This window comes from Citrobacter sp. T1.2D-1 (genome assembly GCF_950098555.1).
In the GTDB taxonomy this organism is placed as follows: domain Bacteria; phylum Pseudomonadota; class Gammaproteobacteria; order Enterobacterales; family Enterobacteriaceae; genus Citrobacter_A; species Citrobacter_A telavivensis.
In genome coordinates this window covers 1-56,960 of sequence record NZ_CATNHH010000067.1, presented here as the reverse complement: position 1 = coordinate 56,960, position 56,960 = coordinate 1, and the positions used below count along the sequence as shown (strand labels likewise).

53 protein-coding genes and 1 pseudogene (1 of these 54 running past the window's edge) are annotated in these 56,960 nt (G+C 54.0%); 36 read left to right on the top strand and 18 right to left on the bottom strand.

Going from position 1 to position 56,960, the window contains the following annotated elements:
• The 5 genes from fruK to QQZ17_RS22785 all read left to right on the top strand — a co-directional run.
• A protein-coding gene (gene fruK, locus QQZ17_RS22805) for a 1-phosphofructokinase (RefSeq protein WP_042317960.1) crosses the window boundary here: on the top strand, positions 1 to 804 show its 3' portion. It extends 135 nt beyond the left edge of the window; the window shows 804 of its 939 coding nt (coding positions 136-939); the start codon falls outside the window, past its left edge; the stop codon is at positions 802 to 804.
• Between the two features lie 16 nt (positions 805 to 820).
• A complete protein-coding gene (gene fruA, locus QQZ17_RS22800) occupies positions 821 to 2,512 on the top strand; it encodes a PTS fructose transporter subunit IIBC (RefSeq protein WP_152403542.1) in 1,692 nt (563 codons plus the stop codon).
• A gap of 284 nt (positions 2,513 to 2,796) precedes the next feature.
• Positions 2,797 to 3,738 carry a pseudouridine kinase gene (locus QQZ17_RS22795; RefSeq protein ID WP_152403544.1) on the top strand — a complete coding sequence of 314 codons (942 nt, stop codon included), beginning with the start codon at positions 2,797 to 2,799 and terminating at the stop codon, positions 3,736 to 3,738.
• The gene (locus tag QQZ17_RS22790) at positions 3,726 to 4,661 is read left to right on the top strand and encodes a pseudouridine-5'-phosphate glycosidase (protein ID WP_046481641.1); all 936 of its coding nucleotides are present in this window, start codon (positions 3,726 to 3,728) and stop codon (positions 4,659 to 4,661) included. The genes QQZ17_RS22795 and QQZ17_RS22790 overlap by 13 nt, the downstream gene beginning before the upstream one ends.
• A gap of 85 nt (positions 4,662 to 4,746) precedes the next feature.
• Entirely contained in the window at positions 4,747 to 5,997 is a 1,251-nt protein-coding gene (locus QQZ17_RS22785; RefSeq protein ID WP_042317964.1) for a NupC/NupG family nucleoside CNT transporter, read from the top strand.
• Positions 5,998 to 6,076: 79 nt separating this feature from the next.
• Here QQZ17_RS22785 and QQZ17_RS22780 read toward each other — a convergent pair whose 3' ends face one another.
• The 3 genes from QQZ17_RS22780 to QQZ17_RS22770 form a co-directional block, all read right to left on the bottom strand.
• Entirely contained in the window at positions 6,077 to 7,168 is a 1,092-nt protein-coding gene (locus QQZ17_RS22780; RefSeq protein ID WP_152403546.1) for a sugar kinase, read from the bottom strand.
• Between the two features lie 2 nt (positions 7,169 to 7,170).
• Positions 7,171 to 8,028 carry a deoxyribonuclease IV gene (gene nfo, locus QQZ17_RS22775; protein WP_152403548.1) on the bottom strand — a complete coding sequence of 286 codons (858 nt, stop codon included), beginning with the start codon at positions 8,026 to 8,028 and terminating at the stop codon, positions 7,171 to 7,173.
• 207 nt (positions 8,029 to 8,235) lie between these two features.
• Positions 8,236 to 9,285, bottom strand: coding sequence for a YeiH family protein (locus tag QQZ17_RS22770; RefSeq protein WP_152403550.1), 1,050 nt, complete (start codon positions 9,283 to 9,285; stop codon positions 8,236 to 8,238).
• Between the two features lie 99 nt (positions 9,286 to 9,384).
• Here QQZ17_RS22770 and yieE point away from each other — a divergent pair, with 99 nt between their 5' ends.
• Both yieE and lysP read left to right on the top strand, forming a co-directional pair.
• The gene (gene yieE / locus QQZ17_RS22765; RefSeq protein ID WP_152403553.1) at positions 9,385 to 10,248 is read left to right on the top strand and encodes a DNA-binding transcriptional regulator YeiE; all 864 of its coding nucleotides are present in this window, start codon (positions 9,385 to 9,387) and stop codon (positions 10,246 to 10,248) included.
• A 182-nt stretch (positions 10,249 to 10,430) separates the two neighbouring features.
• A complete protein-coding gene (lysP, locus tag QQZ17_RS22760; RefSeq protein ID WP_152403555.1) occupies positions 10,431 to 11,900 on the top strand; it encodes a lysine-specific permease in 1,470 nt (489 codons plus the stop codon).
• Positions 11,901 to 11,965: 65 nt separating this feature from the next.
• Here lysP and QQZ17_RS22755 read toward each other — a convergent pair whose 3' ends face one another.
• Positions 11,966 to 13,951 carry a ligand-gated channel protein gene (locus QQZ17_RS22755; protein ID WP_152403557.1) on the bottom strand — a complete coding sequence of 662 codons (1,986 nt, stop codon included), beginning with the start codon at positions 13,949 to 13,951 and terminating at the stop codon, positions 11,966 to 11,968.
• 285 nt (positions 13,952 to 14,236) lie between these two features.
• Complete coding sequence (gene fghA, locus QQZ17_RS22750) at positions 14,237 to 15,073, bottom strand: S-formylglutathione hydrolase (RefSeq protein WP_152403559.1); 837 nt, start codon at positions 15,071 to 15,073, stop codon at positions 14,237 to 14,239.
• 308 nt (positions 15,074 to 15,381) lie between these two features.
• Between fghA and folE the strand changes: the two genes are divergently transcribed.
• The 6 genes from folE to mglC all read left to right on the top strand — a co-directional run bounded on the left by folE (position 15,382) and on the right by mglC (position 22,297).
• Positions 15,382 to 16,050, top strand: coding sequence for a GTP cyclohydrolase I FolE (gene folE, locus QQZ17_RS22745; protein ID WP_012131616.1), 669 nt, complete (start codon positions 15,382 to 15,384; stop codon positions 16,048 to 16,050).
• A gap of 14 nt (positions 16,051 to 16,064) precedes the next feature.
• The gene (yeiB, locus tag QQZ17_RS22740) at positions 16,065 to 17,222 is read left to right on the top strand and encodes a DUF418 domain-containing protein YeiB (RefSeq protein WP_152403561.1); all 1,158 of its coding nucleotides are present in this window, start codon (positions 16,065 to 16,067) and stop codon (positions 17,220 to 17,222) included.
• A 142-nt stretch (positions 17,223 to 17,364) separates the two neighbouring features.
• The gene (galS, locus tag QQZ17_RS22735; protein ID WP_152403564.1) at positions 17,365 to 18,390 is read left to right on the top strand and encodes an HTH-type transcriptional regulator GalS; all 1,026 of its coding nucleotides are present in this window, start codon (positions 17,365 to 17,367) and stop codon (positions 18,388 to 18,390) included.
• A 294-nt stretch (positions 18,391 to 18,684) separates the two neighbouring features.
• Positions 18,685 to 19,683: a galactose/glucose ABC transporter substrate-binding protein MglB gene (mglB, locus tag QQZ17_RS22730; RefSeq protein WP_152403566.1), complete on the top strand. Its 999-nt coding sequence runs from the start codon at positions 18,685 to 18,687 to the stop codon at positions 19,681 to 19,683.
• A 67-nt stretch (positions 19,684 to 19,750) separates the two neighbouring features.
• A complete protein-coding gene (mglA, locus tag QQZ17_RS22725; protein WP_152403568.1) occupies positions 19,751 to 21,271 on the top strand; it encodes a galactose/methyl galactoside ABC transporter ATP-binding protein MglA in 1,521 nt (506 codons plus the stop codon).
• A 15-nt stretch (positions 21,272 to 21,286) separates the two neighbouring features.
• Positions 21,287 to 22,297, top strand: a complete 1,011-nt coding sequence (gene mglC / locus QQZ17_RS22720; RefSeq protein WP_046481620.1) for a galactose/methyl galactoside ABC transporter permease MglC — start codon at positions 21,287 to 21,289, stop codon at positions 22,295 to 22,297.
• 49 nt (positions 22,298 to 22,346) lie between these two features.
• Here the strand turns inward: mglC and QQZ17_RS22715 are convergent, their stop codons facing one another.
• The 6 genes from QQZ17_RS22715 to QQZ17_RS22690 all read right to left on the bottom strand — a co-directional run bounded on the left by QQZ17_RS22715 (position 22,347) and on the right by QQZ17_RS22690 (position 26,668).
• On the bottom strand, positions 22,347 to 22,586 hold the full coding sequence (locus QQZ17_RS22715) for a DUF2542 family protein (protein ID WP_046481618.1): 240 nt from the start codon (positions 22,584 to 22,586) through the stop codon (positions 22,347 to 22,349).
• A 2-nt stretch (positions 22,587 to 22,588) separates the two neighbouring features.
• Positions 22,589 to 23,308 (bottom strand): outer membrane permeability protein SanA, encoded by a 720-nt coding sequence (gene sanA / locus QQZ17_RS22710; RefSeq protein WP_152403570.1) that lies wholly within the window; start codon positions 23,306 to 23,308, stop codon positions 22,589 to 22,591.
• A 215-nt stretch (positions 23,309 to 23,523) separates the two neighbouring features.
• Positions 23,524 to 24,408 carry a cytidine deaminase gene (gene cdd / locus QQZ17_RS22705; RefSeq protein ID WP_152403572.1) on the bottom strand — a complete coding sequence of 295 codons (885 nt, stop codon included), beginning with the start codon at positions 24,406 to 24,408 and terminating at the stop codon, positions 23,524 to 23,526.
• Between the two features lie 129 nt (positions 24,409 to 24,537).
• Positions 24,538 to 25,233 carry a CidB/LrgB family autolysis modulator gene (locus QQZ17_RS22700; RefSeq protein WP_152403574.1) on the bottom strand — a complete coding sequence of 232 codons (696 nt, stop codon included), beginning with the start codon at positions 25,231 to 25,233 and terminating at the stop codon, positions 24,538 to 24,540.
• A complete protein-coding gene (locus QQZ17_RS22695; RefSeq protein WP_046481609.1) occupies positions 25,230 to 25,628 on the bottom strand; it encodes a CidA/LrgA family protein in 399 nt (132 codons plus the stop codon). The genes QQZ17_RS22700 and QQZ17_RS22695 overlap by 4 nt, the downstream gene beginning before the upstream one ends.
• Positions 25,629 to 25,759: 131 nt before the next feature.
• Positions 25,760 to 26,668, bottom strand: a complete 909-nt coding sequence (locus QQZ17_RS22690; RefSeq protein WP_042317990.1) for a LysR family transcriptional regulator — start codon at positions 26,666 to 26,668, stop codon at positions 25,760 to 25,762.
• Positions 26,669 to 26,794: 126 nt separating this feature from the next.
• Here QQZ17_RS22690 and mhbT point away from each other — a divergent pair, with 126 nt between their 5' ends.
• From mhbT to mdtQ, 7 genes are all read left to right on the top strand, one after another.
• Complete coding sequence (gene mhbT, locus QQZ17_RS22685; protein ID WP_152403576.1) at positions 26,795 to 28,153, top strand: 3-hydroxybenzoate transporter MhbT; 1,359 nt, start codon at positions 26,795 to 26,797, stop codon at positions 28,151 to 28,153.
• An 11-nt stretch (positions 28,154 to 28,164) separates the two neighbouring features.
• A complete protein-coding gene (gene gtdA / locus QQZ17_RS22680) occupies positions 28,165 to 29,202 on the top strand; it encodes a gentisate 1,2-dioxygenase (protein WP_152403580.1) in 1,038 nt (345 codons plus the stop codon).
• Between the two features lie 14 nt (positions 29,203 to 29,216).
• Entirely contained in the window at positions 29,217 to 29,918 is a 702-nt protein-coding gene (locus tag QQZ17_RS22675) for a fumarylacetoacetate hydrolase family protein (protein ID WP_152403595.1), read from the top strand.
• A gap of 8 nt (positions 29,919 to 29,926) precedes the next feature.
• Positions 29,927 to 30,571, top strand: a complete 645-nt coding sequence (gene maiA / locus QQZ17_RS22670; RefSeq protein WP_152403597.1) for a maleylacetoacetate isomerase — start codon at positions 29,927 to 29,929, stop codon at positions 30,569 to 30,571.
• A 14-nt stretch (positions 30,572 to 30,585) separates the two neighbouring features.
• Complete coding sequence (locus tag QQZ17_RS22665; protein ID WP_152403600.1) at positions 30,586 to 31,779, top strand: 3-hydroxybenzoate 6-monooxygenase; 1,194 nt, start codon at positions 30,586 to 30,588, stop codon at positions 31,777 to 31,779.
• 158 nt (positions 31,780 to 31,937) lie between these two features.
• Positions 31,938 to 32,876 carry a tRNA dihydrouridine(16) synthase DusC gene (gene dusC / locus QQZ17_RS22660; protein WP_284554198.1) on the top strand — a complete coding sequence of 313 codons (939 nt, stop codon included), beginning with the start codon at positions 31,938 to 31,940 and terminating at the stop codon, positions 32,874 to 32,876.
• A 144-nt stretch (positions 32,877 to 33,020) separates the two neighbouring features.
• On the top strand, positions 33,021 to 34,460 hold the full coding sequence (gene mdtQ, locus QQZ17_RS22655) for a multidrug resistance outer membrane protein MdtQ (RefSeq protein ID WP_152403602.1): 1,440 nt from the start codon (positions 33,021 to 33,023) through the stop codon (positions 34,458 to 34,460).
• Here mdtQ and QQZ17_RS22650 read toward each other — a convergent pair.
• On the bottom strand, positions 34,451 to 35,026 hold the full coding sequence (locus QQZ17_RS22650) for a DedA family protein (protein WP_152403604.1): 576 nt from the start codon (positions 35,024 to 35,026) through the stop codon (positions 34,451 to 34,453). The two genes, mdtQ and QQZ17_RS22650, sit on opposite strands and share 10 nt — an antisense overlap.
• Positions 35,027 to 35,189: 163 nt before the next feature.
• Here QQZ17_RS22650 and QQZ17_RS22645 point away from each other — a divergent pair, with 163 nt between their 5' ends.
• Positions 35,190 to 35,777 (top strand): Yip1 family protein, encoded by a 588-nt coding sequence (locus tag QQZ17_RS22645; RefSeq protein ID WP_152403606.1) that lies wholly within the window; start codon positions 35,190 to 35,192, stop codon positions 35,775 to 35,777.
• Positions 35,778 to 35,942: 165 nt separating this feature from the next.
• The gene (pbpG, locus tag QQZ17_RS22640) at positions 35,943 to 36,890 is read left to right on the top strand and encodes a D-alanyl-D-alanine endopeptidase (protein ID WP_152403608.1); all 948 of its coding nucleotides are present in this window, start codon (positions 35,943 to 35,945) and stop codon (positions 36,888 to 36,890) included.
• A 295-nt stretch (positions 36,891 to 37,185) separates the two neighbouring features.
• Here pbpG and QQZ17_RS22635 read toward each other — a convergent pair whose 3' ends face one another.
• Together QQZ17_RS22635 and dld are read right to left on the bottom strand one after the other, a co-directional pair.
• The gene (locus tag QQZ17_RS22635) at positions 37,186 to 37,740 is read right to left on the bottom strand and encodes a GNAT family N-acetyltransferase (protein WP_152403610.1); all 555 of its coding nucleotides are present in this window, start codon (positions 37,738 to 37,740) and stop codon (positions 37,186 to 37,188) included.
• 113 nt (positions 37,741 to 37,853) lie between these two features.
• Complete coding sequence (dld, locus tag QQZ17_RS22630; protein WP_152403612.1) at positions 37,854 to 39,575, bottom strand: D-lactate dehydrogenase; 1,722 nt, start codon at positions 39,573 to 39,575, stop codon at positions 37,854 to 37,856.
• A 216-nt stretch (positions 39,576 to 39,791) separates the two neighbouring features.
• Here dld and bglX point away from each other — a divergent pair, with 216 nt between their 5' ends.
• The 5 genes from bglX (at position 39,792) to QQZ17_RS22605 (ending at position 45,986) form a co-directional block, all read left to right on the top strand.
• Positions 39,792 to 42,089: a beta-glucosidase BglX gene (gene bglX, locus QQZ17_RS22625; RefSeq protein ID WP_152403614.1), complete on the top strand. Its 2,298-nt coding sequence runs from the start codon at positions 39,792 to 39,794 to the stop codon at positions 42,087 to 42,089.
• Between the two features lie 142 nt (positions 42,090 to 42,231).
• Positions 42,232 to 43,149 (top strand): glycine betaine ABC transporter substrate-binding protein OsmF, encoded by a 918-nt coding sequence (gene osmF / locus QQZ17_RS22620; RefSeq protein ID WP_152403616.1) that lies wholly within the window; start codon positions 42,232 to 42,234, stop codon positions 43,147 to 43,149.
• Positions 43,150 to 43,164: 15 nt separating this feature from the next.
• Positions 43,165 to 44,331 carry an ABC transporter permease gene (locus QQZ17_RS22615; protein ID WP_152403619.1) on the top strand — a complete coding sequence of 389 codons (1,167 nt, stop codon included), beginning with the start codon at positions 43,165 to 43,167 and terminating at the stop codon, positions 44,329 to 44,331.
• Complete coding sequence (locus QQZ17_RS22610) at positions 44,324 to 45,271, top strand: ABC transporter ATP-binding protein (RefSeq protein WP_152403621.1); 948 nt, start codon at positions 44,324 to 44,326, stop codon at positions 45,269 to 45,271. Before QQZ17_RS22615 ends, QQZ17_RS22610 begins: the two co-directional genes overlap by 8 nt.
• On the top strand, positions 45,255 to 45,986 hold the full coding sequence (locus tag QQZ17_RS22605) for an ABC transporter permease (protein WP_152403624.1): 732 nt from the start codon (positions 45,255 to 45,257) through the stop codon (positions 45,984 to 45,986). Before QQZ17_RS22610 ends, QQZ17_RS22605 begins: the two co-directional genes overlap by 17 nt.
• On the opposite strand, the gene QQZ17_RS22600 is transcribed toward QQZ17_RS22605, so the two are convergent.
• Positions 45,967 to 46,074, bottom strand: a complete 108-nt coding sequence (locus QQZ17_RS22600; protein ID WP_042318015.1) for a protein YohO — start codon at positions 46,072 to 46,074, stop codon at positions 45,967 to 45,969. The genes QQZ17_RS22605 and QQZ17_RS22600 overlap by 20 nt on opposite strands.
• Before the next feature lie 59 nt (positions 46,075 to 46,133).
• On the bottom strand, positions 46,134 to 46,865 hold the full coding sequence (gene mlrA, locus QQZ17_RS22595; protein WP_152406291.1) for an HTH-type transcriptional regulator MlrA: 732 nt from the start codon (positions 46,863 to 46,865) through the stop codon (positions 46,134 to 46,136).
• 222 nt (positions 46,866 to 47,087) lie between these two features.
• Between mlrA and QQZ17_RS22590 the strand changes: the two genes are divergently transcribed.
• The 3 genes from QQZ17_RS22590 to QQZ17_RS22580 are packed head-to-tail and all read left to right on the top strand — an operon-like array spanning position 47,088 to position 50,005.
• On the top strand, positions 47,088 to 48,776 hold the full coding sequence (locus tag QQZ17_RS22590; protein WP_152403626.1) for a sensor histidine kinase: 1,689 nt from the start codon (positions 47,088 to 47,090) through the stop codon (positions 48,774 to 48,776).
• Complete coding sequence (btsR, locus tag QQZ17_RS22585) at positions 48,769 to 49,488, top strand: two-component system response regulator BtsR (protein ID WP_152403628.1); 720 nt, start codon at positions 48,769 to 48,771, stop codon at positions 49,486 to 49,488. Before QQZ17_RS22590 ends, btsR begins: the two co-directional genes overlap by 8 nt.
• Positions 49,489 to 49,534: 46 nt before the next feature.
• Positions 49,535 to 50,005, top strand: coding sequence for a DUF1456 family protein (locus QQZ17_RS22580; protein WP_152403630.1), 471 nt, complete (start codon positions 49,535 to 49,537; stop codon positions 50,003 to 50,005).
• Between the two features lie 45 nt (positions 50,006 to 50,050).
• On the opposite strand, the gene QQZ17_RS22575 is transcribed toward QQZ17_RS22580, so the two are convergent.
• The gene (locus QQZ17_RS22575) at positions 50,051 to 50,509 is read right to left on the bottom strand and encodes a YehR family lipoprotein (protein ID WP_152403632.1); all 459 of its coding nucleotides are present in this window, start codon (positions 50,507 to 50,509) and stop codon (positions 50,051 to 50,053) included.
• A gap of 193 nt (positions 50,510 to 50,702) precedes the next feature.
• On the bottom strand, positions 50,703 to 52,736 hold the full coding sequence (metG, locus tag QQZ17_RS22570) for a methionine--tRNA ligase (protein WP_152403634.1): 2,034 nt from the start codon (positions 52,734 to 52,736) through the stop codon (positions 50,703 to 50,705).
• 165 nt (positions 52,737 to 52,901) lie between these two features.
• Here metG and apbC point away from each other — a divergent pair, with 165 nt between their 5' ends.
• The 6 genes and pseudogenes from apbC to QQZ17_RS22540 all read left to right on the top strand — a co-directional run.
• On the top strand, positions 52,902 to 54,011 hold the full coding sequence (gene apbC, locus QQZ17_RS22565; RefSeq protein ID WP_284554184.1) for an iron-sulfur cluster carrier protein ApbC: 1,110 nt from the start codon (positions 52,902 to 52,904) through the stop codon (positions 54,009 to 54,011).
• Between the two features lie 273 nt (positions 54,012 to 54,284).
• On the top strand, positions 54,285 to 54,569 hold the full coding sequence (locus QQZ17_RS22560; protein WP_284554183.1) for a DUF2574 family protein: 285 nt from the start codon (positions 54,285 to 54,287) through the stop codon (positions 54,567 to 54,569).
• 296 nt (positions 54,570 to 54,865) lie between these two features.
• Positions 54,866 to 55,414, top strand: a complete 549-nt coding sequence (gene yehD / locus QQZ17_RS22555; RefSeq protein ID WP_284554182.1) for a fimbrial protein YehD — start codon at positions 54,866 to 54,868, stop codon at positions 55,412 to 55,414.
• A gap of 59 nt (positions 55,415 to 55,473) precedes the next feature.
• Positions 55,474 to 56,157, top strand: a complete 684-nt coding sequence (locus QQZ17_RS22550; protein ID WP_284554181.1) for a fimbria/pilus periplasmic chaperone — start codon at positions 55,474 to 55,476, stop codon at positions 56,155 to 56,157.
• A gap of 13 nt (positions 56,158 to 56,170) precedes the next feature.
• A pseudogene (locus QQZ17_RS22545) lies at positions 56,171 to 56,854 on the top strand (FimD/PapC N-terminal domain-containing protein); the annotation flags it as partial.
• 34 nt (positions 56,855 to 56,888) lie between these two features.
• A partial coding sequence (locus QQZ17_RS22540) for an IS1 family transposase (RefSeq protein ID WP_001568368.1) occupies positions 56,889 to 56,960 on the top strand: 72 nt, incomplete at its 3' end.

Below are 56,960 nucleotides of genomic sequence, written 5' to 3'. Positions count from 1 at the left end.
GCAAAAGTGCTGAAGGACCTCGGGATCGACGTAACGGTCGGTGGTTTCCTCGGCAAAGATAACCAGGACGGTTTTCAGCAGTTGTTCAGCGAGCTGGGTATTGCTAACCGTTTTCAGGTGGTGCAGGGGCGTACCCGCATCAACGTCAAGCTGACGGAAAAAGATGGTGAAGTCACCGACTTCAACTTCTCCGGTTTTGAGGTTACGCCTGCCGACTGGGAGCGTTTTGTTAATGATTCCCTGAGCTGGCTGGGTCAGTTTGACATGGTGTGCGTCAGCGGCAGTTTACCGTCCGGCGTAAGCCCGGAAGCGTTTACCGACTGGATGACGCGTCTGCGCAGTCAGTGTCCATGCATTATCTTTGATAGTAGCCGTGAAGCACTGGTTGCAGGACTGAAAGCCGCGCCGTGGCTGGTAAAACCAAACCGTCGCGAACTGGAAATCTGGGCTGGTCGCAAGCTGCCGGAAATGAAAGATGTGATTGAGGCAGCGCATGCGTTACGTGAACAGGGTATCGCGCATGTGGTGATCTCCCTGGGCGCGGAAGGTGCGCTGTGGGTGAATGCCTCAGGAGAATGGCTCGCCAAACCGCCTTCGGTGGATGTGGTTAGCACCGTGGGGGCAGGGGATTCAATGGTCGGCGGCCTGATTTACGGTTTGCTGATGCGCGAATCCAGTGAACATACGCTGCGTCTGGCGACAGCCGTCGCTGCGCTGGCGGTCAGTCAGAGCAATGTCGGTATTACCGATCGTCCGCAGTTGGCCGCAATGATGGCGCGTGTCGACTTACAACCGTTTAACTGACAGCAGGAGAGGCATAATGAAAACGCTGCTGATTATTGACGCTAACCTCGGGCAGGCCCGCGCTTATATGGCGAAAACTCTGCTCGGTGCGGCGGCGAATAAAGCAAATCTGGAAATCATCGACAATCCAAATGACGCTGAACTGGCGATCGTATTGGCCGATGCCATCCCTAATGACAACGCGTTGAACGGCAAAAAAGTCTGGTTAGGCGATATTGCCCGGGCGGTTGCGCACCCTGAACTGTTTCTTAGCGAAGCCAAAGGTCATGCTAAGCCATACAGCGCACCGGTTGCCGTAGCGTCTGTAGCCACGACCAATGGCCCGAAACGTGTTGTGGCCGTGACGGCGTGCCCGACCGGCGTCGCGCATACCTTTATGGCGGCGGAAGCGATCGAAACCGAAGCGAAAAAACGCGGCTGGTGGGTGAAAGTCGAAACCCGTGGTTCTGTGGGCGCCGGCAATGCCATTACGCCGGAAGAAGTGGCGCAGGCTGATCTGGTCATTGTGGCGGCAGACATTGAAGTGGATCTGGCAAAATTTGCCGGTAAACCAATGTACCGTACTTCTACGGGTCTGGCGCTGAAGAAAACCGCGCAGGAACTGGACAATGCCGTGGCGCAAGCCGTGGTGTATGAGCCAACCGGCAAAGCGCAGGCTGCGGCGAATGAAGGGAAAAAAGAGAGTGCAGGCGCGTATCGTCACCTGTTGACGGGCGTTTCCTACATGCTGCCGATGGTGGTTGCCGGTGGTCTGTGTATCGCGCTCTCCTTTGCTTTTGGTATCGAAGCGTTCAAAGTCGAAGGGACGCTGGCGGCGGCGCTGATGCAGATTGGCGGCGGTTCAGCCTTTGCATTGATGGTGCCGGTTCTGGCGGGATACATTGCCTTCTCGATTGCTGACCGTCCGGGCCTGACGCCGGGTCTCATCGGCGGTATGCTCGCCGTCAGCACGGGTTCAGGCTTTATTGGCGGGATCATTGCGGGTTTCCTCGCAGGCTATGTGGCGAAGGCCATCAGCACGAAGCTGAAGCTGCCGCAGAGTATGGAAGCGCTGAAACCGATCCTGATCATTCCGCTTATCTCCAGCCTCGTGGTCGGTCTGGCCATGATCTACCTCATCGGTAAACCGGTCGCCGGGATCCTCGAAGGGTTAACGCACTGGCTGCAAACCATGGGGACGGCGAATGCGGTACTGCTGGGGGCAATCCTTGGCGGGATGATGTGTACCGACATGGGTGGCCCAGTTAACAAAGCGGCGTACGCGTTTGGCGTTGGTCTGTTGAGTACACAAACGTATGCGCCAATGGCGGCCATTATGGCGGCAGGCATGGTGCCGCCGCTGGCGCTGGGACTGGCAACGATTGTTGCGCGTCGTAAGTTCGACAAGGCGCAGCAGGAAGGGGGTAAAGCGGCGCTGGTACTCGGCCTGTGCTTTATCACCGAAGGGGCTATTCCTTTCGCCGCGCGCGATCCGATGCGTGTTCTGCCGTGCTGTATTGTTGGCGGCGCGTTGACGGGAGCAATCTCTATGGCGGTCGGTGCAAAACTGATGGCACCGCATGGCGGTCTGTTTGTTCTGCTGATCCCTGGTGCAATTACCCCGGTGTTGGGATACCTGATTGCCATTGTTGCCGGTACGCTGGTGGCGGGTCTGGCCTATGCCTTCCTGAAACGCCCGGAAGAGGATGCAGTCGCCAAAGCGGCATAATGTTATCGCGTCATACAAGGGCAGAGCGTTCTCTGCCCTTTTTTTATCTTCGTTTTGTGCCCTTCCTCGCAAATTTTTCCTCGCTTACAAACTGTATCTATAAAAAATTGTGATTCTGTTCATATCTGGCGGTTTTAGCCCTTGCCAGTGCGTTTACTTTCATCAAAACAAGTTTACTATGAACACATGTTTGAATGTAAACATGTGCTCTAATAAGTTGTTTGAGCCGTGAATAGATCTTAACGATCTCATTGTCATGGTATTTTCATACCAGGAGATGTGCTATGCGAGAAAAGGAATACATCATCACGATTGGTTCCGCCAATATGGACGTTGCAGGATATTCGCATGCTTCTTTAAATTATGCGGACTCGAATCCTGGAAAAATTAAATTTACACCGGGCGGGGTGGGTCGCAATATCGCTCATAATCTTGCCCTGCTCGGGAAAAATTCCTGGTTAATGACGGCGGTTGGCAATGATTTCTATGGGCAATCATTATTGGCGCAGACGAATCAGTCTGGCGTGCATGTGGATAATTGCCTGATTGTCTCCGGTGAGAATACCTCTAGTTATTTATCGCTTCTCGATAATACCGGTGAAATGCTGGTGGCAATCAATGACATGAGCATTACCGAGCATATTTCGGCGGCATTTCTGGCCCAGCATCTCGATTTCATCCGTGGTGCCAGTGTGATTGTGGCGGATTGTAATATCAGTGAACAGACGCTGGCCTGGCTACTGGATAATGTGGGGAATGTTCCGGTGTTCGTTGACCCGGTATCGGCGTGGAAATGCGTGAAAATCCGCGAGCGTTTAGCTCAGATTCACACGCTTAAACCCAACCGTCTTGAGGCGGAAACTCTCAGCGGCATCGCGCTTTCAGGGCGTGAAGATGTCGCGAAAGTCGCTGCCTGGTTCCACGAGCGTGGCCTGCATCGCCTTGTGCTGAGTATGGGTGGTGACGGGGTCTATTACAGTGAAAGAGGCGGCGACAGCGGCTGGTCGCTACCGATAAAAACCCACGTAGTTAACGTCACCGGAGCGGGAGATGCCATGATGGCGGGACTTGCCTCCTGCTGGGTTGAAGGCATGCCTTTCATTGATTCTATCCGATTTGCACAGGGTTGTTCTTCGATGGCGCTGGCCAGTGAATATACCAACAACCCTGAATTATCTGTTGCGAACGTTAAAACCCTTGTGGAGAACACAGAATGTCTGAATTAACGCTTTCCTCTGAATTACTGCATATTTCGCCAGAAGTCCAGGACGCTATTAACAGTAATAAACCGATTGTTGCGCTTGAGTCGACGATTATTTCTCACGGTATGCCTTTTCCACAAAATGCGCAGACGGCAATTGAAGTTGAAGAAACAATCCGTAAACACGGAGCCGTGCCGGCAACGATTGCCATTATTGGCGGGGTAATGAAAGTTGGGTTGAGTAAAGAAGAAATTGAATTATTAGGTCGCGAAGGACATAGCGTCACTAAAGTCAGTCGTCGTGATTTACCGTTTGTGGTGGCTGCCGGAAAAAATGGCGCGACCACTGTCGCCTCGACCATGATTATTGCCGCGCTTGCCGGTATTCACGTTTTTGCCACCGGCGGCATTGGCGGTGTTCACCGCGGTGCTGAACATACATTTGATATTTCCGCCGATCTTCAGGAACTGGCCCATACCAATGTGACCGTGGTTTGTGCCGGTGCGAAATCTATTCTCGATTTAGGTTTAACCACGGAATATTTAGAAACGTTCGGCGTGCCATTAATTGGCTATCAGACCACCGCGTTACCGGCATTTTTCTGCCGTACCAGTCCGTTTGAAGTCAGCATTCGTCTCGACAGCGCGAAGGAAATTGCCCGGGCGATGGCGGTGAAATGGCAAACCGGCCTGAACGGCGGTCTGGTGGTTGCCAATCCAATCCCGGAAACCTATGCCATGGCGGAAGAGAAAATCAACGCGGCGATTGACCAGGCCGTCCGGGAAGCGGAAGAGCAGGGCGTTGTCGGCAAGGAAAGTACGCCGTTCCTGCTGGCGCGCGTCGCTGAATTAACCGGGGGCGACAGCCTGAAGTCCAACATTCAACTGGTGTTTAACAACGCCGTACTGGCCTGCGAGATCGCGAAGGAATATCAACGCCTCGCCTGATCATAACGAACGGGCAGCTCGCGGTCGCCCGAAACCACCAAAACCTGGCTTCGCGCCGGGTTTCCTGGCATGAAGGGAAATCATTATGGATATAATGAGAAGTGTTGTGGGTATGGCGGTATTGCTGGTGATCGCATACTTACTGTCGGTGAATAAAAAGCACATCAGCTTACGTACCGTAGGCGCTGCGCTGGTACTGCAAATCGCGATTGGCGGGATCATGCTCTACTTCCCGCCGGGCAAATGGCTGGTTGAGCAGGCTGCGTTGGGCGTGCATAAGGTCATGTCTTACAGTGACGCGGGCAGCGCCTTTATCTTTGGCTCCCTGGTAGGGCCAAAAATGGATGTGCTGTTTGATGGCGCCGGGTTTATTTTTGCCTTCCGCGTGCTCCCCGCCATTATTTTTGTGACAGCGCTTATCAGCCTACTGTACTACATCGGCGTGATGGGGCTGCTGATTCGCATTCTGGGCGGGATTTTCCAGAAAGCCCTGAATATCAGTAAGATTGAATCATTTGTTGCGGTCACGACGATTTTCCTCGGGCAGAATGAGATCCCGGCGATCGTGAAGCCGTTTATTGACCGCCTGAATCGCAACGAACTGTTCACTGCTATCTGTAGCGGGATGGCCTCGATTGCGGGTTCGATGATGATTGGCTATGCCGGTATGGGCGTGCCGATTGATTATCTGCTGGCAGCCTCGCTGATGGCGATTCCGGGCGGGATCCTGTTTGCCCGTATTCTGAGTCCGGCAACGGAAGCGTCAAAAGTCACCTTCGAAAACCTCTCTTTCACCGAGACGCCACCAAAAAGCATTATCGAAGCTGCGGCAAGCGGGGCGATGACCGGGCTGAAGATTGCCGCCGGCGTGGCGACGGTGGTCATGGCGTTTGTCGCAATTATCGCGCTGATTAACGGCATTATCGGCGGAATTGGCGGCTGGTTCGGTTATGGTCATGCGACGCTTGAAGGGATCTTTGGCTGGGTGTTAGCTCCGCTTGCGTGGATTATGGGCGTTGACTGGAGTGATGCCACCCTGGCGGGTAGCCTGATTGGGCAGAAGCTGGCTATCAACGAATTTGTCGCTTACCTCAATCTCTCGCCTTACCTGCAGGATGGCGGCACCCTGGATGTGAAAACTATCGCCATCATCTCTTTTGCGCTGTGCGGGTTTGCCAACTTTGGTTCCATTGGCGTGGTGGTTGGGGCGTTCTCTGCCATCTCGCCTCAGCGTGCGCCGGAAATCGCCCAGTTGGGTATGCGTGCGCTGGCGGCAGCTACGCTCTCTAACCTGATGAGTGCGACTATTGCCGGGTTCTTTATTGGACTGGCATAGCGGGTAGCGGGAGTTTGCCGAACGACGGCTGATGCCTTATCCGGCCTGGAGAAACGCTCCCAGGCCGGATAAGTTGTTTTTACTGGTTTGTTTTTAACAGATATAGCGCGTTATCAGCGGAAAGGGTGGGGTTGTTGATACTGACGCTGGCGCGTGACAGGGCCGCACAGGCCATCGCAAAATTCGCGCTTTCGCGAAAATCGCTCCCTTCCAGGAAGCAGTAGATAAGCCCGGCCATAAAACCGTCGTCAGCGCCGAAGCTGTCGACCACCGTATGCGCAGGCGGCGTGAGTAAGAATTGCTCACCGTCTTTCTCGCTACAGAAGACCGACTCATCTTCCAGACAGACAAAAATCTGCTTAATGCCCTGTTGGTGCAGAGCATTCACCGCACTGAGCCGATCGGCGTCGCTGTTGATGGGATGACCCCATAAGATTTCCAGCTCTTTTTGCGTCGGTTTCAGCGTATGGATGCGCGTAAACCAGGTTTTCACCTTTGTCGCCTTGAACTCGGAAACGGTATCAATAAACACTGGAATATCATCAGCCACCGTAAAGACCCATTCGATGGCTTCCGGCGTCAGGTTACAGTCCGCCAGCACCACGCCAGCGTGGCGGATTAAATCCCGCGAGCTGTTTAGTAACTGCGGCGTTAGCTGCTGCAGGATGTGGGTATCGTTAATCGCCAACACCGTCTCTTCCTGCTGGTTGGCGATAGAGAGATAGGTGGAGGTGTTATGCCCGTGCAGGCGAATGCAGCTGGAGATATTGACGCCCGCCTGACGCGTTTGTTCCAGCAGCGTCTCGCCATAAAAATCACTGCCGACAGCGGAAATCAGATGCACATCACGACCCAGCAGTGCGAGGTTATGGGCGATATTGCGCCCAACGCCGCCTGCGGAACAGTGGATACTGCCCGGATTGGACGCGGCCTGCGGGTAGTGGATATCCGCCATACCGCGGATATCCATGTTGATTGCTCCCACCACCACGCAATAGGCCTGCTCGGTGAGGATGTAACCTTTCCCTTTTATCGCCCCTTTACGCATCAGGTCCATGATGTGCGCGGCAACGCGAGAACGGCTGATCTGCAAAATGTCGGCGATTTCGTTTTGCTGAATCAGCGGGTTGCGGCGCAGAATTTTGAGTATCTGTTTTTCCCTGTCGTTCATGATTACGCAACCGCCGTTTCAGTCTGTTGCGCTTTCAGCCAGGCAATCTCTTCTCCCCAGATGTCGGGATTGATGGTTTCCAGCACCAGCGGGATGCCGTCAAAACGGGCGTCCTGCATGATCCAGCGGAACGCGTCGTGACCAATGTTGCCTTCACCCAGGCTGTGATGGCGGTCGACCCGGCTGCCAAAGGTACTCTTGGCATCGTTCAGGTGCATACCGCGCAGATACTGAAAGCCGACGATGCGCTCAAATTCGGCAAAAGTTTTTTCACATTCAGCAGCGGAGCGTAAGTCATAGCCTGCGGCGAAGGCATGGCAGGTGTCGATGCAAACGCCGACGCGCGATTTGTCTTCCACGCCGTCGATGATGGCGGCGAGGTGTTCAAATTTGAATCCGAGATTGCTGCCCTGACCGGCGGTATTTTCAATCACAGCAGTCACGCCTTCGGTCTGGGCGAGGGCGATGTTGATTGACTCGGCAATCTTCGCCAGACACGCGTCTTCCGATATTTGCATCAGGTGGCTGCCCGGGTGAAAGTTAAGCAGGGATAAGCCGAGCTGCTCGCAGCGCTGCATTTCATCGAGAAAAGCTTCGCGGGATTTTTCCAGCGCGTCGCTGACCGGGTGGCCCAGGTTGATCAGATAGCTGTCGTGCGGCAGGATCTGAGCGGATGTGAAGTGATATTTCTCACAGGCGGCTTTAAAGTCATCGATGATTTGCGCGGTGAGAGGGGCGGCGCGCCATTGACGCTGATTTTTGGTAAAGAGCGCAAACGCGGTTGCCTCGATTTCAGCGGCGCGAATGGCGGCATTTGCCAGCCCGCCCGCTGCGCTGACGTGTGCTCCGATGTATTTCATTAAAACTCCTGTTAACCCTATACGCTTTATCCTTACAGGCTGCCTTTGCGTTGGTGGCGTTCACTCACCCCGGTCACGTATTTATGTACGCTCCCGGGGATGAATTCACTTGCCATCTTGATGCAACGTGAGTGGTTTTGCGTATAAACAAACAATCAACAAACAATTCCCAATCATAGCGGGTTAACAGGGTCAGGATGTAGCGAATTATGCAATAACGTGCTGGACCAGGACGTTAATCACGCCACCGCCGACAATCAGCCAGATGAACAGCACCAGCGCCATTAACAGCGGTTTCGCCCCGGCTTTTTTCAGCGCGCTCACGTGAGTTGTCAGCCCCAGTGCCGCCATTGCCATGGCCAGCAGTACCGTATCCAGGGTGACCAGCATGTTCACTACCGCCTGTGGTAACAGGTGGAACGAGTTGAAAATGGCAACCACGATGAACAGAATTGCAAACCACGGAATGGTGATCTTGCTTTTTTCCCCACCGCTGGCCGGTGACAGTTGCTTAACACGTGCGGCCATAAAGATGAGGAACGGAGCCAGCATCATGACGCGCAGCATTTTGGCAATCACCGCCGCGTTTTCCGCATCCGGGTTGATCGCGTGTCCTGCTGCCACAACCTGTGCCACTTCATGCATGGTGGAGCCAATAAAAATACCGTACGTTTCCGGGCTAAACCACTGAGCCAGCAGCGGGTACATCGCCGGGTAGAGGAAAATCGCCATCGTCCCGAAGATCACCACCGTCGCGACGGCGACCGTGACTTTGCTGGCCTCGGCTTTCACTACCGGCTCTGTCGCCAGCACCGCCGCCGCACCGCAAATACTGCTACCTGCGCCGATCAACCAGCTGGTCTGGCGATCCAGCCCAAAGACTTTTTGACCCAGAAAGCAGGCCAGCATAAAGGTGCTGGACAGCGTCAGAATGTCGATCAGAATGCCGCTGACACCCACGTCAGCAATCTGCGCGAAGGTGAGGCGAAAGCCGTAGAGGATAATCCCCAGGCGTAATAAATGTTGCTTGGCAAACAGGACGCCGCCGTCACAGCTTTTCCAGATCTGCGGATAGACGGTATTACCGATCACCATCCCCAACAAAATTGCTAAGGTGAGGGCACTGAACCCGGCCCCTGCCACGGCGGGAATGGATCCGCCCCATAAGGCAACCCCGGTAATTACTGCACTCAGGGCAAGCCCCGGAATAAAATGCCACATTGTTCGACGATGAGTCGTTAAGGTGAGTTCTGTCATTGCCTTCTCCTCTTTTATGGGCAAAAGGTTACGGCGAACTGGCTTAAAAATAAAATTGATTATATATTTATAATTAATCTTTATAAGTGGTAAGCAACCATGCACATCACCCTGCGGCAACTCGAAGTATTCACTGAAGTTTTGAAAAGCGGCTCAACGACGCAGGCGTCGGTGATGCTGTCGCTGTCGCAGTCGGCGGTTAGTGCGGCGCTGACCGATCTGGAAGGCCAGCTGGGTGTTCAGCTTTTTGATCGTGTAGGTAAACGGCTGGTGGTGAATGAACATGGACGCTTGCTTTATCCGCGGGCGCAGGCGTTGCTGGAGCAGGCGGTGGAAATTGAGCAACTGTTCCGCGAAGACAACGGTGCTATCCGTGTGTACGCCAGTAGCACTATCGGTAACTATATTCTTCCGGGGGTGATCGCCCGTTATCGTCGTGATTTCCCCACTCTTCCCCTGGAACTCAGCGTCGGTAACAGTCAGGACGTGATGACGGCGGTGCTTGATTTTCGGGTCGACATTGGGCTTATCGAAGGGCCGTGCCACAATACGGAAATCATCTCGGAGCCGTGGCTGGAAGATGAACTGGTGGTGTTTGCTGCGCCGTCTTCGCCGCTGGCACAGGGGCCGGTGACGCTTGAACAACTCGCCGCTGCCCCCTGGATCCTGCGCGAGCACGGTTCTGGAACGCGGGAAATTGTGGATTATCTGCTGCTGTCGCACTTACCCAAATTTGAAATGGCGATGGAACTGGGAAACTCCGAAGCCATCAAGCACGCCGTGCGTCATGGGCTGGGAATTAGCTGTCTGTCACGGCGGGTAATTGATGAGCAACTCCAGGCGGGAACGCTCAGCGAAGTCGCGGTGCCGCTTCCGCGTCTGGTGCGTACGCTTTGGCGGATCCATCATCGCCAGAAACACCTCTCCAATGCGCTCCAGCGCTTCCTGAGCTATTGCGAATAACGCCTGGGGACCGATGCCTCACCGGTGATGAGTCCTGAAGGCTATAGGTCCACTATTCTCTGCTATTACTTATAATCCGCGGCCGGTCATGAAGGTCTCTTATAACAGCGCATTTGTGCCAGATAGAGAGCGTTTCGTCTGTTACAATCGCGCCTCATTTTTTGGATGGATAGCATTTTCACATGGTTTCCGAAACTAAAACCACAGAAGCGCCCGCGTTACGTCGCGAACTGAAGGCGCGTCACCTGACGATGATCGCCATCGGCGGCTCCATCGGTACCGGCCTTTTTGTTGCGTCTGGTGCCACCATTTCCGCAGCGGGTCCTGGCGGTGCGCTGTTTTCCTATATTCTGATTGGCCTGATGGTGTACTTCCTGATGACCAGTCTTGGCGAGCTGGCGGCGTATATGCCGGTGTCCGGTTCGTTTGCGACCTACGGTCAGAACTACGTTGAAGAAGGCTTTGGCTTCGCGCTGGGCTGGAACTACTGGTACAACTGGGCGGTAACCATCGCCGTTGACCTCGTGGCGGCACAGCTGGTGATGAGCTGGTGGTTCCCCGATACCCCAGGCTGGATCTGGAGTGCGCTGTTCCTTGGTGTGATCTTCCTGCTGAACTACATCTCGGTCAGAGGCTTTGGTGAAGCGGAATACTGGTTCTCACTGATCAAAGTGGCAACCGTGATTATCTTCATCATCGTGGGCGTGATGATGATAGTCGGCATCTTCAAAGGCACTCAGCCGGTGGGCTGGAGCAACTGGACGACGGGCGATGCGCCGTTTGCCGGTGGTTTTGCGGCAATGATTGGCGTGGCGATGATTGTCGGCTTCTCTTTCCAGGGGACGGAGTTGATTGGTATTGCTGCCGGTGAATCTGAAGACCCTGAGAAGAACATCCCGCGCGCGGTGCGTCAGGTGTTCTGGCGAATCCTGCTGTTCTATGTCTTCGCTATTCTGATCATCAGCCTGATCATCCCGTACACCGATCCGAGCCTGCTGCGTAACGATGTGAAAGACATCAGCGTCAGCCCGTTCACGCTGGTCTTCCAGCATGCCGGTCTGCTCTCTGCGGCGGCGGTGATGAACGCGGTTATCCTGACGGCGGTGCTGTCGGCGGGTAACTCCGGGATGTACGCCTCAACCCGTATGCTCTACACCCTGGCCTGCGACGGCAAAGCCCCGCGTATTTTCGCGAAGCTGTCTCGCGGCGGCGTTCCACGTAATGCGCTGTATGCTACGACGGTGATTGCAGGTCTGTGCTTCCTGACCTCGATGTTCGGTAACCAGACGGTTTACCTGTGGCTGCTGAACACGTCCGGGATGACTGGCTTTATCGCCTGGCTGGGGATTGCCATCAGCCACTATCGTTTCCGTCGCGGTTATGTCATGCAGGGCCGCGACCTGAAGGAGCTGCCGTACCGCTCAGGCTTCTTCCCGCTGGGGCCGATCTTCGCGTTTGTCCTGTGTCTTATCATCACGCTGGGCCAGAACTACGAAGCGTTCCTGAAAGACACCATCGACTGGGGCGGCGTAGCGGCAACCTATATCGGTATTCCGCTGTTCCTGATTATCTGGTTCGGCTATAAGCTGACCCGAGGGACTCGCTTTGTTCGTTACAGTGAAATGCACTTCCCGGAACGTGTGAAGAAATAACAGCAACCGCACAAGTGAAACGATAAAAAACCCCGACCATGTCGGGGTTTTTTGTTGGGGGAGACTCAGAAGTTGTACGTCAGACCTACCGTGTAGCGACGACCATCGAGGATAGTGTCGTAGGTATCGTAATCAATCTGTTTATCCAGTGCGTTATAAACCCCAGCCGTCACCAGCAGGTTTTTGTTCGCGTTGTATCGCAGACCGACATCAACCTGCGTATAGGACGGCGTACCCTGCGACATAGAGGTGCGGCTCAGGTATTCGGAGGTTTTACCGCGGAAGTTCAGACGGCTCCAGAAGCCCACGGTTTCCGTTGCCTGCCAGTCCAGCGTGGTATTAAACATATGCTTTGGCATTTTGTTTAATGGCTTGCCCTCGAATTGACCGCTTTTCTGTTCTGACTCGGTATAGGTGTAGTTGGCCGTCCAGTTGAGGTCGCGGGTCATTTTCCAGCCGAACGTCGATTCCACACCGCGCATATTGGCTTTATCAACGTTCACGCGATCGCTGATAAAATCATAGTGCTCGCTGCCAATCGTACAGGCCGGATCGGCGCTGCTGTTACAGCGGCGAACTTCGGTGATCTTGTCTTTGAAATCGGTATTGAACAGGGTGATGCCGGCGTTGAGGTTGTCGCCGTTATCCCACAGCAGCCCCAGTTCTTCGCTCAGGCTCTTTTCCGGCTTCAGATCCGGGTTACCGACGATAATGCCATTCAGACGACCGCCTCCGGTGACCTGACCCCAGTTTGCGGAGGATTGACGCAGGTCTGGCGCACGATAACCTGCGGAGACACCACCTTTTAAGGTCCATTGATCGCTCAGATGCCAGACGCCATAACCGCGCGGTGTCCAGTTGTCGCCGTAGTTTTCGTCTTTATCCATGCGGATGCCGCCGGTCAGGGTGAAGCTGTCGGTCATTGCCCATTCATCTTCCGCAAACAGCGCCCAACTCCAGCGAGTCAGTTTGTCCAGACCATCAGCCGCTTTCAGTTGGTTGCCGGTATCGCGCAGTTTTTCATAACGATACTGACCGCCCAGCGTCAGGGTATGGGCTCCGAGGAAAATCTGGTTCTGGTTATTGAAGATCGTGTTGTACGACTTCATCTCACGACCCGGGTTGTTGGTCTCTTCCTGCTGGATATAGCTGGTGGTGTTGAACTCATCGTAATAGCCGCTGTGCGTTAATGAGTACGTGGTGTGCTCATAGCGGTTTTCACTTTTTGTATTGGGTTTACAGGTTCCGTTACGGCAACTCTCTGCGGCCATTGACTTGCCAGGCGTACTGTCGCGATCCTGCAATTCACGGGCGATATCAAAATCGATGTCATTCTTATCGTCCGGCGTAAAGTTAAGGGTCAGACCGCCGTTACGCAGGCGTTGCTCATTGTAGCCATTGACAATTTGGTCTTCCGCACGGCGAGACAGCAGTCCGGTGACTTTCGCGCCCAACAGGCCGTCGATCAGTGGGCCAGAGGCATAGGCATTGGTCTGGAACAGATCGCCGGAATCGCTGTTTTCCTGGAAGGTGGCATCGCCGTGCAGAGAGCCGGTCCAGCCTTTGGTATTAGAGACTTTTTTGGTGATCACGTTAATCACGCCGCCCATCGCATCGGAGCCATACAGTGATGACATCGGGCCACGGATAACTTCGATTCGCTCAATGGACTCCAGTGGCGGCAACCAGCCCTGCTCGATCCCAGAGTTATCGCTGTTCGGGCGTGTACCGCGAGTGCTAATGCGTTTGCCGTTCACCAGGAACAGCGTGTACTGCGACGCCATCCCGCGGATGCTGATATCACTGCTGCTGCCCCCGCCGGTGACCACCACGCCAGGCACATCTTTCAGCGCATCGGTAACGTCGCGGTAAGCTTTATCTTCAATTTGCTGTTTCGAAATAACCGAAATTGAAGCTGGGGCATTCTGGATTTTCTGCTCAAATCCCGTCGCGGTAACAACAACGGTATCCTGATCGGCAGCATGAACGAACGATGGGAGGCACGCCGCGCTGACTACGACGGCAATAGCCTTAACGTGAGGTATGGTCATTTTGTCATTCCATTAAACGAGTAAAAACCGCGTGTCATGTGAAAGGCCATGACAACTGTATGTGTTTGTCTTTTAAGAACTCTTTGCGGTAAAGAAGCGAGGGGAATTGTACAAAATAATGAATATTTGTAAACAGTAATGATAATTGAAATCATTTGCATTTATCTGATTTGTAAAAGAAATCCTTTTACGTCAATGAGATAGGGGAGCGTAAATGTGAGGAAAAAATGAAGAAATCATGGAGAAGTAACGAAGAAAAAAGGAGGGCACATAGCCCTCCTGCGGCTATTTCATCAAATGCTCTGCATGGAAGCGCAGATGATCCTCAATAAATGAGGCAATAAAGTAATAGCTGTGATCGTAACCGGGCTGAATGCGCAGCGTCATCGGCCAGGCGGTCTGACGTGCGGCTTCTGCAAGAACGGCGGGTTGTAGCTGATCGGCCAGAAACTGATCGCTGTCACCCTGGTCAATCAGCGTCGGGATGGCATCTTCCGGCTGGCTGGCGTACATCAATGCGCAGCTGTCCCATTCCGTCCATGCGGCCTGATCTTCGCCCAGATAGGCGCGAAACGCTTTCTCGCCCCACGGGACGCGGCAAGGATTAACGATTGGCGCGAAAGCGGAAACGCTGGTGTATTTGCCCGGATTTTTCAACGCCATGATCAACGCGCCGTGACCGCCCATTGAGTGTCCACTGATCGCGCAGCGATCGCTGACGTTAAAATGCGCCTGAATCAGCGCCGGGAGTTCATCACGTACGTAGTCATACATGCGGAAATGGGCAGCCCAGGGTTGCTGCGTTGCATTGAGATAAAAACCGGCTCCCTGGCCCAAATCGTAACCCTCATTATTGGCGACCTGTTCGCCACGCGGACTGGTATCCGGCATGACTAATACAATACCCAATTCAGCCGCGATACGCTGCGCGCCGGCTTTAGTGGTAAAGTTTTCATCATTACAGGTTAACCCGGACAACCAGTACAGAACTGGCGGAGAGGTGGTGTCGCGAGGCGGGGGGAGAAAAATGCTGAACGTCATTGCGCAGTTCAGCGTGGTGGAGTCGTGTCGCCAGCGTTGCTGCCAGCCTTCAAAACAGCGGTGCTCTTCGAGCATTTCCATGCGTGGCTCCTTGTTGTGTTGAACCTGAATGTGTTCGCAAACTCCCCATAATACAGATAATTCATGGCACTGTGAGTAACTTTCACTTCCGCATTGCGCAGACATGCTTCATCATCGATACCACGTCGATGTAACCCTTCCCGCTGCCTTTTGCGAAACACGATTTGAAAGGCGACGGCGATTTCAATAATTATCGTTGCGAATACTGGATTATGTGCGCGGCCTCACGCACAATAATCAGGCTGTCTACAGCCTACAAACTTTGCCCCACGTAGGGCAGAGGTGCCACACCTGCAGGAGAAGAATAAATGTCATCACTCAGTAAAGAAGCGGCCCTGGTTCATGAAGCGCTGGTAGCGCGAGGGCTGGAAACGCCGCTGCGCCCACCCGTGCATGAGATGGATAACGAAACGCGCAAACGTCTTATCTCAGGCCATATGACCGAGATCATGCAGTTGTTGAACCTCGATCTGAGCGATGACAGCCTGATGGAAACGCCGCATCGCATCGCCAAAATGTATGTCGATGAGATTTTCTCGGGTCTGGATTACGCCAATTTCCCGAAAATCACCGTCATTGAAAACAAAATGAAGGTTGATGAGATGGTGACGGTACGCGACATCACGCTGACCAGTACCTGTGAGCATCACTTCGTGACCATTGATGGCAAAGCCACCGTGGCCTATATCCCGAAAGATTCAGTGATTGGTCTGTCGAAGATCAACCGCATCGTCCAGTTCTTTGCACAACGTCCGCAGGTACAGGAGCGTTTAACGCAGCAAATCCTGACTGCGCTGCAAACCCTGCTGGGGACCAACAACGTGGCGGTATCGATTGATGCGGTGCATTACTGCGTGAAAGCGCGCGGTATTCGCGATGCCACCAGTGCGACCACCACCACCTCGCTTGGCGGCCTGTTCAAATCGAGCCAGAATACGCGTCAGGAATTTTTGCGCGCTGTACGTCATCACAACTGATTAAGGCAGGGGCTATGGAGCGTAATGTCACGCTGGATTTTGTTCGTGGCGTCGCCATTCTCGGCATCCTGCTGTTGAATATCAGCGCCTTTGGTCTGCCAAAGGCGGCTTACCTTAATCCAGCCTGGTACGGAAATATTACCGCTTCAGATGCCTGGACCTGGGCTATTTTGGATTTGTTCGCCCAGGTAAAATTCCTCACTCTTTTTGCACTGCTGTTTGGCGCGGGTCTGCAAATGCTGCTGCCACGCGGCAAGCGTTGGATCCAGTCCCGTCTGACCCTGCTGGTGCTGCTCGGTTTTATTCATGCTTTGCTGTTCTGGGATGGCGATATTTTACTGGCTTATGGACTGGTGGGGCTGATCTGCTGGCGACTGGTACGCGATGCACCGTCGGTGAAAAGCCTGTTTAACACTGGGGTGTTGCTCTATCTGGTTGGGATTGGGGTCCTGTTGTTGCTTGGTGCGATTTCCGGTAGCGCCTCTAATCGCGCCTGGACGCCGGATGCCTCAGCCTTACTGTATGAAAAATTCTGGAAAGTTAACGGCGGCGTCGACGCTATCAGCAATCGGGTTGAAGGATTATCAAACAGCCTGCTGGCGCTCGGCGCTCAGTACGGCTGGCAACTGGCGGGTATGATGTTGCTCGGGGCAGCACTGATGCGCAGTGGCTGGCTGAAAGGGCAGTTTCGTCTTTCGCATTACCGTCGCAGCGGCTTTTTACTTATCGCCGTGGGCCTGCTGATTAACCTGCCTGCCGTGGTCGCGCAGTGGCAACTGGACTGGAACTATCGCTGGTGTGCCTTCCTGTTACAGGCCCCGCGTGAACTCAGCGCGCCGTTTCAGACGATCGGCTATACCGCGTTGATGTTTGGTTACTGGCCGCAGCTTAGCCGCAGTAAAATTGTTCTCGCGATTGCCTGCGTCGGACGAATGGCGCTGACGAATTACCTGCTGCAAACCCTGATTTGCACCACACTGTTTTATCAATTCGGCTTATTTATGAAATATGACCGTCTTGAGCTGCTGCTGTTTGTTTTCCCGGTGTGGCTGGCAAACCTGCTTTTCTCCGTGATTTGGCTGCGATTCCTGCCTCAGGGCCCGGTGGAGTGGCTCTGGCGACAATTAACCCTGCGTGCGTCAGGGATATCATTGCCCCATACATCCAGATAACGATCTGGATCACAATCATTAACAAAATGGATGTAAGCGCTTTCATCGCTGTGACCGCACTCACGTAGTCCTTTCCCCTCCGCTGACAAAATAGCCGCCAGTTATGCAGTGAGTGACTGCAATTCCAGACAGGGTAGTGAATATGATCACCATTCGTGATGTGGCGCGTCAGGCAGGCGTATCCGTGGCAACGGTTTCCCGCGTATTAAACAACAGTGCGCTGGTCAGTCCCGATACGCGCGAGGCGGTAATGAAGGCGGTGACGCTGCTGGGCTATCGGCCAAACGCCAATGCCCAGGCGCTGGCCACGCAGGTCAGTGAAACGATTGGCGTGGTGGTGATGGACGTTTCCGATGCGTTTTTTGGCGCGTTGGTGAAAGCGGTGGATCTGGTCGCCCAGCAGCATCAAAAATATGTGCTGATCGGCAACAGCTATCATGAGGCCGAAAAGGAGCGTCACGCCATTGAGGTGTTGATCCGCCAGCGGTGTAATGCTTTGATCGTTCACTCGAAAGCGTTAAGCGATCGGGAACTGGGCGAGTTTATGGACCAGATCCCCGGTATGGTGCTGATCAACCGTATTGTCCCTGGCTACGCCCATCGCTGCGTCTGCCTTGACAATATCAGCGGCGCGAAAATGGCGACCCGCATGCTATTGAATAACGGTCATCAGCGCATTGGCTATCTGGCCTCCAGTCACCGCATTGAAGATGACGTCATGCGCCGGGAAGGGTGGAGCAGCGCGCTCAAAGAGCAGGGCATTGTCCCGCCGGAAAGTTGGATCGGCACCGGTTCGCCGGACATGCAGGGCGGTGAGGCGGCGATGGTGGAGTTGTTGGGGCGCAACCTGCAGTTAACCGCCGTGTTCGCCTATAACGACAATATGGCTGCCGGGGCGCTGACGGCGCTGAAGGACAACGGCATTTCCATCCCCTTACACCTTTCAATCATCGGTTTTGACGATATTCCCATCGCCCGCTACACCGATCCCCAACTGACAACGGTGCGCTATCCCATTGCTTCTATGGCAAAACTGGCAACAGAACTTGCCTTGCAGGGCGCGGCTGGAACGCTGGATTTATCCGCGACACACTGCTTTATGCCGACCCTCGTGCGGCGTCATTCGGTCGCCGTGCGACAGAATGCGGCGGCGATCACTAACTTATGATTTCGCCAGATGTAACCGCTTTCAATATGTGAGTAAATTCACAGTATCTTAACATTGTCGTCGCTATGATGGCACCGCTTGTCGCACTGTAACTACGATGTAACTGTGAGTAATCACTTTTACCGAGGTAAAGTCGCTTTAAGCGAAATTAAAGCCTATTTCTGGAGCGTTACCGGGCAAGGAAGAGAGATTTTTTTAAAATGAGCTTCGGCGTTTACATAACACTTCATTAACGTTTTGTCCCGCCGGGCATTTATCTTACGTACTACCCTGCATAATAAAACCGGAGTTACCATGAATAAGAAGGTGTTAACCCTTTCTGCCGTTATGGCAAGCATGTTATTCGGCGCGGCTGCGCATGCTGCTGATACTCGCATCGGTGTGACAATCTACAAATATGACGATAACTTTATGTCCGTGGTGCGTAAGGCTATCGAAGCAGACGCGAAAGCGGCTCCAGATGTTCAGTTGCTGATGAACGACTCACAGAACGACCAGTCGAAACAGAACGATCAGATTGACGTGCTGTTGGCAAAAGGCGTGAAAGCGCTGGCCATCAACCTGGTTGACCCGGCGGCGGCGGGTACGGTTATCGAGAAAGCGCGCGGTCAAAATGTGCCAGTAGTCTTCTTCAACAAAGAACCTTCGCGTAAAGCCCTGGACAGCTATGACAAGGCTTACTACGTCGGTACTGACTCCAAAGAATCCGGTATTATCCAGGGCGATCTGATCGCTAAACACTGGGCGGCAAACCAGGGCTGGGATCTGAACAAAGACGGTCAGATTCAGTTTGTGCTGCTGAAAGGCGAACCGGGTCATCCGGATGCTGAAGCGCGTACCACTTACGTTATCAAAGAGCTGAACGACAAAGGCATCAAAACCGAGCAGCTGCAGTTAGATACCGCGATGTGGGACACCGCAATGGCGAAAGACAAAATGGACGCGTGGCTCTCCGGTCCGAACGCGAACAAAATTGAAGTGGTTATCGCCAACAACGATGCGATGGCAATGGGTGCTGTTGAAGCGCTGAAAGCGCACAACAAAACCAGCGTACCGGTATTTGGCGTCGATGCACTGCCAGAAGCGCTGGCGCTGGTGAAGTCCGGTGCGCTGGCCGGTACCGTGCTGAACGATGCGAACAACCAGGCAAAAGCGACCTTTGATCTGGCGAAAAACCTCGCAGACGGCAAAGGTGCAGCTGACGGCACTGAGTGGAAAATCGACAATAAAATCGTCCGCGTTCCTTACGTAGGCGTTGATAAAGATAACCTGGCCGAGTTCACCAAGAAGTAAGTTTGTTGGGCGCGATGATTATCGCGCCCTTTCATCACGCACTCTGCGAGGCCAACAAGGTATAATTATGGTCAGCACAATTACTCAGCCGTCAGGCGAATTCTTGTTGGAAATGAGCGGCATCAACAAGTCTTTTCCCGGCGTTAAGGCACTTGATAATGTTAATTTAAAAGTCCGCCCGCATTCGATTCATGCATTAATGGGAGAGAATGGTGCTGGAAAGTCGACACTATTAAAATGTCTTTTTGGGATCTATCAAAAAGATTCTGGCAGCATATTATTTCAGGGTAAAGAAATCGATTTTCATTCAGCCAAAGAAGCGCTGGAGAATGGTATTTCAATGGTACACCAGGAGTTAAACCTGGTATTACAGCGTTCTGTAATGGACAACATGTGGCTGGGGCGTTATCCCACCAAAGGCATGTTTGTCGATCAGGAAAAAATGTACCGTGATACCAAAGCTATTTTTGATGAGCTGGATATTGATATCGATCCGCGCGCGCGCGTCGGGACATTGTCCGTGTCGCAAATGCAGATGATCGAAATTGCCAAAGCGTTTTCGTATAACGCGAAAATTGTGATTATGGATGAACCGACCTCCTCGTTAACGGAAAAAGAGGTCAACCATCTGTTCACGATTATTCGTAAGCTGAAAGAGCGTGGCTGCGGTATTGTGTATATCTCCCACAAAATGGAAGAAATTTTCCAGTTGTGCGATGAGATTACCGTTCTGCGTGACGGACAGTGGATTGCGACGCAACCGCTGGAAGGGCTGGATATGGACAAGATCATCGCCATGATGGTCGGTCGTTCTCTGAACCAGCGATTCCCGGATAAAGTCAACGAGCCGGGGGAAGTTATTCTGGAAGTGCGTAACCTGACCTCGCTGCGCCAGCCATCTATCCGTGATATCTCTTTTGATTTGCATAAAGGCGAGATCCTCGGCATCGCAGGACTGGTCGGCGCCAGGCGCACTGACATCGTTGAAACGCTGTTTGGTATCCGTGAGAAATCATCGGGCACCATTACGCTACACGGCAAAAAGATTAATAACCATAGTGCGAATGAAGCCATTAACCACGGTTTCGCGCTGGTCACAGAAGAGCGTCGTTCCACGGGGATTTATGCTTATCTGGACATCGGTTTCAACTCCTTAATTTCCAATATTCAGAATTACAAAAATAAAGTCGGTCTGTTAGATAACTCGCGAATGAAAAGCGATACTCAATGGGTTATTGACTCCATGCGGGTAAAAACGCCAGGTCACAAGACGCAAATTGGTTCGCTTTCGGGTGGTAACCAGCAGAAGGTGGTTATTGGTCGCTGGCTGCTGACGCAACCGGAAATTTTAATGCTCGACGAACCCACCCGTGGGATCGACGTCGGTGCGAAGTTTGAAATTTATCAGTTAATTGCGGAACTGGCGAAAAAAGGTAAGGGGATCATTATTATCTCCTCCGAAATGCCGGAATTGTTAGGGATAACAGATCGTATTCTGGTCATGAGCAACGGCCTCGTTTCTGGAATTGTTGATACAAAAACGACAACGCAAAACGAAATTCTGCGTCTTGCGTCTTTGCACCTTTAAGATTAGGGGCTCCTCATGAGTGCGTTAAATAAGAAAAGTTTTCTTACTTATCTGAAAGAGGGCGGTATTTACGTCGTTCTTTTAGTCTTGCTGGCCATTATTATTTTCCAGGATCCCACGTTCTTAAGTCTGCTTAACTTAAGTAATATTCTGACCCAGTCTTCCGTGCGTATTATTATTGCGCTGGGGGTTGCGGGTCTGATTGTCACCCAGGGGACAGACCTGTCCGCAGGTCGTCAGGTTGGGCTGGCGGCGGTGGTGGCGGCAACGCTGCTGCAGTCAATGGATAACGTCAATAAAGTGTTCCCGGAAATGGCAACCATGCCGATTGCGCTGGTTATCCTGATTGTCTGCGTTATTGGCGCGATCATCGGTCTGGTGAACGGAATTATCATCGCTTATCTGAACGTGACGCCGTTTATTACCACGCTCGGCACGATGATTATCGTCTACGGGATTAACTCCCTGTATTACGACTTCGTGGGGGCCTCACCGATTTCGGGCTTTGATAGCGGCTTCTCGACCTTTGCGCAGGGCTTTATCGCACTGGGTAGCTTCCGGCTTTCGTATATCACGTTCTATGCGCTGATCGCCGTCGCATTTGTCTGGGTACTGTGGAATAAAACCCGCTTTGGTAAAAACATTTTCGCCATCGGCGGTAACCCGGAAGCGGCGAAAGTGTCGGGTGTGAACGTGGCGCTGAACCTGCTGATGATCTATGCGCTGTCCGGTGTGTTCTATGCCTTCGGCGGCCTGCTGGAAGCGGGGCGTATCGGTTCGGCGACCAACAACCTGGGCTTCATGTACGAACTGGATGCGATCGCGGCCTGCGTGGTCGGCGGCGTGTCGTTTAGCGGCGGGGTGGGTACCGTGTTCGGTGTGGTGACCGGTGTGATTATCTTTACCGTCATTAACTACGGCCTGACCTACATCGGCGTTAACCCGTACTGGCAGTACATCATCAAGGGCGGCATTATCATCTTCGCGGTTGCGCTGGATTCACTGAAATACGCGCGTAAGAAGTAACCCTTCCATGCAGAATCAAACCGGTGCAGACGAGCTTTGCGCCGGTTTTTTATTTGATAAAAACCAGCCAGATACCCACAAGCAGCGCGCCAACCGAAAGGCCAAAGTAGACGCCAATATAGCTCCAGTAAGCGGCAGGTTCTGCGGAACGCTGAATTAGGCGCGGTGTCTGCGAGCCCTTGACCGTTTTCTCGACGACGCCGGAGCGTAACCCTTTAATTCCTTCCCGCAGGGTCCAGGCGACAATCATCAGCACGCCAATCACGATAAAAAGCGTTTTATCTTCCATGTCTATTTTCCTTGTTTCTTTTGCAGTTCAAGCAATTGCTCTGGCGTCACGGCCGGATACCCCTGGGCATCGTCAGGAACCTGATGCAGGGTGGGGATCGGCACTAACGGGCCGAGGAACCGGGGTTCACGTTTAAACAGATACAGATCGGCAAGCGCCCCAAAGCGTGCGCCAAACTCGCGAACCCGAACCGTCAGCATATCTTTTGGTGAAGGTACGGCGTAGCACTGCGCCTGTATGCCCATATGCAGGGCGATAAACAGCGCGCGCTCGCAGTGGAAGCGCTGGGTAATGATGATGAAGTCATTGGTGTCGAAGACTTTACGGGTGCGAACAATCGAATCGAGCGTGCGAAATCCGGCGTAATCTAACACGATATCGGTAGGATCGACGCCAGCGGCAATCAGGTCTTTGCGCATGGTCATCGGTTCGTTGTAGCTTTGCAGCGAGTTGTCACCGCTAAGCAGCAGGTAGTTAACTTTGCCGCTGTTGTAGGCGTTGAGCGCGCCCTGAATACGATAGCGGTAATACTGGTTAATAACCCCGGTACGATAATATTTTGCCGTACCAAGTACCACGCCGACCTGGCGGTAGGGAAGGTCCTGAAGCTCATCGTAAATATAGGGGGCGGTTTTCCAGCTCATCCAGCGGTCAAGGCCCAGCACGACCAACAGCAGCAAGCCGATCAGGACCAACAGGCTGTAGAGTACGCGCTTTAGCATGAAGAAAACTCTGTCACTGGATGAAATTTCAATCAGGCTACTGTACCCGCTGTCGAAGCGCAAGAAACAGTAGTCTGATTGGGGGGATTTTCAGCAATACGCAGTCATGCCGAATAAAACCAGTGCAGGCCTGATAAGCGTAGCGCTATCAGGCGATTAGGCCGGATGGCGGTGAAAGCACCTTTTCCGGCCCAGGGGCTGAGGCCATCGGGCAATTAACCCAGTAGCACGCGATCGATGTGATGGCATCCCAGCGCTTTCAGCGTAGCGGCGGTGGCATCCCACTGGATCAGCGGCGCGTCGGCTTTTTCCGCCAGAACCGCACGTTGAATATCGGCATAACCGTAGCCGTTCAGATTCAGCAGAATCAGCGCCCCCTGCAACGGTGGCAGCGTCGGGTTAAACGCGGCATTCTCTCCATAGCTTCCGCTAAAGATGCGTCCGTCTTTGCACTCCAGCGCCACACCGCTCGGTGACTGGCTGTACGGCATATGACTGTGGCTGGCGGCGGCAATGGCCGCTTGCGTCAGTGCATCGCCCTGAGGGGCAAAACCGTGATCCTGTTCGTCCATCAGCAGCGTCTTGATGTCGAGATCTTTGGGCCCAAACGCGTCTGGCAAATAGTCGCGCAACGTATGCGGTTCGCGACCGGGCAGATGAATGCGCAGATCCAGTCCGCTGTTCAACTCGTTCATAAACTGACGGCAGTGGCCACACGGAGTGTAGTTAACGGTGATCGCCGCGAGGCCTTTCTCGCCGCGCAGCCAGGCGTGGCTGATGGCGCTTTGTTCAGCATGAACCGTTTGCTGCATGGTCGCGCCGAGGAATTCCATGTTGGCGCCGAAGTACCATGTTCCGCTCACGCCGCGTGCAATCGCGCCGACGTTGAAGTTCGACAACGGCGTACAGGCGCAGGCCGCCGCCAGCGGCAGCAGCGCGAATGCCAGCGCGTCTTCGTCCAGTCCCGTTGCGCTTTTAAGCATTGAAACCTGCTCAGCCGTCAGCGAAGCGGGGAAATGCGTATCCGCCAGGATGGGTGCCAGCGCTGATTGCAGATTGTCTGCAAGTTGGCTAAAGGCAGTGTGAAAACGTGGGTGCATGACGTTGCCTCATAACAATGTATTGGGATCGTAGTGTACGGGCCTGTTACGGCTATATGTGTGATCTAAATCTCATTGTGTATGCAACTTATGAAACTTAAATTAAAAATGCGCGACGTATCGCAAATTTTAGCCCACAACCGCGAGAATAATCGGAAACAGGAATGGGGCGATCAGTGAGGTAATAATCCCGCAAATCACCAGCGCCAGCGAACTGAATGCGCCTTCCTGATAATCCAGCTCCGCGCAGCGGGCGGTGCCGAGGGCGTGAGACGCAGTGCCCATCGCCAGTCCACGCGCGGCTTTGGTTTTAATGCGCATGGCGTTTAACAGCGTATGACCAAAGACGGCGCCGAGAATACCGACGAAAATCACGCACACCGCACTGACCGCCGGGATGCCGCCGATGCTGCCGCCGACGGCCATCGCAATCGGCGTGGTGACGGATTTCGGTAAGACAGAGGCGGCGATTTCAGGCGTTGCGCCCATCAGCAGCGCCACCGAGGTACCGGTCACCATGGCCACAATACTGCCGACAAAGCAGATAGTAATAATCGACTTCCAGCGGGCACGGATCTGATGCAGTTGTTCGTACAGTGGGTAGGCCAGCGCCACCACCGCCGGTTGCAGCAGATCGTTTAATACCTCGCTACCTTTAAAATAGCTGTCGTAGGAAATACCGGTCAGCAGGAGGAACGGGATAATCACCACCATTGCCACCAGCAGCGGATTCAGTAAAGGAAATTTGAAACGTGCAGCCAGTTTGCGCGCGCCGAAAAAAACCGCCAGCGTCAGCGGTAAAGACCACCAGATTGACGATATCATTCTTTAGACCCTTTCTGACCAACCACTTTGCGTTCACCGTGGACCAGGTGCGAACTCCAGCTCACCACCAGAAAAACCACCAGCGTACTGATTGCGCACGACACCACCACCGGACCAAACTGCGCGCGCAGCAGATCGAAGTACTGCATTACGCCGACGCCAATCGGCACAAACAGCAGCGCCATATAGCGAATCAACACATAGCAGCCGGGGTTGACCCATTTCGCCGGAATGATTTGCAACGCCAGCAGCACAAACAGGATCAGCATCCCGATGATGCTGCCTGAAATGGCGACGGGCAGCAGGGACGCAATAAAAATGCCTGCATACAGACAGGCATATATCAGCACGAAAGCGCGTAAGTATTGCCAGATGATATTCAGTGTCTTGCTCATGTTGTAATTCCTTGAAGCGACGGATTCATCATACAATTAAACTTTAAAACGTGCTATCGATCACATCATGAATTCTTAGCATACTGAAGATAGACAGCGGGAACATTGGGCAATGTCCCCAATACGTGACGCTAAACTTGTGCCAGCAGTTGTAAGAAACGACTCAGCGCGCTGGACGGCGTCTCATTATTGCGCCAGAACACACCCACGCTGCCCTTTTGTTCAATTTTCGGCAGGTTCAGGATCACCAGTTGCCCCTGACTGGCATAGCGTTGCGCCAGCCGTAAAGAAAGGATAGAGATCATATCGCTGCTTTGCAGCAGGTTGGTACTGACGTTCATTGATGCCGATTCGATGGTGTTTTCCGGCAGCATCACCCCGTTATCGACCAGCGCGTTATCAATACTCAGGCGGATGGGCGTTCCCGTCGGCCAGACAATCCAGCGCCAGTGCGCGAGATCGGCCCAGCTCAAGGTATCAAACTTCGCCAGAGGATGGTGGGGACGAGCGACAAAGCAGACTGGTTCGGTATACAGCACCTGATAATTGAGCGGAAGTTGCAGCGCTCGCCCACCGACGCGACCCACTACCACATCCACGGAACCGGCAAGCAGGTCGTGCAGCAGCGGCGTCATGACCTTTTCTTCAATGTTAAGATGCAGCGTCGGCATCTCAACGAGCAGATTGAGGATCGCCTGCGACACACAATCGGTCGCCACCGGCGAGCAGCCAATCTTCAGGCTCCCTACCAGCCCGCCTTCTTTAAAGCGTGCCATTTCATACTGTGAACGTTCCATGTCATTGATTAAACGCTGGGCGTGTTGCAGCAGCAACTTGCCGCCTTCCGAGGGGCGCAGACCTTTACTGTGACGTTCAAAGAGCGTGATCCCCATCTCATCTTCGAGCTGTGACAGCCATTTCGACAGCGCGGGCTGGGTGATATTCATCATCCGCGCGACGTGCGTGAGATTCCCTTGTTCGCCCAGCGCCACCAGCATTTGCAGATGGTGCAGCTTCAGTTTTTGCGCCCAGTTTGCCATCAGCGATAACCTCCAGGTTATGTCTCTGCATGAAATGCCATTGTACATTTTATCGCCCAGTCTACAAACTCGTAACATACCAAAAACAAAACAACATCTGTCCCTACCTGCACCGAGGCATTCACTATGACTCAACGACGTGAACTACAAGCTCTGATCGATGCTGCTCCTGTCAGCAAGACACAGTGGCGGGTGATCATCTGCTGCTTTCTGGTGGTCATGCTTGATGGTTTTGATACTGCGGCCATTGGCTTTATCGCACCCGATATTCGTACCCACTGGCAGTTAACTGCCGGAGACCTGGCCCCGCTGTTTGGCGCGGGTCTGTTAGGACTTACCGCTGGCGCCTTACTTTGCGGACCGCTGTCCGACCGTTTCGGTCGCAAACGGGTGATTGAGCTCTGCGTGGCGCTGTTTGGCGCGCTGAGCCTGATTTCCGCCTTTTCGCCAGATCTGCAAACGCTGGTCATCCTGCGCTTTCTGACCGGTCTGGGCCTGGGCGGCGCCATGCCAAACACCATCACAATGACCTCTGAATACCTGCCTGCCCGTCGCCGTGGTGCGCTGGTTACCCTGATGTTCTGCGGCTTTACGCTCGGTTCCGCAATGGGCGGGATTGTCAGCGCGCAACTGGTGCCGGCCATCGGTTGGCACGGAATTCTGGTACTCGGTGGCGTGTTACCGCTGATGCTGTTCTTCGTACTGCTCGCGGTCCTGCCGGAATCTCCGCGTTGGCAGGTACGCCGTCAGCTACCGCAGGCAACCATCGCCAGAACGGTCAGCGCGATCACCGGCGAACGTTACGACAATACGCAGTTTTACCTCCAGGAGGCTGCGGCGATTGCCAAAGGCAGCATTCGCCAGCTGTTTGTTGGCCGTCAGTTGCCCATTACCCTGATGTTATGGGTGGTGTTCTTCATGAGTCTGTTAATCATCTATCTGCTGTCGAGCTGGATGCCAACGCTGTTAAACCATCGAGGGATTGACCTGCAACAGGCTTCCTGGGTGACGGCGGCGTTTCAGGTTGGCGGTACGCTCGGCGCGCTGGCCCTGGGCGTGCTGATGGATAAACACAATCCGTTCCGGGTGCTGGCCGTGAGTTACGCGCTGGGGGCGGCATGCATCGTCATGATTGGTCTGAGCGAAAACGGTTTATGGCTGATGGCGCTGGCGATCTTCGGTACCGGGGTGGGTATCAGCGGATCGCAGGTGGGCCTCAACGCCCTAACCGCCACGCTCTATCCCACACAGAGTCGGGCGACGGGCGTGAGCTGGTCCAACGCGGTGGGGCGCTGCGGCGCGATTGTCGGGTCGCTTTCCGGTGGCGTGATGATGGCGATGAATTTCTCTTTCGATACTTTGTTTTTCATTATCGCTGTTCCAGCGGTCATCAGCGCGGTGATGTTAGCCGTACTGACAGTCGTCGTCCGCCAGTCAGCCTCTGTCCCGGATAGCTTGCCGCACGCAAGCGTCGTGAACGAATAAGGAGAATCCCTATGTCAGAACAAAATCAGGATGTTAAAAACAGCCGTCAGCAGTTTTATCAGCATATTTCGGGGCAGAACCTGACCCCGCTGTGGGAATCACTGCATCATCTGGTTCCGCAAACGCCGAATCCAACCTGTGCGCCAGCATACTGGAACTACCAGGAGATTCGCCCGCTGCTGCTGGAAAGCGGCAACCTGATTGGCGCGAAAGAGGCGATTCGTCGCGTGCTGGTACTGGAAAACCCGATGTTACGCGGGCAGTCCTCCATCACGTCAACGCTCTACGCGGGGTTGCAGTTGATCATGCCGGGTGAAGTTGCACCCAGCCATCGTCATAACCAGTCGGCGTTACGCTTTATTGTCGAAGGGAAAGGCGCGTTCACTGCCGTGGACGGCGAGCGCACCCAGATGCACACCGGCGACTTTATTCTGACCCCGCAGTGGCAATGGCACGATCACGGTAACCCTGGCGACGAACCGGTGGTCTGGCTGGACGGTCTGGATCTGCCGTTGGTCAACCTTTTGGGCTGTGGCTTTGCCGAAGATTACCCGGAAGATCAGCAGCCGGTCTCGCGCAAAGAGGGTGACTACCTGCCGCGCTATGCCGCCAACATGCTGCCGCTGCGCCATCAGAAAGGCAACTCATCGCCGATTTTCAACTACCGCTATGACCGCAGTCGCGACGCGCTGCATGACCTGACGCGTCTGGGCGATGCCGACGAGTGGGATGGCTACAAGATGCGCTATGTCAACCCGGTAACCGGCGGCTACCCGATGCCATCGATGGGCACGTTCCTGCAACTGTTGCCAAAAGGCTTTACCTCGCGGGTGGCGCGTACCACTGACAGCACCATTTACCACGTCGTTGAAGGGGCGGGCGAGGTCACCGTCGGCAACGAGACCTTCCATTTTTCAGCCAAAGATATTTTTGTGGTTCCGACCTGGCACGGCGTGTCGTTCAAAACCACCGATGAGACCGTTTTATTCAGCTTTTCGGACAGACCGGTACAGGAAGCCCTCGGGCTGTTCCGCGAAGCCCGCTATTAATTTGGGAGAGAGCCATGACTCAGTATGTATTTGCCCCACAGGCCCCCGTGACCGTACCGGTTGTCGGCAGCGATGCGCAGTTCCCCGTCCGTCGCGTGTACTGCGTGGGACGCAACTATGCCGCCCATGCCCGCGAAATGGGTTTCGACCCTGACCGTGAACCGCCGTTCTTCTTCTGTAAGCCTGCCGATGCGGTTGTGCCGGTTGCTGCAGGTGAAACGTTAGCGCTGCCGTATCCGGCGCAAACGGACAACTATCACTATGAAATTGAGCTGGTGGTTGCCATCGGCAAAAAGGGCAGCGATATCCCGTTAGAAAAAGCCCATGAATATATCTGGGGGTATGCCACCGGGCTGGATATGACCCGTCGCGATCGCCAGATGGAGATGCGTCAGATGGGGCGTCCGTGGGAAATCGGCAAAGCGTTCGATCTCTCTGCGCCCATCGCGCCGCTGCATAAAGTGGATGAGATTGCGGATATCACTTCCGCGCCCATCTGGTTGCAGGTGAACGGCGACGATCACCAGCGTAGCGACATTCGCCATCTGATCTGGTCGGTGAATGAAACGATCAGCTATCTGTCCGGTTTCTTCGAATTGCAACCGGGCGACCTGATCTTCACCGGTACGCCAGAAGGCGTCGGCGCCGTGGTGAAAGGGGATGTGATCACCGGTGGCGTGGGCGGGTTGACGCCTGTCGCTGTGAAGATTGTCTGAGGTGATGTATGAAGCTGTACAGTTTTTTTAACAGTTCGGCGTCATACCGCGTACGTATCGCGCTGGCATTAAAGGGCATCGACTACCAGACGGTGGGCGTCAATATTCGTATCGGTCAACAAAACGAACTGGCCTACCGGCGGATGAATCCGGTGGGGCTGGTGCCGACGCTGGTGACCGATGACGGCGAAGCGCTCGGTCAGTCGCTGGCCATCATCGACTGGCTGGACCGGCATTTTCCACAGTCGCGCTTGCTGCCCGTCAGCGATCCGGCGCGCACGCAGGTGCTGGAAATCGTCTATGCCATCGCTTGCGACATTCACCCGGTGAACAACCTGCGGGTGCTGCGCTATCTGAGCGAGGAACTGAAGGTCAGTGAAGAAGACAAAAAACGCTGGTACGCGCACTGGATCCAGCAGGGGTTAAGCGCCGTCGAACAGCTGTTGCGTCAGAGCCAGTCGCAGAACTACTGCGTGGGCAATGCGCCAACGCTTGCCGACTGCTGCCTGGTCCCACAATGGGCGAATGCGTTAAGAATGGGGTGCGATCTGAGCGGTTATCCGCGCTGCAAAGCCGTGTATGACGCCTGTACACAGCTATCGGCGTTCATCGCCGCAGCCCCCGAAAATCAACAAGATAAAATCTCAGCCTGAGAAGGAGAATGACAATGGCTAAAGTGATGAGAGCAATTATTGTCGGCGGCGGAATTGGCGGAGCAGCCACCGCGCTTTCGCTGGCACGTCAGGGTATCAAGGTGATGCTGCTGGAAAAAGCCCATGAAATTGGCGAAATTGGCGCGGGCATTCAGCTCGGTCCAAACGCCTTCTCAGCGCTGGACAGTCTCGGCGTCGGCGAAGTGGCGCGTTCACGCGCGGTGTTTACCGATCACATCACCATGATGGACGCTGTGAACGCGGAAGAAGTGGTGCGCATCGAAACCGGACAGGACTTTCGCGACCACTTTGGCGGTCCGTATGCGGTTATCCACCGGGTTGATATCCACGCTTCCGTCTGGGAATCGGTTCTGACCCATCCGAATGTTGAGTACCGGACCTCGACCAACGTGGTCGATATTCGCCAGACGGCAGACGACGTGACGGTATTTGATGAGCAGGGTAACAGTTGGACCGCCGATATTCTGGTTGGCTGTGACGGCGTGAAGTCGGTAGTGCGTCAGAGTCTGCTGGGCGATTCGCCGCGCGTGACCGGGCACGTGGTCTACCGCGCGGTTATTGACTGTGCGGATATGCCGGAAGACCTGCGCATTAACGCGCCGGTACTCTGGGCCGGGCCGCACTGCCACCTTGTGCACTATCCGCTGCGTGGCGGCAAGCAGTACAACCTGGTCGTGACCTTCCACAGTCGTCACCAGGAGGAGTGGGGCGTTAAAGACGGCAGCAAGGAAGAGGTGCTGTCGTATTTCGCCGGGATCCATCCGCGCCCCCGGCAGATGCTGGATAAACCCACAACCTGGCGTCGCTGGTCAACTGCCGATCGCGAACCGGTAGAAAAATGGGGTACTGAGCGCATCACGCTGGTTGGCGATGCGGCGCACCCGGTGGCGCAGTACATGGCGCAGGGGGCCTGTATGGCGCTGGAAGATGCCGTCACGCTGGGCAAAGCGCTGGCGCAATGCGACGGCGATGCGGCAAAAGCCTTCGCGCTGTATGAGTCGGTGCGCATTCCGCGCACGGCGCGCATCGTCTGGTCTACCCGCGAAATGGGACGCGTGTATCATGCGGCGGGCGTGGAGCGCCAGGTGCGTAATCTGTTGTGGAAAGGCAAATCGCAGGCGGAGTTTTATCGCGGCATGGAATGGCTGTACGGCTGGAAAGAAGATAACTGTCTTCTGCCGCGCTGAGAATAAGGGCCTTTGCCGGGGGGCGATTCGCTTGCCCGGCCTACCGCCATGATGGGGTGCCGGCGGGATAAGGCGCTTTGTACCGCCACCCTTGCAAAAGGTTTTGCTCATCCCGGATAGGCGCTATGATAGCGCCTCTTTTTTTTGCGGATGACGATATGCGTGTTTTACTGGCGCCGATGGAAGGTGTGCTCGATTCACTGGTGCGCGAACTTCTGACGGAAGTGAATGATTATGATCTCTGCATCACCGAGTTTGTACGCGTGGTGGATCAACTCCTGCCGGTAAAGGTCTTTCATCGTCTCTGCCCCGAGCTGCTCAACGGCAGTCGGACGCCTTCCGGCACCTTAGTGCGCGTGCAACTGTTGGGGCAGTACCCGCAGTGGCTGGCGGAAAATGCGGCTCGCGCTGTGGAACTCGGCTCTTACGGCGTTGATCTCAACTGCGGCTGTCCGTCTAAAATGGTGAACGGCAGCGGCGGTGGCGCAACGTTACTGAAGGATCCTGAACTCATCTACCAGGGCGCGAAAGCGATGCGTGAAGCCGTGCCTGCGCATCTGCCGGTGACGGTGAAAGTGCGTCTGGGCTGGGACAGCGGCGACAAGAAGTTTGAGATTGCGGATGCCGTCCAGCAGGCCGGGGCAAGCGAGCTGGTCGTGCACGGGCGCACTAAAGAGCAGGGCTATAAGGCGGAGCATATCAACTGGCAGGCGATTGGTGAAATCCGCGAGCGTCTGTCGATTCCGGTGATTGCCAACGGTGAAATCTGGGACTGGCAGAGCGCGCAGGCGTGTCTGGCTGTCAGCGGCTGTGATGCGGTTATGATTGGTCGCGGGGCATTAAACATTCCTAACCTTAGCCGGGTGGTGAAGTACAACGAGCCGCGAATGCCGTGGCCGCAGGTGGTTGCGCTGCTGAAAAAATATACCCGTCTGGAAAAACAGGGCGACACCGGGTTGTATCACGTCGCGCGCATTAAACAGTGGCTGGGTTATTTGCGTAAGGAATACCGTGAGGCCACGGACGTCTTTCAGGATATTCGCGCGTTAAATAATTCAGCGGATATTGCCCGCGCGATTCAGTCGATTGAAATTTAGTATTTTTGGCGTGTTTATATTCTTCTGGAATATATTTTTCCAGTTGTGACTTTTCATTGCCGAAGATGTTATGCCACGCGTAACTAAAAAACAGGTCACCACAACGGGTAAGCTCCGCGCACCTTTTCTTATCAGAACCTCTTCATGACTCGTAATTCTTTTCACGCGCTGAACGCGTGCTTTCCGCTGGCTATTTTGCTTGCGGGATGCGCCCCCATGCATGACACCCAAAAGACGCTGGTTCAGCAACCTCCCGCCTCTCACGTGGATTCCGCGCTGCCGTCGGCGCTGAATAACGGATGGCCTGGAAGCCAGTGGTGGCAGGATTATCATGACGCACAGTTGAACGAATTAGTGAAGAATGCGCTTGCCAGTTCCCCGGATATGCAGGTGGCGGAGCAACGGATCGCGCTGGCCGAAGCGCAGGCTAAAGCGGTTGAAGCCCAGGATGGGCCGCAGGTTGATTTCTCGGCGGAGGCTGAACGGCAGAAAATGTCGGGAGAAGGGGTCATGGGGCCGTTTGCGGTCACCGATCCGGCAGCGGGTACGACCGGGCCCTGGTACACCAACGGATCGTTCGGCTTAACCGCCGGTTGGGATCTCGATTTGTGGGGTAAGAACCGCGCGGAAGTGACGGCGCGAATCGGGGCGGTGAAAGCGCGGGAAGCCGAGCGTGAACAGACGCGCCAGCTGTTAGCCAGCGGCGTTACGCGGCTTTACTGGGAATGGCAGACCGAGGCGGCGCTCAGCAAACTGCTGACGCAAATTGAACAGGAACAGCGCAACATCATTGATACCGATCGCCAGTTGTATCAGAACGGCATCACCTCCTCGGTGGAAGGCGTGGAAACGGATATTGATGACAGCAAAACCCAGCAGCAGTTGAATGATATCGCCGGGAAGATGAAAGTGATTGAGGCGCGTCTGAGCGCGCTGACCAACACGCAGTCGACGTCGCTGAAACTGCACGAAGTGAGTCTGCCGCAGGTGGAGAGTCAGCTTCCAGCGCAACTGGGTTACGCCCTGCTGGCGCGCAGAGCGGATTTGCAGGCAGCGCACTGGGTGATCGAGTCATCCATGAGCAGCGTGGAGGCGGCGAAAGCGGCGTTCTATCCCGATATCAATCTGATGGCGTTTTTACAACAGGATGCGCTGCATCTGAGCGATCTGTTCCGCAGTTCTGCGCAACAGATGGGCGTGACCGCAGGCCTGACGCTGCCTGTTTTCGACAGCGGCAGACTGAATGCCAGTCTGGATATTGCCCAGGCACAAAACAATTTGTCGATCGCCAGTTATAACAAAGCGGTTGTTGATGCGGTGAACGACGTGGCGCGCACCGCCAGTCAGGTGGCGACGCTGATGCAGAAAAATCAGCATCAGCAGCAGATAGAGCATGACGCCGATCGGGTGGTCAGCCTGGCGCAGGCACGCTTTGACGCCGGGATCATTGCGGGTTCTCTTGTCAGTAAGGCCAGAATACCGGCGCTGCGTGAGCAGGCTAACGGACTGATTTTACAAGGCCAGTGGCTGGATGCGTCGATCCAACTCACCAGCGCGCTCGGCGGCGGCTATCATCACTCCTGAGGCATCTTCGCTTTACTGCGGCGCTTTAGCCACCAGCGAGCACCGATCACCAGCACTACCGCCAGAATCAGCCAGATCCAATGCTTGAGGTGCTGATCGAGGTGATGCAACCACGGCGCGACCACTTCACCTCCCACGTAGCCCAGGGTGGTGAAGATCAGCGCCCAGATCAGCGCGCCGAGAATATTCAGGGGTAAAAAAATCTTTGGTGGCAGATGGCTGGCACCAATCAGCAGCGGCCCGATCACGCGGAATCCGTACATAAAGCGGGTGCCGATCACGAACAGATACGGGCGGCGCTGGATCATCTTTTGCGCCTGGCGGATTTTGTTGCGGTGACGGGCGAAGCGGCGCAGAATCTTGCCGCCATAGCGGCGTCCCAGCAGATACAGCAGTTGATCGCCTATCATGCCGCCTAAGGCCACGGCCACGACCACAAGAGGAAATTTGAGTAATCCCTGATGTGCGGCAACGCCTCCCAGCAGAGTGATGGTCTCGCCTTCAGCCAGACTCCCAATCACCAGAGCGGCATAACCGTATTGCGCAATAAGACTGTTTATATCCATACGTCTGTATGACCTCCACGACTGTAAGCATACACCCTCTGAATTCGGGATGCTCAAAAAGGGCCATCACACGCAGCGGCATTTCTTTGTCTGTACAATAAATAATCGAAAAGCTGAATTATACTTGAAGTGTTAAGTCCACAGCTGACAACAAGGGGGCGGTATGAACCATGTCTGGGGGCTGTTTTCTCATCCCAATCGTGAAATGCAGGTGATCAACAGCGAGAACGAAACGGTTTCGCATCACTACACCCACCATGTGCTTTTGATGGCGGCCATCCCGGTTATTTGCGCCTTCATTGGTACAACACAAATCGGCTGGAATTTTGGCGACGGCAATGTCCTGAAGCTCTCTTTGTTTACGGGACTGGCGCTGGCTGTCCTGTTCTATGCCGTGATGCTGGCGGGCGTGGCAATCATGGGGCGCGTGATCTGGTGGATGGCGCGGAGTTATCCGCAGCGTCCATCCCTGACGCACTGTATGGTGTTTGCCGGCTATGTCGCGACGCCGCTATTTCTTAGCGGTCTGGTGGCGCTGTATCCGCTGGTGTGGCTTTGCGCATTTGTCGGCACAGTAGCACTGTTCTATACCGGCTATCTGCTCTATCTGGGCATTCCGACATTCCTGAATATCAATAAGGAAGAGGGCTTAAGTTTCTCCAGCTCGACCCTGGCTATCGGCGTACTGGTACTGGAAGTGCTGCTCGCGCTGACCGTCATCCTCTGGGGATACGGCTACCGCTTGTTCTGATTACCGTGCTGCATTGTTGGTGCAAAAGCCAGCAATGCAGCATTTCCTGACGATTCTCTTATGGCGGCGAGGTCATTAGCTCGCTATGATTCCTCTGCTAGCCTGAGCCATTCTGACTCCGGCGGTGCGTGTCATCACGCGTGAATCATTTTCTGAAATCTCATCATGCTGAAATTCCGAGTTTCCATACTGAGCCTGGCGCTGATGCTGGCTGTGCCTTTTGCGCCACAAGCGCTGGCAAAAACGGCGGCGACTGCCGCGGCGTCTCAACCCGAGATCGCCTCCGGTAGCGCGATGATCGTGGATCTGAACACCAATAAGGTTATCTATTCAAACCATCCGGACCTGGTGCGTCCGATTGCGTCAATTACCAAATTAATGACGGCGATGGTGGTGCTTGATGCACGACTGCCGCTGGACGAAAAACTGAAAGTGGATATCAGCCAGACGCCGGAGATGAAAGGGATTTACTCTCGCGTGCGGCTGAACAGTGAAATCAGCCGTAAAAATATGTTGCTGCTGGCGCTGATGTCCTCAGAAAACCGGGCGGCGGCGAGCCTGGCGCACCATTATCCTGGCGGCTATAACGCGTTTATAAAAGCAATGAACGCGAAGGCAAAAGCGCTGGGTATGACCCAGACGCGTTTTGTGGAGCCAACCGGTTTGTCGATTCATAACGTGTCGACCGCACGCGATCTCACCAAAATGCTGATTGCCAGCAAGCAGTACCCGCTGATCGGTCAACTGAGTACCACGCGTGAAGATATGGCGACCTTCGCCAATCCGGCGTATACGCTGCCGTTCCGCAATACCAACCATCTGGTGTATCGCGATAACTGGAATATTCAGCTTACTAAAACCGGCTTCACCAACGCGGCTGGCCATTGTCTGGTGATGCGCACGGTAATCAATAACAAACCGGTGGCGCTGGTGGTGATGGATGCGTTCGGCAAGTACACCCATTTCGCCGACGCCAGTCGTTTACGCACGTGGATCGAAACCGGGAAAGTGATGCCGGTTCCGCCGGCGGCGTTGAGCTATAAAAAGCAGAAAGCCGCACAGATGGCTGCTGCGGGTGGCAATGCGGGTGAGCAGACCGCGCAAAACGACTGATGCCGCTATAGGCCGGATAAGGTGAAGTCGTCCTGGAAAATAGCCTGATGGCGCTTCGCTTATCAGGCCTACGAAAACATCTCACCCGTAGGCCGGATAAGGCGAAGTCGTCCTGGAAAATAGTCTGATGGCGCTTCACTTATCAGGCCTACGAAAACATCTCACCCGTAGGCTGGATAAGGCAATCGTCCTGGAAAATAGCCTGATGACGCTTCGCTTATCAGGCCGACGAAAACATTTCACCCGTAGGCCGGATAAGGCATTTATGCCGTCATCCGGCATGAATAACAAAACCTTACTCTGGCAGCGTCCAGTCACCTTCGTTGAGTGGGCGCTGCATAATCAACGTATCCCGCCAGTCTCCCTTTTTATACCCGACGCTACGCAACTGTCCGGCAATCTCGAAACCGTGCTTTTTATGCAATCGCAGCGACCCCGGATTGTTATGGCCGTCGCCAATCACCGCCACCATCTGCCGCCATGGACCTTCTTCACAGCGGGTGATTAACGTATGCATCAGCAGGCTGCCGACGCCGCGTCCGGTCATGCTGGCATCGACATAAATCGACTCTTCCAGGGTAAAACGATAGGCCGGGCGAGGACGATACTGCGTGGCATAACAATAACCGACGATCACGCCGCGATAGAGCGCCACCAGCCACGGCAATCCATACTGTGCCACCGTACGCATACGTCGGCGCATTTCATCGACCGTCGGGGGGGTTTCTTCAAAAGAGGCGCGGCCATTCAACACATGCCACGCATATAACGAGGAGATCGCCTCTACGTCGTCGGGCAGCGCATCGCGTACCACGATATCGTTATCAGAAAGCGTATCGGCAACAGACATGGTTCTCACCTTTGCGAAGAAAAACCGGAGTCATCACGACTCCGGCACATCTTATTACTTTTGCACGATATTTCGTGCAAATCCAGCCTGCGCATCAGGCACATTAGCTGGCGTTAATCTGAAGACGGTACTTTCCAGAATTTTTGCTTACTGGTCTTGCCAATTCCGGGATTCATACTGTTGGTCGGGTCATTTTCGCGATAAAAACGGGTCAGTGCGGGCGGTGCTTCATACAGATGCCCGACGTTATGCTCAGCCGGGTATTGCGCGCCGCGCTGTTGCAGCAGTTCCAGCATTTGTGCTTTCAGCGCGTGAGCATCCACACCTTTCTTCACGATATAATCCTGATGGAAGACGTAGCACATAAAGTGCCCGTAATAGAGTTTATGCACCAGTTGGTTATCCATCTCCGCCGGCAGATGTTCGTACCATTCGGTGTCATTGCGGCGCAGTGCGATGTCCAGCGCCAGAATATCCTCCACCTCGTCAGCATGAACTGCCTGATAGCGAATGGCTGCGCCAGCCGCTGCGAAGCGGTGCAGGAAGGCTTTGCTACCTTCTTCCGGCGTGCAGGCAAAGAAATCGCCTTCTGCGGTTTTAAAGAATTCGGTGAGCCAGCTTTGCGCTTCCGCGACGCCATCGCCCGCCATTTTTAACAGCAGATGATGTTCATATTTATCGCGCCAGCTTTTCATCCGTGGCGGCAGATGACTCGGGAACAGATGACCAAACTTCTGCATCGCGCGGTCGGTAAAGTGCGGACGGAAGAATTTCACCTTTTCCAGCATCGCGTCGGTGCGCCCCTTCAGGGTGAAGAAGAACGGCATTTTGTCGGTGCCGAGCTTATCAATCATCAGGAAAGTGTCTTTGCCGTACTGTTCGGCAATGTCGTAAATGTCGCGGTGCATGTATTCACCCGCCACCGGCAGATTGTCGAACGTCGCCAGAATATGGCGGCGGATCTCCGTCAGCACCTCGGGTTGATTGGTGCCAATGTAAAATACCTGCTGTTTTTTTTCCGCTTCAAAGGTGTCGAGACGCACCGCAAAGACCGCCAGCTTTCCGGCACAGCCAGAAGATTCGAACAGGCGATCCGGATCGGCGTTATAGCGTGCGGGCGTGTCGGCGTCGATGTCTCTGACGCGGGTGACGTAGTCGTGATCGTGGGCGTGTCGCCCGTCGTGGCGGACATTTTCCTCTTTGATCCGTTCATCGTCCAGTTGACTCAGGATCTGTTCTGGCGTTTGTCCCAGATCGATCCCCAGATGGTTAACCAGTTGCAGCTTGCCGTTTTCATCAATACGGGCAAACAGGGACATTTCGGTATACGCCGGGCCTCTTTGCACCAGCGAACCACCGGAGTTATTACAGATCCCGCCAATGACCGATGCGCCGATGCACGACGAACCAATCACCGAGTGTGGCTCACGCCCCAGCGGCTTCAGCGCTTTTTCCAGCGAATACAACGTGGTGCCGGGATAGGCCAGCACCTGCTCGCCTTTGCCCAGCACGTGGAGCTTGTCGAGGCGCAGGGTGCTGATGATGACAATCTCGCGGTCATAATCATTACCGTTCGGCGTGGAGCCTTCGGTCAGGCCGGTATTGGCCGCCTGCATCAGGATAATTTTATCGGCGTTGACGCAGGCGTTCAGCACGCGCCAGAGTTCCAGCAGCGATCCGGGAAAGACTACCGCCAGAGCCTCGCCCTGACCGGAACGGAAACCCTTGCGATAGCGGGCGGTTTTTGCAGGGTCAGTCAGCAGGTGTGAATGTCCCACCAGGCGGGCGAGCTCATTCAGGAAGGTTTTATTATCAGTTGTTGTAATGGAAGACATTCTCCACTCCTTGTGGTGGGACAAAATATCAGGTTCAAGCATAGCGCTTTGTATGACAATACGCTTTCTCATTCACACTGTCTTTGAATTGGCGGCGTTGAAAATTAAGAGAATAACCTTAGCTTTCTGCCGCGCTGCCGTTTAGGCTTATGGCAAAATGCGGTTTTTGCTATATTTTCGCTGCCACGTCGGGCTTTAGAGAAAGAGAGAATCAACATGAAATGGCTATGTTCTGTAGGTGTCGCAGTTAGTCTGGCGTTGCAACCAGCGCTGGCGGAGGAGCTGTTCGGTAACCATCCGCTGACGCCGGAAGCGCGGGATGCGTTTGTCACCCAGTTGCTGACGAAAATGACCGTCGATGAAAAGATTGGCCAGCTGCGTTTGATAAGCGTCGGCCCGGATAACCCGAAAGAAGCGATCCGCGAGATGATCAAAGACGGCCAGGTGGGCGCGATTTTCAACACCGTTACCCGTCAGGACATCCGTAAAATGCAGGATCAGGTGATGGAACTGAGCCGCCTGAAAATCCCTCTCTTTTTTGCCTATGACGTGCTGCACGGCCAGCGTACCGTCTTCCCGATTAGCCTTGGGCTGGCGTCCTCTTTTAACCTCGACGCGGTGAAAACCGTCGGACGCATCTCGGCGTATGAAGCTGCCGACGACGGCCTGAATATGACCTGGGCACCGATGGTCGATGTCTCCCGCGATCCGCGCTGGGGACGCGCCTCGGAAGGTTTTGGCGAAGATACCTATCTGACCTCCATCATGGGCAAAACGATGGTGGAAGCGATGCAGGGCAAAAGCCCGGCGGATCGCTATTCGGTGATGACCAGCGTGAAGCACTTCGCCGCCTACGGCGCCGTGGAGGGCGGTAAAGAGTACAACACCGTGGACATGAGTCCACAGCGCCTGTTTAACGACTATATGCCGCCGTACAAAGCCGGTCTGGATGCAGGCAGCGGCGCGGTGATGGTGGCGCTGAACTCGCTGAACGGCACGCCAGCGACCTCTGATTCCTGGCTGCTGAAGGACATTCTGCGCGATAAGTGGGGCTTTAAAGGCATTACCGTGTCCGATCACGGGGCCATCAAAGAGCTGATTAAACACGGCACCGCCGCCGATCCGGAAGATGCGGTGCGCGTGGCGCTCAAGTCCGGCATTAACATGAGCATGAGCGACGAGTATTACAGCAAATACCTGCCGGGACTGATCAAATCCGGCAAAGTGACGATGGCGGAGCTGGATGACGCGGCGCGTCACGTGCTCAACGTGAAATATGACATGGGGCTGTTTAACGATCCGTACAGCCATCTGGGGGCGAAAGAGACCGATCCGGTGGATACCAACGCCGAAAGCCGACTGCACCGCAAAGAAGCACGTGAAGTCGCGCGTGAAAGCCTGGTGCTGCTGAAAAACCGCCTCGACACGCTGCCGCTAAAAAAATCGGGGACGATTGCGGTTGTCGGCCCGCTGGCTGGCAGCAAACGCGACGTGATGGGCAGCTGGTCTGCCGCAGGCGTGGCCGATCAGTCCATTACCGTTCTGACCGGCATTAAAAATGCTCTCGGCACAAACGGTAAGGTGGTGTACGCCCATGGGGCCAACGTCACCAACGATAATGACATTGTCACCTTCCTCAATCAGTACGAAGAGGCGGTGAAGGTGGACTCGCGTTCTCCTCAGGAGATGATTGATGAAGCCGTCGCGGCGGCGAAGCAGTCTGATGTGGTGGTTGCCGTGGTGGGTGAGGCACAGGGCATGGCGCATGAAGCGTCCAGCCGTACCGACATTACCCTGCCGCAGAGCCAGCGCGACCTGATCGCGGCGCTGAAAGCGACCGGAAAACCGCTGGTGCTGGTGCTGATGAACGGTCGTCCGCTGGCGCTGGTGAAAGAAGATCAACAGGCCGATGCGATTCTGGAAACCTGGTTTGCCGGTACGGAAGGGGGTAACGCGATTGCCGACGTCCTGTTTGGCGACTACAACCCGTCAGGCAAACTGCCGATGTCCTTCCCACGCTCGGTGGGGCAGATCCCGACCTATTACAGCCACCTCAACACCGGTCGTCCGTATAACGCCGACAAGCCGAACAAGTACACCTCTCGCTACTTTGACGAAGCTAACGGCCCGCTCTATCCGTTTGGTTATGGCCTGAGCTACACCACGTTTACTGTTTCTGACGTGACGCTTTCTGCGCCGACCATGAAACGTGACGGCAGCGTGACGGCGAGTGTGAAGGTGACCAACACCGGCAAGCGTGAAGGTGAAACGGTGATCCAGCTGTACGTGCAGGACGTCACGGCTTCCCTGAGTCGTCCGGTGAAAGAGCTGAAAGGCTTTAAGAAAGTGAACCTGAAACCCGGCGAAACGCAGACCGTCAGCTTCCCGATTGATATCAACGCGCTGAAGTTCTGGAATCAGCAGATGACGTTCGATGCCGAACCCGGCAAGTTCAACGTCTTTATCGGCGTCGATTCTGCCCGCGTGAAGCAGGGATCGTTTGAATTGCTGTGATCGGCGTAAGGGGGCGTTCCCGCGTGGATTCCCCCTGTTTTTCCCCCCGAAAAAACCGAAATGTCGGGTTAACGGAATACTTTTCGACTATGCTTTTCCCTCAAGTCGCTGAAAAAGTCGACAAAAAGATGAGGAAAGCATCATGACAATCTCAAAGATTTGGGCCGGTTCGCTGGCGCTGTTAGCGGCAGTGAGCTTACCCTTGCAGGCGGCGTCGCCGGTGAAGGTTGGGTCGAAAATTGATACCGAAGGCGCGCTGCTTGGCAACATCATTTTGCAGGTGCTGGAAAGCCACGGCGTCAAAACGGTCAATAAAGTCCAGTTAGGTACCACGCCGGTCGTGCGCGGTGCGATCACCTCAGGCGAACTGGATATCTACCCTGAATACACCGGTAATGGCGCGTTCTTCTTCAAAGATGAAAACGATCCGGCATGGAAAAATGCACAAGCAGGCTTTGAGAAAGTCAAAAAACTCGATGCAGAGCAGAATAAGCTGGTCTGGTTAACACCGGCACCGGCCAATAATACCTGGACTATCGCGGTGCGAAGCGATGTCGCCGAAAAGAATAAACTCACCTCGCTGGCCGATCTCGGACGCTATCTGAAAGAGGGCGGTACCTTCAAACTGGCCGCCTCCGCCGAATTTATCGAACGTGCTGACGCGCTGCCCGCGTTCGAAAAAGCCTACGATTTTACGCTCGATCAGACGCAACTGCTTTCACTGGCGGGCGGTGACACGGCGGTGACCATCAAAGCAGCCGCGCAGCAAACGTCCGGCGTCAACGCCGCGATGGCCTACGGGACGGATGGTCCGGTCGCCGCACTGGGCTTGCAGACGTTAAGCGATCCCAAAGGCGTTCAGCCCATTTATGCGCCAGCCCCTGTGGTGCGTGAGGCGGTGTTGAAGGCGTACCCGCAGATGGCGGAATGGCTGCAACCTGTGTTTGCCAGCCTGGATGAAAAAACGTTGCAACAACTCAATGCCAGTATTGCCGTTGAAGGGTTAGATGCAAAAAAAGTGGCGGCAGATTATCTGAAACAAAAGGGATGGGTGAAATAAAGGGACTGAAAAAGGTTGGGTGACGTGTCAAAAGTCAGTATTCAGCGCGTACTGCTGCTGCTGGTTGTTCTTTCAGCCGCCGCCGTTGCGCTGCCGTTTGTGAACTATGCCCCGAATCGCCTGGTGTCGGGAGAGGGGCGACAGCTCTGGACGCTCTGGCCCGGTTCGGTGTCGATGCTCACCGGCGCGGGTTGCGCCCTGCTGGCATTGTGCTTCGTGCCGGGAAGAAAAGGGGCGCTGTGTACGCTGGTGGTGGCACAACTGCTGGTGATCCTGATGCTGTGGAGCGTGGGTAAGGCGGCGACACATCTGGCAGAAACGGGAACGCCGCTGGCGCGAACCAGCGTGGGAAGCGGTCTCTGGCTGGGGCTCGCGCTGGGATTACTGGCCTGCAGCGACGCTATCAGACGTATTACCGCACAGCCACTCTGGCGCTGGGTTTTACATGCGCAGTTGGCGATTATTCCCGTCTCACTCTTGCTGACGGGGACGTTCGATGACCTCTCTTTACTCAAAGAGTACGCTAATCGTCAGGATGTCTTTGATGATGCGCTGGCCCAGCATCTGACGTTGCTGTTGGGTACCGTGCTGCCCGCGCTGGCGATAGGCATTCCCCTTGGAATCTGGTGTTATTTTTCCACCGCCCGCCAGGGGCCGGTGTTTACCGTCCTCAATGTGATTCAAACCGTTCCTTCCGTCGCGCTGTTCGGCCTGTTGATTGCACCGCTTGCCGGGCTGGTAAAGGCGTTCCCCTGGCTTGCAACGGTGGGCGTGGCGGGAACCGGTCTGACCCCGGCGCTGATCGCGCTGGTGCTGTACGCGCTCTTGCCGCTGGTTCGCGGCGTGGTGGCCGGGCTGAATCAGGTTCCCCGCGATGTCCTGGAAAGCGCCCGCGCGATGGGGATGAGCATCGCGCAGCGCTTTCTACACGTTCAGCTTCCGCTGGCACTGCCGGTCTTTTTACGTAGCCTGCGGGTGGTGATGGTGCAGACCGTCGGGATGGCCGTCATCGCCGCGCTGATTGGCGCCGGTGGTTTTGGCGCGCTGGTGTTTCAGGGACTGCTCAGCAGCGCCGTGGATCTGGTGCTGCTGGGCGTGATCCCGGTCATTGCGCTGGCGGTACTGATTGATGCGCTGTTTGATTTAGGGAATGCTCTGCTGAAGGTAACCCACCATGATTGAATTTAGCCACGTGAATAAAGCCTTTGGTGAGCACAAGGCGGTTAGCGACCTGAATCTGCACGTTAAGGAAGGCAGTTTCTCGGTACTGATTGGCACCTCAGGTTCGGGGAAATCCACCACTCTGAAAATGATTAACCGGCTCGTGGAGCATGACAGCGGCAGAATTCGCTTTGCTGGTGAGGAAATTCGCAGTCTGCCGGTACTGGAACTGCGTCGGCGGATGGGCTACGCGATTCAGTCGATTGGCCTGTTTCCGCACTGGACGGTGGCGCAGAACATCGCCACCGTCCCGCAATTGCTGAAGTGGCCGCGCAGAAAAATTGATGAGCGGGTGGAGGAATTAATGGCGCTGCTCGGGCTGGAAGTCGTGTTGCGCGAGCGCTATCCGCATCAGCTTTCCGGTGGACAGCAGCAGCGCGTGGGCGTGGCGCGCGCGCTGGCTGCCGATCCGCAGGTGCTGCTGATGGATGAACCTTTCGGCGCGCTGGATCCGGTCACCCGTGGGGCGTTGCAGCAGGAGATGACCCGCATCCACCGTCTGTTGGGGCGGACCATTGTGCTGGTCACGCATGATATTGATGAAGCGCTGCGCCTGGCGGAGCATCTGGTGCTGATGGACGGCGGAGAAGTTGTTCAGCAGGGGACGCCGCTGGCGATGCTGACGGCACCGGCGAATGACTTTGTGCAACAGTTTTTTGGTCGCAGTGAGTTGGGAGTACGGTTACTGTCGCTGCGAACCGTGGCTGACTATGTGCGCCGGGATGAACAGATTGCCGGGGAGGCGTTGACCGAAGAGATGACGCTGCGCGATGCGCTTTCCGCGTTTGTCGCGCGCGGGTGCGACGTGTTACCGGTGGTCAATCAGCAGGGCATTGTCTGTGGGACGCTTCATTTTCGCGACCTGCTACTGGAGACGCTAACGCATGAAACGACTGTCTGACCCGCTGCTCTGGTTGATCGCACTCTTCCTGCTGATGCTGTTGGGGTTACCGCACAGCCAGGCGATTTTTGCCAGTCTGTTTCCTGAACTTCCGCGCCCGGTTTATCAGCAGGAAAGCTTTCTCGCGCTGGCGCTGGCCCATTTCTGGCTGGTCGCGGTGTCGAGCCTGTTTGCCGTGGTGATTGGCGTGGGCGCCGCAATTGTGGTGACACGACCAAAAGGACGGGAGTTCCGCCCGCTGGTGGAGACCATTGCTGCCGTTGGACAAACCTTTCCGCCCGTCGCGGTGCTGGCGATCGCGGTGCCGGTGATGGGATTTGGTCAGAAACCGGCCATTATTGCGCTGATCCTGTACGGCGTGTTACCCATCCTGCAGGCGACGCTGGCGGGACTGGGGTCGATTGAGGACAGCGTGCGCAACATTGCCAGCGGAATGGGGATGAGCCCGGGACAACAGTTGCGAAAGGTGGAGTTGCCGCTGGCGGCGCCGGTGATTCTGGCAGGGGTACGGACGTCGGTGATTATCAATATTGGCACCGCGACTATCGCGTCAACGGTGGGGGCCAGCACGCTTGGCACACCGATTATCATCGGTCTGAGCGGATTCAACACGGCGTATGTTATTCAGGGCGCGCTGCTGGTCGCGCTGGCGGCGATCGTCGTAGACCGCCTGTTCGAGCGGTTAGTGCAGCGCCTTAGCCGGCACGCAAAATGAAGGTATAGCCTGCGAGCATCACACCGCCAATACCGCCGATGGCCATGAGTAAAAAGAGGGTGATGACACCGATTTTCGCTACGCTCATGATGTTCTCCTTATGTTAACTCAGAGATTATACAGAGAAGCGTAGCTGTTAATGAATCATTAAATGCCAAGTGGATAAATATCGTGTCCTTCCGCGCGCCAGGCATTCAGCTGCTGCTGCTGTGCCGACGTCTGATTTTCGCCGCACCACACCAGTAGGGTTCGCCCCTCAAACAGGTCCGGGCGAAACTGGCTCAGCGAATGCGCCAGTACGTCAACCCGCCATCCCTGCTGGCTGGCAACCCAACCTTCCAACCACAGACGCGTGGTATCGTGAATATTCCAGCCCACGACCAGCGCATCTTTGCCCTGTTTTTTTCTGGCCGAGGCGAGGCAAATGGCGATGTAGTTGATCAACACACCGTCAAGGATCCCCAATAGCGCCAGTAGTGTGGGCTGTTGGCACTGTAACCGCCGACGTAGCGGAAGAAAAAGGTGGGTGGTTAGCGTCTGCGCGGGGTAATCCTGTCCACGCTCTTTTAGCCAGACCCGGAGACTGTGCAGATTGTTATTTTGCAGATAGTGCAGCAGGGTTTCCTGTTGTTCACGCCATCCGTTTTGCAGGTCCACGTTCTCATTGCTCAACAGCATCTTGACTTTGCCGACCTGCACCCCGTTATCAATCCAGCGTTTGATTTCGCGGATCCTGTCGATATCTGAATCATTGAACAGGCGATGTCCGCCGTCGGTCCGCTGCGGTTTCAATAATCCATAACGCCGCTGCCACGCGCGGAGCGTAACGGGGTTAATATCACAAAGCAAAGCCACTTCACCTATGGTGTAAAGCGCCATCATTTTATCCTTGCTCGCGAGGTCCCAGTCTAACTTTAGTCGCTCTTTTTCGAACCAGGTAGTTTTGTCTGTTTTTTAATCAAAGGAGGCGTGATATTGTATTCACACGGACACTTTTGAGTGATCGTTCTCACGAATTCATCTTTTTTTGCAACAGTTCAAAGAAAGATCAACGTAGTCGATGTATGTTACGCGGTTTTAAACGCAGTGTGGTTTGCGGGTATGTACGATTTTAATCTGGTGTTGCTGCTGCTTCAGCAGATGTGCGTGTTCCTGGTTATTGCATGGTTGATGAGTAAAACGCGTTTATTCATACCGTTGATGCAGGTGACCGTTCGCTTACCCCATAAGTTGCTCTGTTACGTCACCTTCTCTATTTTCTGTATCCTCGGCACCTATTTTGGTCTGCACATTGATGATTCCATCGCCAACACGCGCGCGATTGGCGCGGTGATGGGCGGTCTGCTCGGCGGACCGGTCGTCGGTGGACTGGTGGGGCTAACCGGGGGTCTGCACCGCTATTCGATGGGCGGCATGACCGCGCTCAGTTGTATGATCTCCACCATTGTCGAAGGACTGCTGGGCGGTCTGGTGCACAGCGTGCTGACGCGGCGGGGACGCACCGATAAAGTCTTCAATCCGCTGACGGCAGGGGCGATCACGTTTGTCGCCGAAATGGTACAGATGCTGATCATTTTGCTGATCGCCCGGCCGTTTGACGATGCTTACCGGCTGGTCAGCAATATCGCCGCCCCGATGATGGTCACCAACACCGTTGGCGCGGCGCTGTTTATGCGTATTTTGCTCGACAAGCGCGCGATGTTTGAAAAATACACCTCTGCGTTTTCCTCCACCGCGCTGAAAGTAGCGGCCTCCACCGAAGGTATCCTGCGCCAGGGATTCAACGAAGTGAACAGCATGAAGGTGGCGCAGGTGCTGTATCAGGAACTCGATATCGGCGCGGTGGCGATTACCGATCGCGAGCGGCTGTTGGCCTTTACCGGGATTGGCGACGATCACCATTTGCCGGGCAGGCCTATCTCTTCCAGCTACACGCTACGGGCCATCGAGACGGGCGAGGTCGTATATGCTGACGGCAACGAAGTGCCGTACCGCTGTTCGCTGCATCCGCAGTGCAAACTTGGTTCTACGCTGGTTATCCCATTACGCGGTGAAAACCAACGGGTGATGGGGACCATCAAGCTGTATGAAGCAAAAAACCGACTCTTCAGTTCCATTAACCGAACGCTGGGTGAGGGGATTGCTCAGCTACTCTCCGCGCAGATCCTCGCCGGGCAATATGAACGTCAGAAAGCGATGCTGACTCAGTCAGAAATCAAGCTGCTGCATGCGCAGGTTAATCCGCATTTTCTGTTTAATGCGCTCAACACCATTAAGGCGGTGGTGCGCCGCGACAGTGAACAGGCGAGCCAACTGGTGCAGGATCTCTCTACCTTCTTTCGCAAAAACTTAAAGCGCCCGTCGGAGATCGTCACGCTTGCCGACGAAATTGAGCACGTGAATGCCTATCTGCAAATTGAGAAAGCGCGATTCCAGGCGCGGCTGCAGGTGAGTTTAAACGTGCCGGATGCGCTGGCGCATCAGCAGTTGCCGGCCTTCACTCTGCAACCCATTGTCGAAAACGCCATTAAGCACGGGACGTCACAGCTGCTGGGGACGGGAGAGGTGTCTATCACCGCCCGTCAGGAAGGGCAGTACCTGATGCTGGATATTGAAGATAACGCCGGGTTGTACCAGCCCACCACGAATGTCAGCGGTCTGGGCATGAATCTGGTGGATAAACGCCTGCGCGAACGGTTTGGCGATGACTACGGTATTAGCGTGGTCTGCGAACCGGATAGCTTTACCCGAATAACCCTACGACTGCCCCTGGAGGAGACGCATGATTAAGGTGCTGATTGTGGATGATGAGCCGTTAGCGCGGGAAAATCTGCGGATCTTGTTACAGGAACAAAGTGATATTGAGATCGTGGGTGAGTGCGCCAACGCCGTTGAAGCGATTGGCGCGGTGCATCGACTGCATCCGGACGTGCTGTTTCTGGATATTCAAATGCCGCGTATCAGCGGGCTGGAAATGGTCGGTATGCTTGACCCGGAGCATCGTCCGTATATTGTTTTTCTGACCGCCTTTGACGAATACGCGATAAAGGCTTTTGAAGAGCATGCCTTTGATTATCTTCTGAAACCGATAGAAGAGGCGAGGCTGGAGAAAACCCTCAGTCGTCTGCGCCAGGAGCGGAGCAAGCAGGACGTGTCGGTGCTGCCGGAAAACCAGCAGTCGCTGAAGTTCATCCCCTGTAGCGGGCACAGCAGGATCTATCTGCTGCAAATGGATGATGTCGCCTTTGTCAGCAGCCGCATGAGCGGCGTGTTTGTGACCAGCAGCGAAGGCAAAGAAGGCTTTACGGAACTGACGCTCAGAACACTGGAAAGCCGCACGCCATTGTTGCGCTGCCATCGACAGTATTTGGTTAACATGGCGCAGTTACAGGAAATTCGCCTGGAAGATAACGGTCAGGCAGAGCTGATACTACGCAACGGGTTAACCGTTCCGGTCAGCCGCCGCTATCTGAAAAGTTTGAAAGAGGCGATTGGCCTGTAAAACTGGTACACTGCGCGCCATTGCATCATCGACAGTTGAAGGCTCTATGCTTAGTAACGATATTCTTCGTAGCCTGCGCTACACCCTGAAAGTTAATAATAACGACATGGTGCGCATTCTTGCGCTCGCCGACATGGAATCCACCTCTGCGAATTTCGACACCTGGATGACCAAAGAAGATGAAGAGGGTTTTGTCCGCTGCCCGGATATTATTCTCTCCGGATTTCTGAATGGTCTGATCTACGAGAAGCGCGGCAAAGATGATTCAGCGCCTGAACTGGCGCTTGAGCGTCGGGTGAACAACAACACGGTGCTGAAAAAGCTGCGTATCGCCTTTTCGCTCAAAACGGATGATATTCAGGCGATCATGACCCAGCAGAACGTTCGCGTTTCAATGCCGGAAATTACCGCCATGATGCGTTCTGTCGATCATAAAAACTACCGCGAGTGCGGCGATCAGTTTATGCGTTATTTCCTGCGTGGACTGGCTGTGCGTCTGCACGGCAATAAAGACTAAAAGAAAAGCGACGACCCGGCATGATGCCCGGTCGTCGTCGTTTGATTATTTCACTTCTTTAAAGCCTGAGGCTTCCAGCATTTTCTGGCTCTGCTTCATGCTGATACCGTTGCTCGGGTCACCAGAGAATTGAGTACCCGTCACACCCTGCAGCTTTTTAAAGTCAACCTTCTCCATGTCAACAGAGACGGTTTCTTCAGCGTAGCCATCCTTATAGGTCAGCTTCTCTTCCACGCCGGGAATGTTTTGATATTTTGCACTGATCGGATCAAGGATCTTCGCCGCGTCTTCTTTGGTTTTTACCCCGATAGAGGCAAAGTTGATTTTGTTTTGTGAGGTCTGCTTAATGACTTTGTCACCCTTGTAGGTATAGGTCATTACGATCTCAGTACCATTGACATCCGCTTTGAATGTTTTGCTTTCTTCCTTGTCGCCACATCCAGCCAGAGAGAAAACGAGAACTGACGCGAAAACTACCGAAAAAAACGTATTTAATGCTTTCATGTAAAACTCCATTTTATTAAACGTCTGGTACTCAAAAAATCGTACCTGGTATGTATACCAGAAAGAAATACAGTATAGGGGGAAAAGGCTAGGGGAGATGTCTGAAAATGCGGTGTGAAAAATCTGGAAATGACGTGATCTGCTGCCCTGTTGGACAAAAAAAGCGCCGCGAAAGCGGCGCTTGAGGGCGAACTTATTTAACCTGATGTCCAGGCTTCGCGCCTTCATCCGGGCTCAGCAGGAAGATATCTTTCCCGCCAGGACCCGCCGCCATCACCATCCCTTCAGAGATGCCGAAGCGCATTTTACGCGGTGCCAGGTTTGCCACCATGATCGTATGACGGCCAATCAGTACCTGCGGATCCGGATAGGCTGAACGAATGCCGGAGAAGACGTTGCGCTTCTCGCCGCCCAGGTCCAGCGTCAGGCGCAGCAGCTTGTCGGAACCGTCAACGAATTCGGCGTTTTCAATCAGCGCCACGCGCAGATCGACTTTGGCGAAATCATCAAAACTAATGGTTTCCTGAATCGGGAAGTCTGCCAGCGGACCGGTCACCGGAGCGGTCATGGCTTTGACCTCTTCCTTAGACGCTTCAACCAGCGCTTCAACCTGCTTCATGTCGATACGGTTATACAGCGCTTTGAAGGTGTTCACCTTGTGCGCCAGCAGCGGTTGCGTAATTGTATCCCAGCGCAGTTCCGTATTGAGGAACGCTTCAACGCGCTCGCTCAGGGTTGGCAGAACCGGTTTCAGATACGTCATCAGCACGCGGAACAGGTTGATGCCCATTGAGCAAATCGCCTGCAGATCGGCGTCGCGACCTTCCTGTTTCGCCACAACCCATGGTGCCTGCTCGTCCACATAACGGTTTGCGACATCCGCCAGCGCCATGATTTCACGAATCGCTTTGCCGAATTCTCGACTTTCCCAGGCTTCGCCAATGACAGTCGCTGCGTCGGTAAAGGTTTTATAAAGCGCGGGATCGGCCAGTTCAGAAGCCAGCACGCCATCAAAACGCTTGCTGATAAAGCCGGCGTTACGGGAGGCGAGGTTAACCACCTTGTTGACGATGTCAGTGTTCACGCGCTGCACGAAATCTTCCAGATTCAGGTCGATATCATCAATGCGTGAAGAGAGTTTCGCGGTGTAGTAGTAGCGCAGGCTGTCGGCGTCAAAATGGTTCAGCCAGGTGCTGGCCTTAATAAAGGTGCCGCGAGATTTGGACATCTTCGCGCCGTTGACGGTGACATAACCATGCACGAACAGGTTAGTCGGCTTGCGGAAGTTGCTGCCTTCCAGCATGGCCGGCCAGAACAGGCTGTGGAAGTAGACGATATCTTTACCGATGAAGTGATACAGCTCGGCAGCAGAATCTTTCTTCCAGTATTCGTCAAAGCTGACGGTATCACCGCGCTTGTCGCACAGGTTTTTGAAAGAGCCCATGTAGCCGATCGGGGCATCCAGCCAGACATAGAAATATTTACCTGGCGCATTCGGGATTTCAAAACCAAAGTAAGGCGCATCGCGGGAGATATCCCACTGTTGCAGGCCAGATTCAAACCATTCCTGCATTTTGTTCGCAACCTGCTCCTGCAGCGCGCCGCTGCGGGTCCACGCCTGCAGCATTTCGCTGAAAGAGGGCAGGTCAAAGAAGAAGTGTTCAGAGTCACGCATCACCGGCGTTGCGCCAGACACCACGGATTTCGGCTCGATCAGTTCAGTCGGGCTGTAGGTCGCGCCGCACACTTCACAGTTGTCGCCGTATTGATCCGGAGATTTACATTTCGGGCAGGTGCCTTTCACAAAACGGTCCGGCAGGAACATGCCTTTTTCCGGATCGTAGAGCTGAGAGATGGTGCGGTTCTTAATAAAACCGTTCTCTTTCAGACGGGTATAGATAAGCTCAGACAGTTCCCGATTCTCATCGCTGTGCGTGGAGTGGTAGTTGTCATAGCTGATGTTGAACCCGGCGAAATCCGTCTGGTGTTCCTGACTCATTTCCCCAATCATCTGCTCCGGGGTGATGCCAAGCTGCTGTGCTTTCAGCATGATTGGCGTGCCGTGGGCGTCGTCGGCGCAGATGAAGTTGACCTCGTGGCCGCGCATTCGCTGGTAACGGACCCAGACATCAGCCTGGATGTGCTCCAGCATATGGCCGAGGTGGATTGAGCCGTTGGCGTACGGCAGTGCGCACGTTACCAGAATTTTCTTCGCGACTTGAGTCATAGTAGGTATTACTTCTTCTCTGTTGAAAGGGGGTTCTGATGTTACCTGAAAGGGAATAACTACGCCAAGAATTAAGGGCATCAAACCACAAATGAATAATTGTTACCGCTGGAGTACACTAGCTCGCTACAATTGACCTTTTCAGAACAACAAAAAGGAGTCGGGATGAACGCACAATCCCAGGCCAAATCACCAGAGACCCTGCGCGCGATGGTCGCCGGGACGCTGGCGAATTTTCAGCACCCCACCCTGAAGCATAATCTGACGACGCTGAAGGCGTTGCACCACGTCGCCTGGATGGATGACACGCTGCACGTTGAACTGGTCATGCCGTTCGTCTGGCACAGTGCATTTGAGGTGTTAAAAGAGCAATGTAGCGCCGACCTGTTGCGTATCACCGGTGCGAAGGCGATAGACTGGAAGCTTTCTCACAATATTGCCACCCTGAAGCGTGTGAAAAATCAGCCGGGCGTGAATGGCGTGAAGAACATTATCGCCGTCAGCTCTGGCAAAGGCGGCGTGGGCAAATCGTCGACTGCGGTAAACCTGGCGTTGGCACTGGCGGCAGAAGGGGCGAAAGTAGGGATTCTGGACGCCGACATTTATGGTCCGTCGATCCCAACCATGCTGGGTGCGGAAAACCAGCGTCCCACCTCGCCGGATGGCACGCATATGGCGCCGATCGTGTCTCACGGGCTGGCGACGAACTCCATCGGCTATCTGGTCACGGATGATAACGCGATGGTCTGGCGTGGGCCGATGGCCAGCAAAGCGCTGATGCAGATGCTACAGGAGACGCTGTGGCCGGATCTGGATTACCTCGTGCTGGATATGCCGCCAGGCACCGGCGACATTCAACTGACCCTGGCGCAAAACATTCCGGTCACGGGAGCCGTCGTGGTCACCACGCCGCAGGATATCGCGCTGATCGACGCCAAAAAAGGCATCGTCATGTTTGAAAAAGTTGAAGTGCCTGTGCTGGGCATTGTCGAAAACATGAGCATGCATATCTGCAGCAACTGTGGTCATCATGAGCCTATCTTTGGTACCGGCGGCGCGCAGAAACTGGCTGAGCAGTATCACACGCAACTGTTGGGGCAGATGCCGCTGCATATCAGTCTGCGTGAAGATCTCGATCGCGGGACGCCGACCGTTGTCAGTCGTCCGGACAGTGATTTCACCGTAATGTATCGCGAACTGGCGGGACGTGTTGCCGCGCAGCTTTACTGGCAGGGTGAAGTCATTCCTGGTGAGATTGCTTTTCGTGCCGTCTGAGTTCTGCTGAACTGTTTCTTTATCTCCGTTCACCGCATCCGCTAAATAATGATGCGGTGAATATTTAATTTAAACAATGCTGTCTGATCTATGTAGTTCCACTGAACAGAGTGGGTGTTTTTCTTAAAAAAGAAGCGTAATCCACCATTTAAATTGCTCATTCCCGCATGATTAATTTATTATTTCTATTGGTATGGCAATGGAGTCATGACCATACTTTACAGGCAGACATACTGCGCTGTAACTATTTTTACTACAGGGATTACACTCGACATGAAGAATTATCTGTTGTCAGGAATCATAGTTTTGACTTACGGAATGAGTACCCCTGGCTTTTCCTCCGATACAGCCACGTTAACCATCAACGGTAGAGTAACAATACCCACTTGCAGTACCGACGTCGTTAACAGTCAGTTGCAGCAGCGTTGTGGTAATACTCTCTATCAGTTTAATACGCAGGATGCAAAAAAGACCTCATCAGCAAGGGGCGTGGCGACCGAAATGACCCATCTTCCCGGAGATGCGGCACGACAGATCGTACTTAACCGCTACGATTAATCAGGCGGTTGTTTATCTAAGTAAATTTTCGTTCTTAGCCGAAATCATCATCATGAATGATTTCGGTATTTTAATTCCCTTCTCATATATTACTGTACAAAAATTAGCTAAAATTAATCACCGCTAAAAATAATCATTCCCTTCTTTATTTATTGAAATTATGTTTCATAATTTTATTTGCGTTAAGTCAATAAAACAATGCGTTTACATTGCGGCAACGAACCGTCTATGAGAATTTACTCCCCGAGATAAGCCCTTTCTTAACAAATAGACATAATTCAATTCAGGAAAATATTATGAAGCGTTCAATTATTGCCATCGCTGTTCTTTCATCTGTTTTTATCAGTGCTGGCGCAGTGGCTGCAGCGGGTGATACCTATGATTCCGGTGTATTAAAAATTAACGGTAAAGTGGTTGGGACTACGTGTCAATTTATTGACTCAAATACCGCGGAAATCAGTCTGAACGAAGTGGGTATGGATAAACTGAGTACGCTTACCGTCGGTCAGGCTTATACTCCGGTGGTTAATGGAACTCAGCAACCGTTGAGAATTAAGTGTGAAGGGAATAAAACACCGCGGGTAACATTCTCTGCCAGTCAATTTGATGATAAAAAAGTTACGTTTAATAACGGCGATGCAAAAGGGGTAGGTTTTGCGGTTTACTACGGTAATGATAACAAACAGATTGACCCTGCCGGGAAAATGGACCTCGCTCTCGAAAAAAATGCAAATGGCGAATATGAACTCAACTTCTTCGCCCGTTATGCACGTTTGAATAATAGTGATGCAGTTAAAGCCGGTAGTGTAAGTTCAACACTGACGCTGACGGTTGTGACAGACTGATATATGATACCGGCGGTACTTACCGCCGGTTCCTGGTGAGTAAGGCCGCGCAATTAAATATGAAAAGACTGGTTGCAGTATTATTATCTGCCATAATTCTACCTGTCCACGCAGGCATTGTTATTTATGGCACTCGGGTCATTTACCCGGCAGACAAAAAAGAAGTGGTTGTCCAATTGATGAATGAGGGCGGTAGCGCCTCGCTTGTGCAATCATGGATTGATGAGGGCGACACGTCATTACCCCCGGAGAAAATCCATGTTCCATTCATGTTAACTCCACCGGTGGTGCGTGTCCCAGCCAGTTCCGGGCAACAGCTAAAAATTAAGAAAATGGCCAATGCATTACCAGAAGATAGAGAAAGCCTGTTTTATTTGAATGTTCTGGACATCCCGCCGAATAACGTGGAATCGACAGGTAAAAACACGCTCAAGTTTGCCATGCAAAACAGGATTAAACTTATCTGGCGTCCAAAAGGAATTACTGTCGTCAATGAGGATAGCTTTCGTCAGTTAGGCTTATCCGCAACAGGTAGAACTCTGACTTTGAAGAATGGCACCGCAAACTGGATTACTGTTGCCGATATTAATACAGGAACGGTGAAAATAAATGATAAAGCAATTATGCTGGAACCGTTCTCTGCGCAGACCGTAAATACGAAGTCTGCTGTCGAAAGACAATATGAATTAACTATTATTGACGATAGCGGAAATTATATTAGCAGCAAAGTGAATGTGAAATAAACAGGAGTTGATTATGCCGCGGATGACCCCTGTTGCATTACTTATATTATCTATTTTGTTATCTCATCAGGTTCACGCCACAGCGACAGAAACATTTGACACCCATTTTATGATGGGGGGAGCAAAAGATCAGAAAGTTTCAAACTTTAGTCTTGATGACAGCAAGCCACTTCCCGGCCAGTATGAGCTGGATATTTACGTCAATAAACAATGGCGTGGCAGATATGAAGTTAACGTTGGTGATGAACCCGATAATGTTTGTCTGACTGATGATATTTTGCATAACCTCGGTGTCATAACCGACGATCTGAAACCACAGGTACCCGATCGGTGTATTACATTAAAGCGCGCGATCAGAAGCGGCAGCTATACATTCGATATAGGCATTTTTCGTTTGGATATGAGTGTTCCGCAAGCCTATGTTACACAAGTGGAGGCGGGTTATGTTTTACCAGATAATTGGGAACGCGGAATTAACGCTTTCTATACGTCATATTATGTGAGTCAGTATTACAGCGATGATCAACGTTCAGGACGTAACAAGAGTACTTATGTGCGATTTAACAGCGGATTGAACTTACTGGGGTGGCAGGCTCATGCGGATACCAGTTTTGACAAAGCAGAGGCCAGTCAGGGGGAGTGGAAAAGCAATACGCTGTATCTTGAGCGCGGTTTTGGTGATGCTGCCAACTTACTGATTTAGTGTATGATGGTGTTTTTGAGGTGCTCCAGTGGCTTCTGTTTCTATCAGCTGTCCCTCCTGTTCAGCTACTGACGGGGTGGTGCGTAACGGCAAAAGCACT

Excerpts from the sequence above, each read along its gene's own strand:
- fruA (WP_152403542.1), top strand. The coding sequence starts at position 821 with ATGAAAACGCTGCTGATTATTGACGCTAACCTCGGGCAGGCCCGCGCT.
- QQZ17_RS22755 (WP_152403557.1), bottom strand. The coding sequence starts at position 13,951 with ATGACCATACCTCACGTTAAGGCTATTGCCGTCGTAGTCAGCGCGGCG.
- mdtQ (WP_152403602.1), top strand. The coding sequence starts at position 33,021 with ATGACTCGTAATTCTTTTCACGCGCTGAACGCGTGCTTTCCGCTGGCT.
- dusC (WP_284554198.1), top strand. The coding sequence starts at position 31,938 with ATGCGTGTTTTACTGGCGCCGATGGAAGGTGTGCTCGATTCACTGGTG.
- QQZ17_RS22560 (WP_284554183.1), top strand. The coding sequence starts at position 54,285 with ATGAAGAATTATCTGTTGTCAGGAATCATAGTTTTGACTTACGGAATG.
- gtdA (WP_152403580.1), top strand. The coding sequence starts at position 28,165 with ATGTCAGAACAAAATCAGGATGTTAAAAACAGCCGTCAGCAGTTTTAT.
- QQZ17_RS22665 (WP_152403600.1), top strand. The coding sequence starts at position 30,586 with ATGGCTAAAGTGATGAGAGCAATTATTGTCGGCGGCGGAATTGGCGGA.
- galS (WP_152403564.1), top strand. The coding sequence starts at position 17,365 with ATGATCACCATTCGTGATGTGGCGCGTCAGGCAGGCGTATCCGTGGCA.
- maiA (WP_152403597.1), top strand. The coding sequence starts at position 29,927 with ATGAAGCTGTACAGTTTTTTTAACAGTTCGGCGTCATACCGCGTACGT.
- QQZ17_RS22700 (WP_152403574.1), bottom strand. The coding sequence starts at position 25,233 with ATGATATCGTCAATCTGGTGGTCTTTACCGCTGACGCTGGCGGTTTTT.
- metG (WP_152403634.1), bottom strand. The coding sequence starts at position 52,736 with ATGACTCAAGTCGCGAAGAAAATTCTGGTAACGTGCGCACTGCCGTAC.
- QQZ17_RS22675 (WP_152403595.1), top strand. The coding sequence starts at position 29,217 with ATGACTCAGTATGTATTTGCCCCACAGGCCCCCGTGACCGTACCGGTT.
- QQZ17_RS22600 (WP_042318015.1), bottom strand. The coding sequence starts at position 46,074 with ATGAGCGTAGCGAAAATCGGTGTCATCACCCTCTTTTTACTCATGGCC.
- nfo (WP_152403548.1), bottom strand. The coding sequence starts at position 8,028 with ATGAAATACATCGGAGCACACGTCAGCGCAGCGGGCGGGCTGGCAAAT.
- apbC (WP_284554184.1), top strand. The coding sequence starts at position 52,902 with ATGAACGCACAATCCCAGGCCAAATCACCAGAGACCCTGCGCGCGATG.
- QQZ17_RS22695 (WP_046481609.1), bottom strand. The coding sequence starts at position 25,628 with ATGAGCAAGACACTGAATATCATCTGGCAATACTTACGCGCTTTCGTG.
- QQZ17_RS22690 (WP_042317990.1), bottom strand. The coding sequence starts at position 26,668 with ATGGCAAACTGGGCGCAAAAACTGAAGCTGCACCATCTGCAAATGCTG.
- btsR (WP_152403628.1), top strand. The coding sequence starts at position 48,769 with ATGATTAAGGTGCTGATTGTGGATGATGAGCCGTTAGCGCGGGAAAAT.
- cdd (WP_152403572.1), bottom strand. The coding sequence starts at position 24,408 with ATGCACCCACGTTTTCACACTGCCTTTAGCCAACTTGCAGACAATCTG.
- QQZ17_RS22610 (WP_152403621.1), top strand. The coding sequence starts at position 44,324 with ATGATTGAATTTAGCCACGTGAATAAAGCCTTTGGTGAGCACAAGGCG.
- sanA (WP_152403570.1), bottom strand. The coding sequence starts at position 23,308 with ATGCTAAAGCGCGTACTCTACAGCCTGTTGGTCCTGATCGGCTTGCTG.
- fghA (WP_152403559.1), bottom strand. The coding sequence starts at position 15,073 with ATGGAAATGCTCGAAGAGCACCGCTGTTTTGAAGGCTGGCAGCAACGC.
- mglC (WP_046481620.1), top strand. The coding sequence starts at position 21,287 with ATGAGTGCGTTAAATAAGAAAAGTTTTCTTACTTATCTGAAAGAGGGC.
- mhbT (WP_152403576.1), top strand. The coding sequence starts at position 26,795 with ATGACTCAACGACGTGAACTACAAGCTCTGATCGATGCTGCTCCTGTC.
- QQZ17_RS22790 (WP_046481641.1), top strand. The coding sequence starts at position 3,726 with ATGTCTGAATTAACGCTTTCCTCTGAATTACTGCATATTTCGCCAGAA.
- QQZ17_RS22575 (WP_152403632.1), bottom strand. The coding sequence starts at position 50,509 with ATGAAAGCATTAAATACGTTTTTTTCGGTAGTTTTCGCGTCAGTTCTC.
- pbpG (WP_152403608.1), top strand. The coding sequence starts at position 35,943 with ATGCTGAAATTCCGAGTTTCCATACTGAGCCTGGCGCTGATGCTGGCT.
- QQZ17_RS22770 (WP_152403550.1), bottom strand. The coding sequence starts at position 9,285 with ATGACAGAACTCACCTTAACGACTCATCGTCGAACAATGTGGCATTTT.
- folE (WP_012131616.1), top strand. The coding sequence starts at position 15,382 with ATGTCATCACTCAGTAAAGAAGCGGCCCTGGTTCATGAAGCGCTGGTA.
- lysP (WP_152403555.1), top strand. The coding sequence starts at position 10,431 with ATGGTTTCCGAAACTAAAACCACAGAAGCGCCCGCGTTACGTCGCGAA.
- yehD (WP_284554182.1), top strand. The coding sequence starts at position 54,866 with ATGAAGCGTTCAATTATTGCCATCGCTGTTCTTTCATCTGTTTTTATC.
- QQZ17_RS22590 (WP_152403626.1), top strand. The coding sequence starts at position 47,088 with ATGTACGATTTTAATCTGGTGTTGCTGCTGCTTCAGCAGATGTGCGTG.
- mlrA (WP_152406291.1), bottom strand. The coding sequence starts at position 46,865 with ATGGCGCTTTACACCATAGGTGAAGTGGCTTTGCTTTGTGATATTAAC.
- QQZ17_RS22580 (WP_152403630.1), top strand. The coding sequence starts at position 49,535 with ATGCTTAGTAACGATATTCTTCGTAGCCTGCGCTACACCCTGAAAGTT.
- QQZ17_RS22715 (WP_046481618.1), bottom strand. The coding sequence starts at position 22,586 with ATGGAAGATAAAACGCTTTTTATCGTGATTGGCGTGCTGATGATTGTC.
- osmF (WP_152403616.1), top strand. The coding sequence starts at position 42,232 with ATGACAATCTCAAAGATTTGGGCCGGTTCGCTGGCGCTGTTAGCGGCA.
- QQZ17_RS22605 (WP_152403624.1), top strand. The coding sequence starts at position 45,255 with ATGAAACGACTGTCTGACCCGCTGCTCTGGTTGATCGCACTCTTCCTG.
- yieE (WP_152403553.1), top strand. The coding sequence starts at position 9,385 with ATGCACATCACCCTGCGGCAACTCGAAGTATTCACTGAAGTTTTGAAA.
- mglA (WP_152403568.1), top strand. The coding sequence starts at position 19,751 with ATGGTCAGCACAATTACTCAGCCGTCAGGCGAATTCTTGTTGGAAATG.
- mglB (WP_152403566.1), top strand. The coding sequence starts at position 18,685 with ATGAATAAGAAGGTGTTAACCCTTTCTGCCGTTATGGCAAGCATGTTA.
- QQZ17_RS22785 (WP_042317964.1), top strand. The coding sequence starts at position 4,747 with ATGGATATAATGAGAAGTGTTGTGGGTATGGCGGTATTGCTGGTGATC.
- QQZ17_RS22650 (WP_152403604.1), bottom strand. The coding sequence starts at position 35,026 with ATGGATATAAACAGTCTTATTGCGCAATACGGTTATGCCGCTCTGGTG.
- QQZ17_RS22550 (WP_284554181.1), top strand. The coding sequence starts at position 55,474 with ATGAAAAGACTGGTTGCAGTATTATTATCTGCCATAATTCTACCTGTC.
- QQZ17_RS22645 (WP_152403606.1), top strand. The coding sequence starts at position 35,190 with ATGAACCATGTCTGGGGGCTGTTTTCTCATCCCAATCGTGAAATGCAG.
- QQZ17_RS22635 (WP_152403610.1), bottom strand. The coding sequence starts at position 37,740 with ATGTCTGTTGCCGATACGCTTTCTGATAACGATATCGTGGTACGCGAT.
- dld (WP_152403612.1), bottom strand. The coding sequence starts at position 39,575 with ATGTCTTCCATTACAACAACTGATAATAAAACCTTCCTGAATGAGCTC.
- bglX (WP_152403614.1), top strand. The coding sequence starts at position 39,792 with ATGAAATGGCTATGTTCTGTAGGTGTCGCAGTTAGTCTGGCGTTGCAA.
- yeiB (WP_152403561.1), top strand. The coding sequence starts at position 16,065 with ATGGAGCGTAATGTCACGCTGGATTTTGTTCGTGGCGTCGCCATTCTC.
- QQZ17_RS22780 (WP_152403546.1), bottom strand. The coding sequence starts at position 7,168 with ATGAACGACAGGGAAAAACAGATACTCAAAATTCTGCGCCGCAACCCG.
- QQZ17_RS22795 (WP_152403544.1), top strand. The coding sequence starts at position 2,797 with ATGCGAGAAAAGGAATACATCATCACGATTGGTTCCGCCAATATGGAC.